Below are 49,574 nucleotides of genomic sequence, written 5' to 3'. Positions count from 1 at the left end.
GTCAAGCGTTTATTTTGAAGCTTTTCGTTCAAATTCAACCGCTTGACTCGCTGCGATCTCTCGTTAGCGGGAGGCGAATTATACAGCGTTTCAATCCGCTGTCAACCACCTTTTTCACCGCTACCGATCTTTCGATCGAAGCCCCTCCAGCACTATCCAGAACCGCTAACTCATTGAAACTAAAGGAGTTTTCAGTTCCGACTGCGCCGGAAGTGGGGCGAATTATAGAGAAACTAAATCGGACGTCAAGGGCTAATTTGAAAACCATTAAACAAAGGCATAATCACTCGCTTTATATAGATAGAAGCGCCGGAAAAGGAGGTCGCCATGTTCGAACCTTACGTACAACGCTGGAAGCTGATCGCTGATGGAGAGCCCATCATCACCCACAGCAGTCATTTGCTGCCCGTCCTTTATAGAGGCAAGGCGGCAATGCTCAAGGTTGCCCATGAGCCGGAGGAGCAATTCGGTGCCCTGTTAATGAAGTGGTGGGACGGTGATGGCGCCGCCGTAGTCCTTCAGCATGCCGATCACGGTTTGTTGCTTGAGCGCGCGCAAGGCCCGAACTCCCTGACCGCTTACGCCGAGCAGGGACGTGATGCCGACGCTACGCACATTCTCTGTGCGGCCATCGCACGCTTGCACGCCCCTCGAAGCAAACCACTGCCGCCCCTGGTCGCGTTACGCCCCTGGTTTGCCGGTTTGTGGCCCGCCGCCGAACAACATGGTGGCATGTATCAATCCAGTGCCGATATTGCGCGGCAGTTGCTCGACTCCCCTCAGGAAGAATGCGTCCTGCATGGCGACATCCACCACGCCAACATTCTCGACTTCGGTGAAAAAGGCTGGCTGGCCATCGACCCCAAGCGCTTGTATGGCGAGCGCACATTCGACTACGCCAATCTTTTCTGTGACCCCAGCCACGCCATCGCCACCAACCCCGCGCTGTTTCATCAACGCCTGCAGATTGTTTGCCAAGTGGCCGACCTGCCCCGCCAGCGCATGCTGCAATGGATTATTGCCTGGGGTGGCTTGTCAGCAGCCTGGTTCCTGGAAGATGGCCTGCTTGAGGATGCACGCACGCCCCTGAGTGTCGCGCAACTGGCACTCGACACACTGCAGGCAGGCAACTAATCAAAGCAGCGTTGATCTGTAGATAAGGCACCCTAAACGAGAGCCACCGCCATGAGCGAAGCGCAAAGCGGCAAAACCCCGGGCCTGTCTGCGGACGAAGAGCAGGAAGTCAGCAATAACCAGCCACCCCGCGCGGCGGTGTTGCACGAGATCATTCGTTATCAGGGTGACCAGGAACTTGAGCGTACCCTCGCCGCGCTGTTCTGGTCGGCACTGGCCGCCGGATTGACCATGGGCCTGTCGCTGATGGCCATGGGGCTGTTCTATTCACGCTTGCCGGCAGGCGACAGCAGCCAGGTGATCGCCTGCCTCGGTTACTCGGCTGGATTCCTTGCGGTGATCCTGGCCCGCCAGCAACTGTTTACCGAAAACACCCTGACCGCCGTGCTGCCGGTAATGACCGAACCGAGCCTGCGTAACTTCGGGCGCTTGCTGCGTTTATGGTCTGTGGTACTGCTCGGCAACCTGGCCGGCACCATCCTGGTGGCCTACGTGATGCTTAACTTGCCGATCTTCGACAGCAAGACCGACATCGCCTTCCTCGACGTCGGCCGCAAGGTCATGGAGAACGACCTGAACCAGATGTTCGCCAAAGGCATCATCTCCGGCTGGATGATCGCCACCATGGTCTGGATCATCCTGATGATCACTTACCTGATGGCCTTGGGTGATTTCACCCATATCGTGGTCGGCTCGGTGGAAGTTTCCTACCTGGTATGGGCCGGAGAAGTTAGCTGGGCCGCCTTCTGGCTGGACTTCGCCGTACCGACCCTGGTCGGCAATATCATTGGTGGCAGCTTTATTTTCGCCCTGATCAGCCACGCACAGGTGCGCAGCGATAGTGGCAAACCGCCCTCCACTGATCAGCAAAAAGCGCCGTCGGCAAACAGCAAAACCTAAGGCTCGCGCGCCGCCAGCACTCGTTCGCCGCCCTTGCGCAGTTCGCGTTGGGGCTTGGACTGCCACCAGGCCGGCCCATTATGGGGCTGCTCGATACTGACCCGCTCACCAATCTGCGGCGTGCTCAATTGCACCTGGGCTGCGTTGGCCAAGGCCAGGATGCGGTCGAGAGGTTCATGCCAGCTGTGGGTGGAGAGGTCAAAGGTTGCATTATGGATCGGCAGCATCCAGCGCCCGCGCAAGTCCAGGTGCGCCTGCAGGCTCTGTTCGGGCTGCATGTGTACATCGGGCCAGTTGACGTTGTAGGCACCGGTTTCGATCAGGGTCAGGTCAAAGGGGCCGTACTGCTTGCCGATGGCCTTGAAACCGTCGAAGTAACCGGTGTCGCCACTGAAGAACACCTTCAGTTGCTCATCGATGATCACCCAGGACGCCCACAGGGTACTATTGCTGTCGAACAGACCGCGCCCGGAAAAATGCTGCGCGGGGGTTGCGACTAAACGCACGCCTTCAACGCTGGTTTCCTGCCACCAGTCCAGTTGCCGGACCTTGGCCGCCGGCACGCCCCAGCCAATCAGTATGTCACCCACGCCCAAGGGCGCGATGAAGTGCTCGGCGCGCTCTGCCAGTTGGCGGATGGCCTGCTCGTCGAGGTGATCAAAATGGTCGTGGGACAAGATCACCGCGGTGAGTGGAGGTAATTCGTCAAGCTTCAGTGGCGGCGGATGAAAGCGCTGCGGGCCGGCCCATTGCACGGGCGAGGCGCGTTCAGCGAACACCGGGTCGGTAATGAAGAAGCGCTCGCGCAGTTTCAACAGTACCGTGGAATGACCCAGGCGCCAGACGCTGTGGTCCGGCGCCTCGAGCAACTGCAGGCGGCTCAGGGGTTGCACGGCGATGCTGACACTGGGGCGGGTATCGGCAGGCTTCTTCAGAAACAGGTACTTCAAGCCGATGCGCAGTTTTTTCAACATGCCGTCTTGCGGCAGCTGCGCCTGGTTGTGGTAACGCCCATCCTGGCGTTGCGCCGGTTCACCGGCCTGGGGAGTCAGCGGGGCCATGAGCAGAAACACTCCAAGGATGAAGGTAAGTTTCATGTTACCCCACAGGGATTGGATCAACCGTGAAATGGCTTGTAAGGCCATTTTTCAATAGCCTGCGATTGTTCAACAATATTGGCAGAATTTATGCGATAAACGGCGCCCCCGGAACAGACCAGCATCCATGATGGAAAAAAGAAGCGGCAAGGGACTTTCATTTGTCAGGAGGATCTACCTGCCGCGCATCATCGGCCTGGGGATCGGCATGCTCAGCGTCATGGCCGGAATCGCCAACCTTGCCCTGCCTTCCTGGGTATGGGGCCTGTTGCTGTTCAACGGCCTGGTCTGGCCGCACCTGGCCTATCAATTGGCCCTGCGTGCCAACGTCCCCTACCACGGCGAGTACCGCAACCTGCAACTGGACTCGCTGATGGGCGGGTTCTGGACCGCGACCCTGCAGTTCAACCCACTGCCAAGCGTGACCATCCTGGCGATGATGGCCATGAACAACTTCGCCGCCGGTGGTCAGCGCCTGTTTTTCAAAGGCCTGTTGATCCAGGGCCTGGGCATGCTGCTGTCGGTTGCCCTGTTCGGCCCGGGGCTGCAACTGCACGCCACCACCCTGCAGGTCTATGCCTGCCTGCCGATGCTTACCCTTTACCCCATGGCCGTGGGCTGGGTGTGCTACAGCCTGGCAATGAAGCTGGCCGAACATAAACGTCGCTTGAGTGCACTGAGCCGCACCGACAGCCTGACCGGCCTGCTCAATCACGGCTCATGGAAAGACTTGCTGCAGCTCAAGTTCCAGATCTGCCAGCAACAACGGCGCGATGCGGTGATTGCGATCATCGACATCGATCACTTCAAAACCATCAACGACACCTATGGTCATGTGGTGGGCGATTGCGTCCTGCATCAATTGAGCAATGAACTCAAGCTCACCCTGGGCGAGGACGATCTGGCCGGGCGTTATGGCGGTGACGAGTTCTGTGTGATCCTCCCGGACACCCGCCTGGAACGCGCAAGGCAGAGCATGGAGCGCCTGCGCGAGCGGGTCGGCGGTTACCGCAATCCGCAGTTACCGGACCTGCGCATCAGCCTGAGTATCGGCCTGGCCAGCTGCAACAACGCCCTGCCCGACCCCGAATCCTGGCTCAATGAAGCCGACAAAGCGCTCTACCGCGCCAAGAAAGCCGGTCGCAACCAGGTCAATTTCGCCCATTGCGACCTCACCACGCTGAAGCTGGCCTATCCTGAGTGAACCTTCGTCCGCGCGGCATGGCCGCCGGATGCAGCTCAACAAGGATCAGCCCGCGCATGGACAGGATTGCCGAAACGCCGCCAGCCAGCCAACGCCCGAGCCTGCAGACGGGCAAACTCATCACCGCCATCGCCGCGCTGTTCGCCCTGGCCTGTCTGATTGCCCTGGGGGCGCTGTTCAACATCGCCACCACGCTCAATACCAACGAGCGGGAAAAAAGCAGCTTTTACGCCCACAAAGCCCTGGAACAGCGCCTGGAGTCATCGCGCCAGTTTCTCTCCAGCTATGCGGTGTGGAACGCCGCCTACGACCACCTCAATGGCAGCCCCGATCTGCACTGGGCCTATGAAGAAAAGAACGTCGGCGACTCGCTGTATGGCGCCAGCGGCTACGAGGGGGTATTCGTCGTCGATGACCAAACCACCAAGTACGCCTTGTTCAAGGGCCAGTTGAGCAAGGCGCCGGCGAGCACCTATATAGAGAATCCGTTGGCGCCGATCATTGCCAAGGCGCGCAACGTCGCTGCCGAGCGCCAGCAGATCACCGAGCACGTACTGTTCAATGGCTGGCCGGCGGTGCTGGTGGCTGCGGCCATCCGCCCGGATGACGAAGTGCTGACGATCGATCCGCAAACCACCTCGGTCATGCTTTTTGTCGATCAACTGACCCCGGAAAAACTCACGCGCCTGGGTACCGGCGTCGGCCTGGCCGGCATGCACATCGAAAAATCCGACGCGCCACTGGGCGACCAACCCAGTTTGCAGCTGGGCGATACCGGCTACCGGCTCGACTGGATTACCCCACGTCCGGGCGATCAGTTGCTCTGGGCGGTCTTGCCACCGTTGCTCGGTGCGATGCTGGTACTGGGTTTGCTGATGGTGTACTTCTTCCGATATGCGCTGCGCACGTCTCGAGAAATCGACGCTAACCTGCGCAGCTTGCAGGCCAGTAACCAGGCGCTGGAAGCCAGCGAGCAGCGGTTTCGCGCCGTGGCCGAGGCGGCATCGGACTGGATCTGGGAAACCGACCGTCATCATCGCCTGAGCTACCTGTCCCAGCGCTTTGTCACTGTGACGGGTTTCCAGAGCGAGGACTGGCTGGGTCAACCGCTTAACCAATTACTCAGTTGTGAGACCACGCCGCTGATCCAGTGGCTCGACAATCAGGCCGATGCCGACTCGCCACAGCTCGCCAACCTGCGCTGCGCCTACCGCGACCACACCGCTCAGATGCGCTTTTGCCGGGTCTCGGCGCGCTCGATTGTGTTCGACGGCAAACTGGTCGGTTATCGCGGCACTGCCAGCGACATCACCGATGAAGTGGCCGCCCATGCGCGCATCCAGCACCTGTCGATGCATGATGCACTGACCGGCCTTGCCAACCGCAACAAGCTCTCGCGCTTTCTTGACCAGGCACTGCTCAAGGGCCAGGAGGCCACGCCGCTGACCTTGTTACTGCTGGACCTGGACAGTTTCAAGCCGATCAACGACTCCCTTGGCCACCCCGCTGGCGACGCCGTGCTGCTGGAAGTGGCCGCACGCCTGCGCGAATCGACCCGCGACGGCGACCTGGTGGCGCGTCTGGGCGGCGACGAGTTTGTGCTGGTGATGAATGGCATGGACAGCCGTAACGAGATCGACCGCTTTTGTGCTCGCCTGATCGACAACCTGCACCAACCGATCTACTACGAAGAACAGGCCCTGCACATTGGTGCCAGCCTGGGTGTTGCGCAAACGCGCTTGCAGGGTACTGATGCCGGCGAGCTGATCCGTTGCGCCGATATCGCCCTGTATCACGCCAAGGCCGAAGGCAAGAACACCTGGCGCTACTTCTCCCCGGAGATGAACGAGCAGATCCAGTACCGTCGGCAGTTGGAAAACGACCTGCGCAAGGCGCTGAAGAACAACGAATTCGTTCTTCATTACCAACCACGTTACCGCCTGGAAACCCTCGAGATCGTCTCGGTCGAGGCTTTGGTGCGCTGGCAGCACCCGATCGAGGGCCTGCTGGGCCCGGATACCTTCATTCCGCTGGCAGAGCAGACCGACCTGATCGTACCCCTGGGCCGCTGGGTGCTGCACGAAGCCTGCAAAACCGCGCGCAACTGGCCAGCGCAGCTACTGGTCTCGGTCAACCTGTCACCGGCGCAATTCTCGCGCAGCGATGTGGTCAAGGATGTTCACCAGATCCTGGTCGAGACCGGCTTCCCGGCCCAGCGCCTGGAGCTGGAAATCACCGAGAACGTGATGCTCAACGACATCGAAGGTGCACTGGGGACCATGAACGCGCTCAAGGAACTGGGGGTGCGCCTGAACATGGATGACTTCGGCACCGGTTACTCGTCACTGGGCTACCTGCGCACCTACCCGTTCGACAGCATCAAGATCGACAAGCGCTTTATCGCCGGGCTCAGCAGCGACGGCAACGACCGCGCCGTGGTTCAGGCCATCATCAACCTGGGCAAGGCCATGGGCCTGACCGTAACCGCCGAAGGGGTGGAAACCGAGCAGCAACTCAAGGCCCTGGGCAAGGAGCAATGCCATGAAGTGCAGGGCTACTACCTGAGCAAGCCGATCGACAAACTGGCCTTCGAGGCGCTGCTGCAATCCACGCAAAACAGCCGCGCCGACGTGTGCTAGGCCGCAGGCAAATCCAGTCGGGCCCTTACCAGCTTGAGCAGGTTCGGGCCGACCTGGTCGAAGCCCTTGTTCTGCGCAACAATCTGTACCCCCTCGAGCAGCAGCGTCAACTCGAATGCGGCCAACTGCGGCTCGGCCAACCCTGCCTCTTCACACAACCGCACCAGACGCGCAGCCTGGCGACGCTTGTGCGCCTCGATCAGCTCGCGCGCCGGGCTGTCACACACCGGCAGCTCTGCCAGAGTGTTGGTGTAAGCACAACCACGGTGCGAAGAAAGCACCGGCTCCTGGACCAGAAACTCGGCGAAACCGAGGATCTGCCGCGCCGGCTGGCCGCTGAACTGCTCGACCAGACGCTCCCAGAGCTCGTCGTACTCGGCCATCAACAGGCGCAGCCACTCCAGCACCAGCACCTCCTTGGACTCGAAATGCCGGTACAGGGTCATTTTGGTGGTTTCAGCCTTGGCCGCAATGGCATCGACCGTGACACGGCTGATGCCTTCGTTGGAAAACAGCGCGTGAGCGGCATCCAGAACCCGCTCTCGTGGGGGCAAGCGGGCGATTCGTTGCGAACGCATGGGTGAACTCCAGTTGACGACGATACCAATCAGTATCATTCTATACCAATCAGTATCATTCTATACCAATGAGTATCTCTCGATACCCGTCGGTATTTTATCGTCAATTGACACCGGAGTGCGTAATGAAGGTGAGTGATTATGTGCAATTGGATGCCATCGGCCTGGCCGAACTGATTGCCCAAGGGCACGTCAGTGCCGATCAAGTACAGGCCGCCGCACAGCAGGCAATTGCACGCGTGGAGCCACAGGTCAATGCCCTTGCCGAACACTGGCACGATGAACCTCTGCCCTCCCCGGCAGGAGGCCCCCTGTACGGCGTGCCGTTTCTGATCAAGGACCTGGCAATCAGCATGCAAGGGCGTGCCCATGAGTTCGGCAGTCGCCTGGCACAAGGTACTGGCAGCACTACCGATTCATTCCTGATGCAGCGTTTTCGCCGGGCCGGGTTGCTCACCCTGGGGCGCACCACCATCCCGGAACTGGCCATCAGCACTACCACCGAATCACACTTGTGCGGCCCGACCCGTAACCCCTGGGATCGGAACCGTAGCGCCGGTGGCTCCAGTGGTGGTTCGGCGGCAGCGGTCGCCAGCGGCATGGTGCCAGTTGCCCATGCCACCGATGGTGGCGGTTCGATCCGGGTCCCGGCGGCGGCCTGCGGCCTGTTCGGGCTCAAGCCCGGTCGCGGGCTGATTTCCATGGGGCCCTTCATGGACGAAGCCTGGAATGGCCTGGCAGTGCAAGGTGTACTCAGCCGTTCGGTGCGCGACAGCGCCCTGCTGCTCGACTGCATGGCCGGGGCGCACGCTGGCGATCCGTTCCCGTCGGCGCCAGCACAAGGCGGTTATCTGAGCGCGCTTGCACAAGCGCCTGGCGCCTTGAAAATCGCCGTACAGCGGCACCCGCTCAATGGCCAACGCAGCGATCCGCTGATGGTCGAGGCACTTGAGAAGTTGCTCCGGACCCTGGAAAGCCTGGGGCACCGCTGCGAACAAGTGAACCTGGACATCGGCCTGTCGTGGGAGGCTTTCGTCGAGATGAACGCGCGTTTCTGGGCCAGCAATACCGCAGCCTGGCTCGACGGCCTGAGCACCGAGACCGGCCGCCCGCTCAACGGTGACTGGCTGGAACCGGCCACCCTGGCCCTGCACCGTTATGGCAAGGTGCTATCGGCCACCGACCTGCTGGCCGCGATGGACCAGCGCAATCTGGTCAGTCGGCGATTGGGCGGGTTCTTCCAGCGCTTTGATCTGCTGCTCAGCCCGACCCTCAGCACCTTGCCGCCCGTGATCGGGGCCTATAACGCCGGCCAGGAACAGCTTGACGGCCTGGGCTGGATGCACCGGGTGTTCGACCACTCACCCTTCACTGCCCTGGCCAACATCTGCGGCACGCCATCGATGTCGGTGCCGCTGTACCAGGATGCGGCCAGTGGCTTGCCGATTGGCATGCAGTTTACTGCCGGGGCAGCCGGTGAGCGCCTGCTGCTGAGCCTGGCCGGGCAACTGGAGCAGGCGTTGCCCTGGCGCGGACGGACCCCACCGGTCTGGGCGGCGCGAAGCTAAAAGCATCGCGGCTCCCGTAGTGGGAACGGGCTTGCCCCGCGATCAGGCCCGCAGCCGTCGCTGCGCAGCGATCTCCGGCAAATCCTTGCGACGCAGGTATACCCGCAGCGGCTCGGTAACATTGAGCCGCTCATCGACGTTCTGCGCCAACAAGATCTCGATCAACGCCCGGCTCAGGGTCATGACCTCGCCATCAGCGGCCTGCCAGACGAATTCGTTGCTGGGGACAATGTTGTCATCCGCCACGTCCATGCCGAACGAGTCTTCGCTAAAACGCACGATGTGCTTGCCAAGCTTGCGGTGGAAACCGACGAAGCCCTTGAGCTGATCTGCAGCGGCGCAGATGTCCTGGGATGTGATGTGCATGTCAAACCTCACTTGAAAAGGGGATTGGCACGCTGGGCGCAAGTGGTTGCACTCTGCCGGGCAACTCGGGAGCCAAGGTTAATGTAAATTCATCGCATTCGGTAAAGGATTTTTCGCCGCAGCAGCCGTTGCTCGCTAGACTTACCCTTCTCAACGTCTTCCTGCAGTCAGCGAACGTGGATGATTCATGAACACCCCTGTTGCTTGCGATATCGCCACGATCAGCCGTATCAACGCAGTACCTGCCATCTTGCAAGTCATTTGCGAGACCACCGGCATGCGCTTTGCTGCGGTTGCCCGGGTCACCGACAGCAACTGGACCGCCTGCGCCGTGCTCGACTCACTGGGCTTTGGCTTGAAGGTCGGTGGCGAACTGGACCTGATCACTACCCTGTGCCACGAGATCCGCGCCAGCCACCAGACCATCGTGATCGACAAGGCCAGTACAGACGAGCTGTACTGCAACCACCCCACGCCACGCCTGTACAAATTCGAAAGTTACATCTCGGTGCCGGTGTTTCGCACCGACGGCAGTTTCTTTGGCACCATTTGCGCCCTTGACCCCCTGCCCGCCGACCTCAAGGGCTGTGCAATCCAGCCGATGATGGAATCCTTCGCTCGCCTGCTGTCGATCCAGATGGAAAGCGAAGAGAACGCCCAGCAAACCGAACAGGCACTGATAGAAGAACGTGCCATCGCCGAGCTGCGCGAGCAGTTCATTGCCGTTCTCGGTCACGACCTGCGTAACCCGCTGTTTGCCATCACCGCTGGCGCGGAGCTGCTGAGCCAACGCCTGCAAGATGAAAAGAGCCGTGTCATTGCCCAGCACATCCTGACCTGCGGCCGGCGTGCCAACCAGTTGGTGCGCGATGTCCTGGATTTTGCCCGAGGCCGCCTGGGCAACGGCATCATGATCAACGTCCAGCCTTGCCCGGACCTGGCTCAAGCCCTCACACACGTGGCCTCGGAGCTGCAACGAATACATCCGGAACGCTTGATCCGCCTGAATATCGGCGACCTGGGCGGCATGCACTGCGACCGTGAGCGGGTCACCCAGTTGCTGTCCAACCTGATCGCCAACGCCCTGGTCCATGGCGCGGCCGATAGACCGGTGGAGGTCACGGCCGACATCCGCGACCAGGTGTTCGTCCTTGGCGTGCACAACCTCGGCACACCCATTGCCCCGCAAGTCATGGCACAGCTGTTTCAGCCTTTTACGCGGCCCCGCGACGATGCTCCACAGCCCGGCCTGGGCCTGGGCCTGTACATTGCCAACCAGATTGCCCTGGCGCATGGCGGACGCATGGAGGTGGTATCGAGCGTCGAAGCCGGAACGCTGTTCACCTTCCGCCTGCCACTGGATCGAGTTGTACCTGCAACAGCTCAGCCAGCCAGTCCATGAACATCCGTACACATCACTCTGGTTAAGCGCTCAACGCCTGATGCAACTGCGCCAGTACCGGCAGTTGCAGGGCCTGGGCCGCAAAGCACAGGCCAACCCGCCGGGTCAGCGCCGAGCCCGGGCAGGGGCGCCAGTGCAGCCCTGGGTGGCGCTCGACCAGCGATTGCGGCAGCAACGCCGCGCCCAGCCCTGCCGCGACCATCGGCAGTGCCTGCTGTAACGAGCCGGCATGCCCGGCCTGCTCTGCCCCGGCATAGAAACCGAGCAGACGCTGATGAGCGTAATGCTGCGGGCAACTGATCCAGCGCTCGGGCTGGCTGCTTCCGTTAGCCATGGCCAGCACAAAGGGTTCTTCCCACAATGGCAAAAACAGCTCATCTTCACAGCACAAAGCCTCAACCCCGAGCCGCGCATCACCTACGCAGCCATCGAGCAGGGTCAAGCGCAAACCTGGAACGCTCTGCGTGGCCAGGCGAACGAAGGCTTCAACCTGGCTGCTGGCGATGTCCGCCTCTACGCCCAGTTGCAAGGGCTGACGCTGCTCTTCCTGGCGAAAGCGCCGGCTCAAGGCCTGGGCTTCGGCAACCATGCGCCGGGCCTGCGGATACAACTGCCGGGCGTGCTCACTGACCTCGACGCCACGAGCCTGGCGCAAGAACAAAGCCACGCCCAACTCGTCTTCAAGCTGGCGGATGGTTACCGACAAGGTCGGCTGGGCAACACACAGGCGCTGGGCAGCCAGGGTGATGTTGCGCTCCTCGAACACCGCGAGAAACGCCTTGAGGTGACGAATATCCATAGCTATTTCCGATGCCAACCCTAGAAAAAAGCCGTTTTTCAAAAAATATCTACATTAATACACTGCAGACATTGAAAACGATTATGCCTTGGAGGCAACCATGCACAAACCCCTGATCATCATCACCGGCGCCAGCTCCGGTATCGGCGAAGCCATCGCACGCTTGCTGTCCGGCGCCGGTCACCCGTTGCTGTTGCTGGCGCGCCGCCTGGACCGCCTGCAGGCACTGGAACTGCCCAATTGCCTGTGCCGCGCCGTGGATGTCAGCGACCGTCAGGCTTTCGTCAGCGCCGTGAACGACGCCCAGGCGCTGTATGGCCCGGCCGATGCCCTGGTCAACAATGCTGGGGTGATGCTGCTGGGGCAGATGCACGAGCAGGATCCGGCCCAGTGGGAGCAGATGCTCGAAGTCAACGTAAAAGGGCTGCTCAATGGCATTCATGCGCTGGTGGGCGGGATGATCGAGCGCCGCCATGGCACGATCATCAACGTCAGTTCCGTGGCCGGGCGCAAGACCTTCCCCAACCACGTGGCCTACGTCGGCACCAAATTTGCCGTGCATGGCATTTCGGAAAACCTGCGTGAGGAAGTCGCTGCCCATAACGTGCGCGTGGTAACCATCGCCCCTGGCGCGGTGGAGACCGAGCTGCTCGGCCACACCACCGATGAAGCGATCAAGCAAGGTTACCAGGCCTGGAAAACCGAGATGGGCGGCCAGGTGCTCAGCGCCGAGGATGTTGCCCAGGCGATTGCCTATGCCTACGGGCAACCGCAACACGTGTGCATTCGCGAAATCGTCCTGGCCGCGACTCGCCAGCAACCTTGATCAGCGCGGCAACTGATCCTCGCGCACCTGCACACTGGCGGTCATGCCTGCGCTGAGCGTGAGCCCTTCGGGTATCTGGTCGAGCTTGATCCTCACCGGAATGCGCTGGGCCAGGCGTACCCAGTTGAAGGTCGGCTCGACTTCGGCGAGCAACTGGCTGTCGGGGTTGGCATTGCGGTCGGTGATGCCGCGGCTGATGCTTTCAACCTGGCCCTGCATCGGTTCGCCGGCGCTCATCAGCCAGACCTTGACCGGGTCGCCAACGCGGATGCGCGGCAACTTGGTTTCTTCGAAATAGGCCTGCACATAGAAGGTCGAGTCATCCACCAGTGCCATCACCGGCTGCCCGGCATTGACGTAGTTGCCTTCGGCCAGGCGCAGGTTGGTGATGTGCCCGCTGCGCGGCGCCTTGACCTGGCTGCGGGCCAGGTTGATGGCTGCCACCTTGACCTCGGCCTGGGCCTCGCGAAGCTGGCCACGGGCGACGGCGGCGTTGATCTGGGCATTCTCACGCAATTCGGCGCTGATTGCCTGTGGCCCCAACGCCGCACGCCGCGAGGCTTCGTGCTCGCGCAGGCGCAGTTGTTGCTGACGGGTTTCGGCCACGGCGTTGGCCTTGTCCAGGGCAGCCTCGAAGCGGTCGCGGTCGATCGACATGAGCAGCTCGCCAGCCTTGACCTGCTGGTTGTCATACACCTTCAGCTCTCGCACCCAGCCGGACACATCCGGGGCGATGATCACCACGTCAGCGCGAATCTTCGCATCTCGGGTCCAGGGCGTGAGCATGTAATACTGCCAGAGCTTCCAGCCAGCAAAGATGGCCACCGCCACCAGGCACAGGGTTACTGCGATACGTACGGCAGCACGCATGGACACACTCCTTATAACGGCCCCAGCACGTGGGTCACCAGGGTCAAAATACATACGAACAGCGCGCAGTCGAACAATGCCTCATGCCAGACCCAGCGGCCCAGCGGCCCAGCGGGGTGTAGCGCAACAACAAGCGCACCACGCCAGTCAGCAACAGGGCCAACAGCACATAAATCAGAAACGGGCTGAGCAATACGCCGCCCAGCGCCCACTCACGCAAGCCCATGGATTTCCTCCTGTCGACGGCACCACTTGCCCCAGCTCTTTTGCAATTGCAGGACCGCACCGACGGCCAGGCGCAACGGGTCACTGCTCGGAACAGCTTGCAAGGCCTCGATGAACTGCTCACTGGCAGCATCCAGGCGTTCGCCTCGACCTGGAGCCGGGCCGCTGGCCAGGACTGACTCAAGCTGGTGCAGATACTCACGCTCGGCAGCCGCCAGCGGAGCCCCGGCAACCGCCAGGCACAGGCGCAAGTGCAGCAGCTCATCGCCCATGTCCAGGCCGTGCAAACCATCGTCCCAACGCTCGCGCTCGTGCTCGGGCAAGGCTGCGTAATGCCGGGCCAGTTGCAGCAAGCGATCGGCCATGCGCCCGCCAAACCAGCTGTCGGCGCTGCGCAGGTCACGCCGGGTCAGGCGCACCAGGTCGCTCTGGGTGGCAGCGCGCAAGCGCTTGCCATGCCAGGCCGGGTTGCGCAGCACCAGCAGTTTGAACGCCAGCACCGCTGCCCCCACGCCCATCAACATGGCCTGGGCACTGTTGAAAAAGAGGGCCACATCGAAATTCATGATATTCAGCGGCGCCACCAGCACAATGAAGTGCAGGCAGTAGGAGGTCGCCGTGGCGCCGATCTTCGGATTGGCCATGCCCAGGGCGCCAAAGAACAGCGGCACGCCCATGGCCAGGCAGAGCATGGCAAAGCTGCTGAGCTCCGGCAGAAGGATCTGCCCGACCACAAATGCCACCGGTATGGCCAGAAGGATCCCGCGCAGAAAGCTCATGCCGATCTGTGCGCCATTCTCGCGGCTGGCAAACAAGCTGCAGACCACACAGGTCAGTACCAACCCTCCGGGAGCCGCCTGCCAGGCGGTGGCCAGCCAGAAACTGGCCATCGCCAGAAACGCCAGGGCGCTGCGTGAACCGAACAGCAAGGCCAGCGACAGGTCACGATGAACCGCCAGGCTGTCGGCCACATCGTCTGTCGCGCTGCCCTCCTCCACCGCACGCAGGGCCAGGGTTGCCGCCATGGCGTTGTCGAGCAGCAGGGTCAGGCGCGCCAGGCAGTAGTGCTCGGCAGAACTGATGTTCTGGTCATGGGCCGAATCCCAGACCCGCTGGCGTAATAACAGTAGGTTAGCCTGGTCGGGTTGGGCCAGCAGCCCCTGGACCTCTTCGAACCATGGCGCCATGAGTTGGGCCTGCTGTTCGTCCAACTGACGCCACTGCCGGCGTACCGAGCGGGAAATACGCAACAGCACCAGCAACTTCTGGCTCAATCCGCGAATCGCCCGCGCCCGCTGGCGGCCCAGCCGGCCTTCGAACCAGGCGTGCTCACGTTGAGCGTCAACAGCAACGATGCGCCCGAGGATTTCCAGCAAACCCTTGCGCCCCTGCTCTTCACCGAGCAACGCTGCACTGGCGGCCTGCAAGCCACTTTGCCAGGCCTGGCGCGCCTGCCCGCTCAGTTGTTGCTCAACACGCATGGGCCAGAGCAAGGCGCTGGTGACAGTGGCACAGACAATCCCCAGGCAGATCTCGGTACAACGGGCGACCGCTTGGTCGAACACCAACAGCGGATGATTGACCGCTGGCAATGCGATAATTGCCACCGTGTAACCCGCCAGCACGAACGCGTAGGCCCAGGCGCTGCGCAGCAACGTGGAACAGGCAGTACACAGCGCCAGCCACAAGGCTAGCGCCAGTAAAAACAGCCAGGGCGTCTGGGCGAAGGCGCCGATAAACAGCACCGACATGACAGTGCCGACCAAGGTCCCCAGCAAGCGCGCCAGGCCCTTCTGCACCACCATCCCCGACAATGGCTGGGCGACGATGAACGCCGTCATCAGCGCCCAGGCCGGTTGTTCCAACCCCCAGCGCAGCGCCAGCCAAAGGGCCAGGCCACCACCGAAAAGGGTCTTGAGGGCAAACTGCACAGCGAGTTTGTTCGGCGCCAGCAGGGCCTGCAACGTGATGGGCACGGGACGCACCTTGAACGACGGTGTTGTAAAGATAGACAGAATCAGACGAGAAGTTCAGGACACAATTATTAGCTAGCTAACTATTAATAGTCCAGAGGGGCTGAGCGGATTTTTCACCGGCAAAAAAAATGGGCGACCGAAGTCGCCCTAAATGCCTTGCGTGCTCGTGACTGAAAAGGGTCAGCGCTCTTTGCGCTTGTTCGAGTCTTTCCAGATGAAAATTCCGAATCCGACGAAGAACAGCAACATCAGCCCGACTGTAACCACTCCAGCGATAACCACATTATCGAAGAACATGTCGGCCTCCATTCGCCTGAACCTGTCCGATGGGCTTAAGGTAACGAATGAGGCGGGGGAGGAAATTGACCGAGGTCAATAGCGCCCGGAACCGGGCGCGCAAGGCGGGTGCAGGGTTGACCTGCATCAAGTTTTCAACGCTTCTTGGGTTTGCCCTTGGGCTTCTTTTTCGCCTTGCCCAGCGGCATGGCCTGCTCGAACGCCTGGCGAACTTCGTTCAGGCGTTTTTCATTGCGGTCGTGGACCCTTCGGGCTCGTTCGGCACCGAGGTCGATCAGGTTGTCGTCTTGGCTCATGGGGGGCTCGGAAAGCGGACTGCGGTACCTCAATAATGCAGGCTGCAGGCGGCGCTGACCAGTGCTGCGTCCGCCTCAGACTTCGATGTCCACCAGCAACCCCTGGCGTGGCTGTTCGCCCATCAGGGGGGCTACCGGTACGGTGTTGTCGGCATTGACTTCATCGCCGGGCAACGCTTGATAGAGTTCTTGATCCTGGCTCGACTGGCGCCGGCGCTGGTGACGACGCTGCTCTTCACGCAGAAGAATGGCGGCCTGCTCCGGATCGCGGTGCTTGAGGTCGATGGCACTGTCACTGGAAGTCGGCTGCGCCGGGACCACGGGCTTGATGTCCGGCGTCGGCTTTACCGGGTCAAGTTGCTGTGTAACGGGTGCAGCGCTGAGCGGGATAAGGGGCGGCAGCATGGGATGTTCTCCTGTCGCCCATTATGTCGGCTGATGGCCATGGGCCTTGAGCCAGTATCGGTCAAATGTGAGGGTGGCGTCACAGTTATCCGTTACTGATCCTCTTCCTCGTCTGCCGGGGCAGGCTGGGCCTCGCTCCACGGGCGCTTGAGCACTTTGTTCCACACCTCGTTCAAATGATCACGCAACACCTGCGGCGCGCTGTGCAGCGACGGGCTGTCTTCGCGCTCGCCGCCATAGGGTTCTTCGCCTTCGATCGCAATCAGCGACTGACCGTTTATCGCATAGCTGGCCTCGCCCTCGCGCAGTTCGACACGCAACTCATGAGGATCAACACCTCCGCCGCAGAAGGCATGGCTGGCAACGGTGATTTCAGCCACGCCGTCATTATCGAGGTCGCTGACGCCGCTGACATCGGTATAAAAGCCGACATCCAGGTCGAGCCCGGGGCAGGTGGTTTCGCTCTCGATTTTCCAGTGCGGCTTGAAGCTGTCATCGGCCTGCCGCTCATAGCGTGTTGCGCTGAGCACCACGCGATCGACGTCCTGATTGGTTTCCTCGTCGCGGACCTGATCGTCATTGCGGCTCAGCACCAGCAGGCCTTCGCCCTCCTGGTCGCGGTAATGCACGCTCTGCACCGGCGATTGCACGCCCAGGGCTTCCAGTTGCGCCGCGGGAATCGGCGCAAGTATTTCGAAACCTTTCTTGTCACAGGCACCCAGCAGTAGCAGTCCCGCCACGGCCAGCGTTCGGATGAACCACGGGTTGGAGATCGGCATGGCTGTATCGAGCCCTCATTGGCGACAGCGGTTTTCGTCGATGAAGTTGCTAGACTCTTTGGTCTGCACGGAGCTATCCGTTAAGATAGTCGGCTTTTCATGGCGGGAGTCAGGCAGTATGGCGCAGCAGTATCAACCGGGGCAACGCTGGATCAGCGACAGCGAAGCCGAGCTAGGTCTGGGGACCGTTCTGGCACAGGACGGCCGCTTGTTGACCGTGCTCTACCCGGCCACTGGCGACACCCGCCAATACGCCCTGCGCAATGCGCCCCTGACCCGCGTGCGTTTCTCGCCTGGCGACCAGATCATTCACTTCGAGGGCTGGAAGCTGACCGTGCGCGAGGTCGAGGATGTTGACGGCCTGCTGGTCTACCATGGCCTCGACGCCCAGAACCAGGCCCGCACCCTGCCGGAAACCCAGCTGTCGAACTTCATCCAGTTCCGCCTGGCCAGTGACCGCCTGTTCGCCGGGCAGATCGACCCGCTACCGTGGTTTTCCCTGCGCTACAACACTTTGGAGCACACCAGCCGTCAACTGCAATCGTCGCTCTGGGGCCTGGGTGGCACCCGCGCACAACCGATTGCCCACCAGTTGCACATCGCCCGCGAAGTGGCCGACCGCATCGCCCCACGGGTACTGCTGGCCGATGAAGTGGGCCTTGGCAAGACCATCGAGGCTGGCCTGGTCATCCATCGCCAGTTGCTCTCGGGCCGCGCCAGCCGCGTATTGATCCTGGTCCCGGAGAACCTGCAACACCAATGGCTGGTGGAAATGCGCCGGCGCTTCAACCTGCAGGTCGCGCTGTTCGATGCCGAGCGCTTTATCGAAAGCGACGCCAGCAACCCGTTCGAGGATGCCCAACTGGCGCTGGTCGCCCTGGAGTGGCTGACCGAAGACGAAAAGGCCCAGGATGCACTGTTCGCCGCCGGCTGGGACCTGCTGGTGGTAGACGAGGCACATCACCTGGTCTGGCATGAAGAGCAGGTCAGCCCCGAGTACGCCTTGGTCGAGCAACTGGCCGAGATCATCCCCGGTGTCCTGCTACTGACTGCAACCCCAGAGCAACTGGGCCAGGACAGCCACTTCGCGCGCCTGCGCCTGCTTGATCCGAACCGTTTCCACGACCTTGCCGCCTTCCGTGCCGAGAGCGAACACTATCGCCCGGTCGCCGAAGCGGTACAGGAACTGCTCGACGAAGGCCGCCTGTCGCCCAAGGCCCACGCCACCATCGAAGGTTTCCTCGGTGCCGAAGGCGAAGCCCTGCTGGCCGCAGTCAACGATGGCGACACCCAGGCCAGCGCCCGGCTGATTCGCGAACTGCTGGACCGCCACGGCACCGGCCGAGTGCTGTTCCGCAACACCCGCGCCGCGGTTCAAGGCTTTCCTGAGCGCAACCTGCACCCCTACCCGCTGCCCAACCCCGACCAGTACATGGAATTGCCACTGGGCGAGCACGCCGAGCTGTATCCGGAAGTGTCCTTCCAGTCCCAGGGCGAAGGCAGTGAAGAAGAGCGCTGGTGGCGTTTCGACCCACGGGTCGACTGGCTGATCGACACCCTGAAGATGCTCAAGCGGGTCAAGGTCCTGGTGATCTGTGCCCACGCCGAAACCGCCATGGACCTGGAAGACGCCTTGCGCGTGCGTTCCGGCATTCCGGCCACGGTGTTCCATGAAGGCATGAGCATCCTTGAGCGTGACCGCGCCGCCGCCTACTTCGCCGACGAAGAATTCGGCGCCCAGGTGTTGATCTGTTCGGAAATCGGCAGTGAAGGCCGCAACTTCCAGTTTGCCCATCACCTAGTGCTGTTCGACCTGCCTGCCCACCCGGACCTGCTTGAGCAGCGTATCGGCCGTCTGGACCGTATCGGCCAGAAGCACACCATCGAGCTGCATGTTCCGCACCTGCAGAACAGCCCGCAGGAACGTCTGTTCCAGTGGTACAACCAGGCCTTGAACGCCTTCCTCAACACCTGCCCGACCGGCAACGCCCTGCAGCATCAGTTCGGCCCGCGCCTGCTGCCGCTGCTCGAAAGCGGTGACGACGATGAATGGCAAGCGCTGGTGGACGAAGCCCGCGCCGCGCGCGAGCGCCTGGAAGCCGAGCTGCACAGTGGCCGCGACCGCCTGCTTGAGCTCAACTCAGGGGGCGCCGGTGAAGGCCAGGAACTGGTCGAGGCGATCCTTGAGCAGGACGACCAGTTCGCCCTGCCCATCTACATGGAAACCCTGTTCGACGCCTTTGGTATCGACAGCGAAGACCACTCGGAAAACGCACTGATCCTCAAACCGAGCGAAAAAATGCTCGACGCCAGCTTCCCGCTGGGCGACGACGAAGGCGTGACCATCACCTACGACCGCAACCAGGCGCTGTCGCGCGAAGACATGCAGTTCATCACCTGGGAGCACCCGATGGTCCAGGGCGGCATGGACCTGGTGCTGTCCGGCTCGATGGGCAACACCTCGGTGGCCCTGATCAAGAACAAGGCGCTCAAGCCGGGCACTGTCCTGCTGGAGCTGCTGTACGTCAGTGAAGTGGTGGCGCCGCGTGCCCTGCAACTGGGCCGTTACCTGCCACCGGCGGCCTTGCGCTGCCTGCTCGACACCAACGGTAATGACCTGGCTTCGCGGGTCTCGTTCGAGACCCTCAACGACCAGCTCGAAAGCGTGCCCAAGGCCAGCGCCAACAAGTTCATCCAGGCCCAGCGCGATGTGCTGGCGCCACGGATCAACAGCGGCGAAACCAAGATCATGCCGCGCCATGCCGAACGCGTTGCTGAGGCCCAGCGGCGCCTGGCAGCGGAAACCGACGAAGAACTGGCACGCATGACTGCGTTGCAAGCGGTCAACCCAAGCGTGCGCGACAGCGAAATCGAGGCGCTGCGCAAGCAGCGTGAGCAAGGCCTGGCAATGCTGGAAAAAGCGGCGCTGCGCCTGGAAGCGATTCGGGTGCTGGTCGCCGGTTAATTCGCGTTGAATCAATCGCGGGGCAAGCCCGCTCCTACAGGGATGTTGATGACCTCTGTAGGAGCGGCGGTGCGACGATTCGACTTGCCCCGCGATGTTTTCAAGCCACCGCAGGCTGGGCGCCCAGCGCCTCACTATCAGCCACCATCCCTTCCCTCATCCGTTGCGCATCCCGGCTAAAGCACCGCGAGGCCAGCAACAGGAACCCCAGCGTCAACATCAACGCTATCGGTATCAGGTACATCGCGCCATGCAGGCCTTCAGCCTTGAACGCCTCGCTCATCTGCGCCGCCCCCGCCGCCTGCATCGCCGCTACCGCAAAGTGGTCCGACAGCGCGCCGACCACCACTGGCCCCAGGCCACCCCCCAACAGATACAGCCCGGCAAAGAACAACGCCATCGCAGTCGCCCGCAACCGTGGCTGCACCACATCCTGAATGGCGGTGTAAACACAGGTATAGAAGTTGTAGGCAAACAGCCAGCCAAGCCCGAACACAGCCACGAACACACCGATCTCGACCCGCCCGGCGTGCAGCGCCCAGGCTGTCGCCACGGTCGCAACCAGCATGCTCAAGGCCCCGAACAACAAGCGCCCGTTGGCAAAGCGCTGGTGCACCTTGTCGGCAATCCAGCCGCCGAGGGTCAGGCCCACCAAACCGGTCAGGCCGACAATCAAACCGGTAGCCACTGCGGCCTGCTGCAGCGAAAGGAGAAAATAGCGCTGCAACATCGGCACCATGAATGAGTTGCACGCGTAGCTGGCAAAGTTGAAGGTCAGGCCAGCCAGCACCAACCAGCAAAAGGTCGGAATGCTCAGCAGCCTCCGTAAGGGGCGGTCCAGCGGCGCCTGGGAAATTGCCACCGGCTCTGCTGCCCCGCGTGCTGGCTCGCGAATCATGAACATGAACACCGCCAGCAACAGCCCTGGCACTGCGGCGATAAAGAATGGCGCCCGCCAGCTGTCAAAGGCCTGCACCATCGCACCAATGCTGAAGAACGCCAGCAACAACCCCAGCGGCAGCCCGAGCATGAAAATACCCATGGCCCGCGACCGCCGCTCAGCCGGGAACAGGTCACCGATCAGTGAGTTGGCCGCAGGCGCATAACTGGCCTCGCCGATCCCCACCCCCATGCGCACCAGCAAAAAACTCCAGAAGCTGCCAACCATGCCGTTGACCGCCGTCAGCCCGCTCCAGGCCACCAGCCCCCAACCCATCAATTTGCTGCGCGAACCGTTGTCGGCCAGGCGCCCCAACGGCAGCCCGGCAATCGCATAAACCAAGGTAAAAGCAGTGCCGATCAGGCCGATCTGGAAGTCGCTCAGATGCCACTCGAGGCGGATCGGCTCAATGATGATGGCGGGTATGGTGCGGTCGAAGAAGTTGAACAGGTTGGCCAGAAACAACAGGAACAGGATTCGCCAAGCGTTCGTCGCTTGAGTGGAGCTCTGCATCGATCAGTCCCTCTTTATTATTGTTCGGGGCTTTCCAGCACACCGAACTCAATCTAGAAGGCGATCCGCGATCTGTCTGCCACCATTGACCGTATTGATACCGGGTAATTGTAACCATTTGCAGTTTTAGAACCTGACGCTATTACCTCAATGAACAAATCGTAGGGGTCAATCTGCCATTATTCAGGATGGACTAATCATCCATTCCTATACTCCTGCAGAACGGTCTCCGAACGAGGTATGGGGGGCACGCGTGCACACTAGACCAAGAGAGATGCTATGGAGTGGCTGGGGCTGCAAATGCTCGCCGAACTTCCGGCAACCGGACAAATCCTACTTGATTGCAGGCACAACCCGTATCTGGTTCTGCTTGCGTTTCTGATCGCTAGCGCCGGCAGCTTCGCCACACTCGATATGGCCGAGCGCCTGAGCCATGTCGAACTCCCTGCGGCCCAGCGTCAGTGGCGCCTGCTCGGCGCCTGCTGCCTGGCCGGTGGCATCTGGGCCATGCATTTCGTCAGCATGCTGGCCCTGCAAACGCCGCTGGAAGTGCATTACGACGTTACCCTGACCGGCACCTCATTGCTGATCATGCTGCTGGCCGCCTGGATGGCCATGAATACCCTGGGCCGCCAGGAACTGCAGCCGCGCCACTATGTGCAAGCAGCAGTGTGTTTTGGCCTGGGTATCGTTGCCATGCACTACACCGGTATGGCCGCCATGCGCTCCACTGCCCAGCAGTTCTATCGCCCGGACCTGGTCGCCGCCTCAGCTGCCGCAGCCATTGCTACCAGCCTGGCGGCCTTGTTGTTCGCGCGCTTTTTTCGCAACGGCAGCGGCACGCTCTACCTGGTGATGAAGTATGGCGCCAGCCTGATACTCGCCGCAGGCATTGTCGGCACCCATTTGCTGGGGATGGCGGCATTGACCCTGGTGATCCCTCCCGATACGCCATTGTCGCTACCGGTCAGTGACAACAGCCTGCAACTGAGCCTGACCATTGCCTTTATTACCCTGCTGATCAGCGCCAGCAGCATCAGCGCGGCACTGTCGGACAAAAAGCTGCAAAGCAAGGAGCACGACCTTCGGCGGGTCAACGTACTGCTCAGCCAACTCGACCAGGCACGGGTGTCGCTGCAGCAGGCGGCCCATTACGATGCACTGACCAACCTGGTCAATCGCCGTGGTTTCAACCAGGTGTTCGCCGAGCGCCTCGCCGAGCAAACGGCCAATGACGGCATGCTGGCCGTGATGTTCCTCGACATCGACCACTTCAAACGCATCAACGACAGCCTTGGCCATGACGCAGGCGACGAGTTGCTCAAGGTGATTGCCGCACAGATCAAGACCGCCACCCGCAGCCAGGATGTGGTCGCCCGGTTTGGCGGCGACGAGTTCTGCATCCTCACCGCCTTGCACAGCCGTGATGAGGCCCGCCACCTGGCCCAGCGCATCATGCAGAAGATGAAAGAGCCGATTGACCTCGCCGGGCGGCGCATGGTCATGACCACCAGCATCGGCATCAGCGTGTTCCCCGATGACGGCCGCAGCTGCGAAGAACTGCTGAAAAACGCCGACTTGGCCCTGTATCAATCCAAAGGTTGCGGGCGCAACATCCTCAATTTCTTCAACAGTAACCTGAAAACCCGGGCCACCCTGGAGCTGCAGCTGGAGGAAGAACTGCGTATCGCCCTGCTCGAAGAGCGTGGCTTGCGCATTCATTACCAACCGATTTTCGACCTGCACTCCGGCCAGGTCGCCAAGCTTGAAGCGCTGGTGCGTTGGCAACATCCACAACACGGCTTGCTCAGCCCCGACCGTTTCATCGGTATTGCCGAAGCCAACGGCCTGATCGCTGACCTGGACCTGTGGGTGCTGCGCCATGCCTGCGCCGACCTCGCCCAGCTCAACCGTCATGGCTATGACGGGCTGAAAGTCACGGTCAACTGCTCGGCGCTGACCCTGGCTCGCGAAGAACTGGCCTGGGAAGTTGAAGACGCTCTGCGCCAGGCCGGGATCCCGGCGCGCCAACTGGAGCTGGAAGTCACCGAAAACGCCCTGATGGGCAACATTCACAACACCATCGCCTTGCTCAAGGGTATTCGTGCCCAAGGCGTGTCGCTGTCGATTGATGACTTCGGTACCGGCTACTCGTCACTGGCCTACCTCAAACGCCTGCCGCTGGACACGCTGAAGATCGATCGATCATTTATTCAGGATGTACCGCGCAGCCGGCAGGACATGGAAATCGTCCAGGCAATCATCGTCATGGCCCATACCCTGCACCTGCAAGTCATCACCGAAGGGGTCGAGACCATCGAGCAGTACCAGTTCCTTGCCCAGCATGGCTGCGATTACCTCCAGGGTTACCTGCTCAGCCGACCGCTGCCGCTGGGCGAGCTGCGCCCGGTGCTGGGCGAACTCAATCAGCGCCATGAACAGGCACTGGAGCGTTGCAATCCTTTTGCCGGTACAGATCAATCAAAGTCGCCGGATCTTTTTGCAGATAGCCCTGACTACCATGCAAGCGCATCAGTTGCGCGGCCAGGCCGCTGATAGGCGTCGCCGAGCCCTGCTCGCGGGAGAACTTCACGGCGCTGTCCAAGTCCTTGAGCAAGGTGCGCACGTGCCACTTCACCGGTTCAAAACGACTTTCGGCCATTTGCGGGGCGAGAATCTGCAAGGGTTTTGAATCGGCAAAACCTCCGGCCAGGGCCTCGGAAATCAGGCGGGCGTCCACGCCCGATTGCTCGGCCAGCGCCACCACCTCGGCAATCACCAAGGCATTGCAGGCGACGATCATCTGGTTGCAGGCCTTGGTCACCTGCCCTGCGCCTACCGGCCCCATGTGGGTGACCCGCTGGCCGAGGGTCAGCAAGATCGGCCGCACACGATCAAGATCTGCCGCCGAGCCACCGGCCATGATTGCCAGGGTGCCGGCTTCGGCGCCCGGGGTGCCGCCGGATACCGGTGTATCGAGCCAGCCCATGCCGGTGCTGGCCGCCAGTTCACTGGCCATTTCCCGAGTGGCCGTCGGCTCCAGGCTGGAGAAATCCACCAGCAACTGGCCGGCCTTGCCACCCGCGGCAATCCCCTCCTGGCCAAACACCACCTCACGCACCACTGCGGTATCGGCCAGGCACAGCATCAACACATCAGCGTGCTGACACAGCTCGGCCGGGGTTGCCACCTGACGTGCGCCAGCGTTGATCAGTTCGGCGCATTTGTCCGGCGAGCGGTTCCACACCGTCAGCGGATAACCCGCTGCCAACAGCCGCCGGCACATGGGCAAGCCCATCAGACCGATACCGGCAAACCCCAACAAAGGACGTGCAGTGCTCATGAATAGCTCCAGACAAATTAAAGAAGTTGACTGATCGGACGATTCAGTTTGCAGGCGTGACAAGGAAAACTCTTACATCGGCATAGGGTGCCCCCCTATCGCTCACGCCAAATGCGCGCTGATACAGTCGCGAACCTTACCCAGTGATGGCTCTATGCTACCTACTAGAACAGCCACCCACCCCCAGGCAAATGGCGCAAAATGACCTCCAAGACTACTTCTGCCAACGCGGTTTCCGAGCTGACTTCATCCACTCCCGCGTACAGCGCTCCCGGCTCGAGTTACTACAGCCCGCGGACGCTTAACCCGCAGCAGTACCTGTACTTCACCGAAACCGATATCCAGCGCATCCTCGATAACCTGGACGGCCTGCGTGACCTGGTGTTCCCGCCCAGCGTGCATGTCGAAGACGACACTCAACTGCGCCTGGACCAGCAATTCCCTTCGGTGTGCCTGATCGGCCTGGGCCGCTGTGGCTCGAACATCGCCCTGGATGTTGCTGAACTTGTATACAACGCCAGGACCTTTTACCTCAACGAATTCAACAACGAAGACCGCGCCAGCAGCGAACCAAACTACAGCCCTGCGCGCTGGATTCGCAACAACCTGCGCCTGGTGCAGAACAAGAGCGCCAAGCCAGTGTTCCTGGTAGAGCCGCTGGTAATGCTCGGCGACCTGGACAAGGACATCGCCGGCCGCATCCGTTTTTCGCGCAAGGGTGAAAAGAGCGGGTTCATCCGCGACTACAGCAAAATGAAGATCATGGACCTCTCCGAAGTCCATGCAGGCGGTGCCGGTAACGCGCCGATTCTCGGCCAGTACCTGGCCAAGATCATCCTCAACAAGGAAACCCAGCGCTTCTCCAGCGCCGACTGGAAGCTGATCCACTCCTACCTGATCGACTCCTGCGGGATCAAGGCCAACCAGTCGCGGCTGTACTTCTACATCTTCAGCGCCGGTGGCGGTACCGGTTCGGGCATGGCCTCGGAGTTCGGCCTGGCCCAGCAGTACTCGTACATGAACAAGACCTTCGACACCAAGCCGGCCGACGAAAACGACGGCAAGAGCGGTCATTCGTTTGTCTTCGAGCCGATCTTCACCAGCGGCATCTGCGTGCTGCCGAACATCTCCGATCACCGCAGCGAAATGTCCGAAGCCCTGCACATCAACGCCGGACGGCTGCTGTGCAAGTACCTGTCCGAAGAGTGGGACTTTTCGTACAACTTCGACAACGAGGACAGCAGCGAAGCCAGCGTCATGGGCCGTATCCGCCCCTGGAACGCGATGATGCTGATTTCCAACGACATCATGCGCTACGCCGAAGCGAACGATGACGGCAACATCCAGAACATTGATGTCAATGCCATGGAGAAGCACGCCAACCAGTACATCTCCCAACAGATCTTCAACATCCTCACCGCCCAGGCGGTAACCACCGACTACGACCAGAACTACTTCCGTCGTGCTGGCATCGACATCGGCGAAACCATCCGCCTGGATGCCAACGACCTGTTCATGAGCCTGGCAGGCCCGGTGGCGATTGCCTATGCCGAATCGGTAGTGCCGGAACAGCCGTCGCCAAGCTCGGACAAGTTCAAGGTGTTCGAGAAGGAGCAGCCACGGCTGAACATTGACGATCTGTTCTTCCGTTCCATCGACCTGCCGCACTTCAACAAGGTGACCCAGGCGATCGAAGGCATCAGCCTGCTGCCGATCGAGTCCAGTCGCTACCGCGCCGCGCTTGAGCAATACCAGGCCTCCGGTTATGACGCCGCGGCGCTGCACGACCTGCATTTCTTCAAGAACTGCTCGTCGGTGGTGTCGATCGTGTCCCTGCCCAAGGACTACAAGCTGTCGTACATGGACCTGAACCGGCTCAAGACTCATTTGAACAGCCTGTTCCCCAACACCACGCTCAAGCGCTATGCGCTGGTGATCGGTGCCTCGGCCAACCTGTCGCTGACCACCCTGATTGCCAAGAGCCCATGCCTGTCAGACGACTTCCTGACCTTGATCGTGGCCTTCATCAAGCGCTGCTTCGCACGTAACCCGTACCGTTTCGACGACACCCTGGACAATGCCGTCCTTGAGTTCATCACCAGCGACGTCTTCGATGAAGACCGCATCGACGACCTGCTCAACGAGTTCGAGAACCCGGCGAAGATCCTCGATACCAACTGGTACGCGATCAAACCGATGTACGAGAAAAAGTACCGGGAGTTGATCAACGACAAGAGCAAGTTCGTCTCGATCAATGACATCCGGCTGTCACGCGAATGTGTGAAGAAAGCGGTGAAGTATCTGCGTGAGATTTACCGTCACCGTATTGGCAAGACCCGGGTGATCTCGCTGAACAGTCATACCGGGAAAATCGATTACTGATTGAAAGCATCGCGGGGCAAGCCCGCTCCTACATCTGTAGGAGCGGGCTTGCCCCGCGATTTGACTGTTACCGCACTGTCTCGGCACACCCAACTGTTACCAACAGTCACCCTGACTGAACAGTCCCGCGCACCAAAACCTCCTCGCTGTGCATTTTCACGCACCAATTTGGCGCATGTTCAGCCTTTGGTCTTTTCCTGAATCACGATAAACGGCGAAACCACCACCGCCCAGATCTCTGGATCGCGGCTCTGAAGGTCTAGCGCCTGGTGCGCAGTGACCGCGCCGACAGTGCCATCATCACGCCACTTAGCAAAGGCATCGCTACGGTTTTCGGCCATTGCCTGTGCAACTTCAATCAGGTCCAGGTTCGGGTCGACCCAAATCAGGTCACCCTTGGCCCAAAAACGCTCCAGCGCTTTCCACTCGATTGTTGCCGTCTCGCCGAGCAATTTGGCATAGAGGGTGCTTGGTTGATCAGTCATGGGTTCCTACCAGAAATAATTCGACCGCGATAAAGGTCGGTATTTTTGCAGAAAAACCCAGTTTCAAAATAAGTAATTGATCGACAAGGTGGTAAATGCCCGGCATTGACCAGAGAAACTGGCAAAACGGTGGCGTTTTTCTATAACTTTCTGTCGATTAGGCGACACCCCCGGTTTTTGCCCCAGCGGGCCTGCTTTTCAAGCGACAAAGCAGCGCTCTACACTGTACCGGTACAGTTGCCAGGGCCGATCCGGGGGTTATCCGGGTCCGTGGCGAGGCGTGGCCTCCCATGGAACCTGATCCGGTCCTCAAGCTCTGGCCGCCAGGACTATAAAAATTACAACAGAATGAGTGGAGCACTATGAGTAAGGCTACTAAGCAGATTTCCAAGCTGTTTGCCGCAATGGTACTGGCCGGGGTTGCCAGCCATTCGTTTGCAGCCGATACCATCAAGATCGGCATCGCCGGCCCGAAAACCGGCCCGGTCACTCAGTACGGCGACATGCAGTTCATCGGTGCAAAACAGGCCATCAAGGACATCAACGCCAAGGGCGGCGTCGACGGCAAGATGCTTGAAGCCAAAGAATACGATGACGCCTGCGACCCTAAACAGGCCGTGGCAGTCGCCAACAAAGTGGTCAACGACGGCGTCAAGTACGTGGTCGGCCACCTGTGCTCCAGCTCTACCCAGCCTGCGTCCGACATCTACGAAGACGAAGGCGTGATCATGATCACCCCCGCTGCCACCAGCCCGGAAATCACCGCTCGCGGCTACAAACTGATCTTCCGCACCATCGGCCTGGACAGCGCCCAGGGCCCGGCGGCCGGCAACTACATCGCCGACCACGTCAAACCGAAAGTGGTTGCGGTACTGCACGACAAGCAGCAGTACGGTGAAGGTATCGCCAGCGCCGTGAAAACCACCCTCGAAGGCAAAGGCGTCAAGGTTGCCGTGTTCGAAGGCCTCAACGCCGGCGACAAGGACTTCTCTTCGATCATCCAGAAGCTCAAGCAAGCCAACGTCGACTTCGTCTACTACGGCGGCTACCACCCAGAGCTGGGCCTGATCCTGCGTCAGGCCAAAGAGAAAGGCGTGAACGCCAAGTTCATGGGCCCTGAAGGTGTCGGCAACGACTCCATCTCGCAAATCGCCCAGGGTGCCTCCGAAGGCCTGCTGGTCACCCTGCCCAAGTCCTTCGATGCCGACCCTGCGAACAAGGCCATCGCCGACGCTATCAAAGCTGATGGCAAAGACCCTAGCGGCCCGTTCGTGTTCCCGGCCTACTCGGCTGTTGAGCTGATCGCCGAAGGCATCAAGGCCGCCAAGTCCGAAGACACTGCCAAGGTGGCCGAGGCCATCCACGCCGGTACCTTCAAGACCCCGACCGGTGACCTGTCGTACGACGCCAAAGGCGACCTGAAAGACTTCAAATTCGTGGTCTACGAATGGCATTTCGGCAAACCTAAAACCGAGGTTTCTCCTCAGTAACCCCGTCTGACTACATGACCACAAGCCCACTGTGCGAGCAGTGGGCTTTGTTTTACGAGGTTCATGGACCTTGTTCCCGCGATCCGGGAGCAGGTTCACCTGAAAATCTTAAAACCGTCACCAGCGGTTCGCTGACAGTGCCTGTACCAAAGTGGCCAAGACCACACGACCGGGCCGGGGGCATCCCCACCAGTGAAATGCGTATCAGGTTTTTAGGAGCGCTGTAATGCCTGAGATCTATCACTTCTTCCAACAGCTGGTTAATGGCCTGACCATTGGCAGCACCTATGCCTTGATAGCCATTGGCTACACAATGGTTTACGGCATCATTGGAATGATCAACTTCGCCCATGGCGAGGTGTACATGATTGGTTCCTATGTGGCTTTCATTGCCCTTGCCGGGCTGGCCATGATGGGTATCGATTCACTGCCGATATTGATGACCGTCGCTTTCGTCGCCACGATCTTCGTAACCAGTGCCTATGGCTACAGTATCGAACGGGTCGCCTACCGTCCGTTGCGTAACAGCAACCGGTTGATCCCGCTGATTTCTGCCATCGGTATGTCGATTTTCCTGCAAAACACCGTATTGCTATCCCAGGACTCCAAGGACAAGTCCATCCCCAACCTGATCCCTGGGAGTATCTCCTTCGGCCCGGGCGGCGCAGAGGAAGTGCTGATCTCCTACATGCAGATCCTGGTTTTCATCGTCACCCTGGTGGCCATGACCGGTTTGACCCTGTTCATCTCCCGCTCGCGTCTGGGCCGGGCCTGCCGGGCCTGTGCCGAAGACATCAAGATGGCCAACCTGTTGGGCATCAACACCAACAACATCATCGCCCTGACCTTCGTCATCGGTGCGGCCCTGGCCGCCGTGGCGGCGGTACTGCTGAGCATGCAGTACGGCGTGATCAACCCCAACGCCGGCTTCCTGGTGGGCCTGAAGGCCTTTACCGCAGCGGTACTGGGCGGCATCGGCAGTATTCCAGGCGCCATGCTCGGAGGGCTGGTGCTGGGGGTGGCTGAAGCTTTTGGCGCCGATATCTTCGGTGACCAGTACAAGGACGTAGTGGCGTTCGGCCTGTTGGTTCTCGTGCTGTTGTTCCGTCCGACCGGCATTCTCGGCCGTCCGGAGGTTGAAAAAGTATGAACAAAAATCTCAAACAGGCGTTCTTCAGCGCCTTGCTGGTCTGGGCCGTGGCCTTCCCGGTACTGGGACTCAAACTCAGCATCGACGGCATCAACCTGATCGTTCACAGTCAGGGGCCGTTCACCATCACGGTGATTGCCGTGTGCTCGGTGCTGATGTTCCTGCGTGTGCTGTTTGACAAGCAGTGGAGCACCGTTACTCGCAGGCGCTCCGATCGCAAGCTGATCTCGCCCGCGGTGAGCAACTTCCTGACCCTGCCCAAGACGCAGCGCTGGGTAATCCTCGGCCTGATCATGGTTGCCCTGGTCTGGCCGTTCTTCGGCTCGCGCGGCGCGGTCGACATTGCCACCCTGATCCTGATCTACGTGTTACTGGGCCTGGGCCTGAACATCGTGGTCGGTCTGGCAGGCCTGCTCGACCTGGGTTATGTCGGCTTCTACGCCGTCGGCGCCTACAGCTACGCCCTGCTGTCGCACTACTACGGCCTGAGCTTCTGGATCTGCCTGCCGATCGCTGGCCTTATGGCGGCGACCTTCGGCTTTTTGCTCGGATTCCCGGTATTGCGTCTGCGCGGTGACTACCTGGCCATCGTGACCCTGGGTTTCGGTGAGATCATCCGCTTGTTCCTGCGTAACCTCACCGGTCTTACCGGCGGTCCAAACGGGATCAGCAACATCGAGAAACCGACCTTCTTCGGCCTGACCTTCGAACGCAAAGCCGCCGAAGGCATGCAGACCTTCCACGAGTTCTTCGGCCTGCAGTACAACTCAATCAACAAGGTGATCTTCCTCTACCTGGTAGCGCTGCTGCTGGCACTGCTGGCGCTGTTCGTGATCAACCGGCTGCTGCGCATGCCGATCGGTCGTGCCTGGGAAGCCCTGCGTGAAGACGAGATTGCCTGCCGCGCGCTGGGTCTGAACCCCACCGTGATCAAGCTGTCGGCGTTCACCCTGGGTGCCTGCTTCGCCGGTTTCGCCGGCAGCTTCTTCGCCGCGCGCCAAGGCCTGGTGACACCGGAGTCGTTCACCTTCATCGAATCGGCCATCATCCTGGCCATCGTCGTGCTGGGCGGCATGGGCTCTCAGTTGGGCGTGATTCTGGCGGCCATCGTGATGATCCTGCTGCCTGAACTGATGCGCGAATTCAGCGAATACCGCATGTTGATGTTCGGTGCGCTGATGGTGTTGATGATGATCTGGCGTCCGCAAGGCCTGCTGCCTATGCAACGTCCACATATGGAGCTGCGTCGATGAGCCGCGAAATTCTGCAAGTCAGCGGCCTGAGCATGCGCTTCGGCGGCTTGTTGGCGGTCAACGGCGTGGCCCTGACCGTCAAGGAAAAACAGGTGGTGGCGTTGATCGGCCCGAACGGCGCAGGCAAGACCACGGTGTTCAACTGCCTGACCGGCTTCTACAAGCCCAGTGACGGCACCATCCTGCTCGATGGTCAACCGATCCAGGGCCTGGCCGGCCATGAGATCGCCCGCAAGGGCGTGGTGCGGACCTTCCAGAACGTGCGTCTGTTCAAAGAGATGACCGCCCTGGAGAACCTGCTGATCGCCCAGCACCGGCACCTGAACACCAACTTCCTCGCCGGCCTGCTCAAGACCCCGTCCTTCCGCCGCAGTGAGCTCGAAGCGAAGGAGTACGCGCGGTACTGGCTGGAGAAGGTCAACCTGCTCGAGTTCGCCAACCGTCCTGCTGGCACGCTTGCCTATGGCCAGCAACGTCGCCTGGAAATCGCCCGCTGCATGATGACCCGTCCACGGATCATCATGCTCGACGAACCGGCGGCCGGCCTGAACCCGAAAGAGACCGAGGACCTCAAGGCGCTGATCAGCATCCTGCGTGAAGAGCACAATGTCACCGTGCTGCTGATCGAGCACGACATGAAGCTGGTGATGAGCATCTCCGACCACATCGTGGTGATCAACCAGGGTACACCCCTGGCAGACGGTACGCCGGATCAGATCCGCGACAACCCTGAAGTGATCAAAGCCTACCTGGGGGAAGCGTAAATGCTGCAGTTTGAAAACGTTTCCACCTTCTACGGCAAGATCCAGGCACTGCACAGCGTCAACGTCGAGATCCGCCAGGGTGAGATCGTCACCCTGATCGGCGCCAACGGTGCCGGCAAGTCGACCCTGCTGATGACCCTCTGCGGCTCGCCGCAAGCGAGCAGCGGCAGCATCCGCTACCTGGGCGAAGAGCTGGTCGGACAGTCGTCCTCGCACATCATGCGCAAGAGCATCGCCGTGGTCCCTGAAGGCCGCCGTGTGTTCGCCCGCCTGACCGTGGAGGAGAACCTGGCCATGGGCGGCTTCTTCACCGACAAGGGCGACTACCAGGAGCAGATGGACAAGGTCCTGCAGTTGTTCCCGCGCCTGAAGGAGCGCTTCAGCCAGCGTGGCGGCACCATGTCCGGGGGCGAGCAGCAGATGCTCGCCATCGGCCGGGCGCTGATGAGCAAGCCCAAGCTGCTGCTGCTCGACGAGCCTTCGCTGGGCCTGGCGCCGATCATCATCCAGCAGATCTTCGATATCATCGAGCAACTGCGCCGTGATGGCGTGACGGTGTTCCTGGTCGAGCAGAATGCCAACCAGGCATTGAAGGTCGCTGACCGCGCCTATGTGCTGGAAAACGGCCGGGTGGTGATGGAAGGCACCGGCGAAGCGCTGCTCACCGACCCCAAGGTACGCGACGCTTACCTGGGCGGCTGATGCCGCTGTGCAACACATGAAAAAGGCCTTCGGGCCTTTTTTCTTGCCCGCTGTAACGCCTCCAGGGTACGCGACTCTAGTGCTGCAGGTGAGCCAGAACACTGGCCCTCACCTCTTCCCTCTACTGGAGCCTTAGCATGAACAAGACCTTTCGCAGCGCTGCCCTCATCCTCACTCTGGGCTCGGGCCTGGCCTTTCTGCCCCTGGTGCACGCCGCCGATGACATGAAGATGAGTAAGGAGGCGAGCATGGACAAGGACATGAAAATGGACAAGAAAATGGCCGACGAGCAGAAGATGGACATGAACAAGGATATGAACAAGGACAAAAAAATGGAAAAGAACGACAAGATGATGAAAAACGAAAAGCACGACGACAAGATGTAAGCCCTACAGGGTCTGCAATGCCTGACTACCACGCCTGAACCAGCTCAGCAGGTAATCAACCAGTACCTGGACCCGCTGGGGCATCCCTCCCTGATAGGGGTGTACCAGAAACAGCGGTACGCTGCGCGTCTGATAGTCGCGCAGCAACCACTGCAAACGGCCGTCAGCCAGTTCCGCGTGCAGCATGTACGAGGGCAGACGGGCGATCCCCGCGCCCAGCAGCGCCGCCTTCTTCAGCAGGCTGTAATGATTGCTGGCAAAGCTGCCAGCCACCTGCACCCGCAACAATTCATGCTGCTGATGGTACAGCCACTCTTCACGACCGCTGTAATGGCTGTTGAGCAGGCAACGATGGCTGCTCAGCTCGGCCGGCACTCGTGGCTCGCCATGACGCTGCAGGTAATCCGGACTGGCACAGGTCAACTCTTGCATGGCCAGCAACGGGCGGGCAACCAGGCGCGCGTCATCCTCGACTTCGGTGCGAATCGCCAGGTCGAAGCCATCTCCCAGCAGGTCGCGATAACCGTTGTTCAGTTCAAGCTCGACCTGCAAATCCGGGTAACGGCTGGAAAACTCCAGCAACAGCCCTTCAAAAAACGTCTCGCCCAACGACACCGGCACGGTGATACGCACCGGGCCCGCCAGTTCGTCCTTGAGCATGGCCAGGGTCTGCCGCGCCCCTTCCATCTGCCGCACCAGTGCCTGCGCCTGAGGCAGCAACATGGCGCCGGCCGCCGTCAGGCTGAGCCGGCGCGTTGTACGGTGCAGCAACTTGACGCTGTGGCTGGCCTCCAGGGCGCTGATGCGCTTGGACAACTGTCCCTTGCTCCAGCCCAGTTGTTGCGCAGCCTGGGTAAAACTGCCGGCATCCATCAATACGGCAAAAGCCGAAAGGTCATCGAGGTCGCTCATGGATTGTTTCCGCATGAAAACCAAAGGTTGCCTATTAGCACGCTTATCTGCAGAAAAATCCACCCTAGACTTGAACCTTGTCTCCATTCACTTATGAGGAACAGCTCAATGAAAATCCTGTTGATCGGCGCCAACGGTACCATCGGTTCGGCGGTTGCCACTGAACTTGAGCAGCGTCATGAGGTGCTACGCATCGGCCGCAGCAGCGGCGACTACCAGGTCGACATCAGCGACAGCACCTCGATCCGACGCCTGTTCGAACAGACCGGGCGCTTCGATGCCCTGGTCTGCGCTGCCGGCAACGTGACCTTCGCGCCCCTGGAAGAAATGAATGCAGAGCATTTCGCCCTGGGCCTGAACGACAAGCTCATGGGCCAGGTCAACCTGCTACTGATCGGCCGCGAGTTCATCAATGATGGCGGCTCGTTCACCTTTACCAGCGGCATCCTCAACCGTGATCCGATTCGCTCCGGCGCCTCGGCCGCTCTGGTCAACGGCGCACTCGATGCCTTCGTCAAGGCCGCCGCCATCGAATTGCCTCGCGGCCTGCGGGTCAATGCCATCAGCCCCACCGTACTGGTCGAAGCCATGTCGGCCTATGCCCCGTATTTCCGCGGATTCAAACCAGTGCCGGCTGTCGACGTGGCACTGGCTTATGCCAAGAGCGTCGAAGGATTGCAGAGCGGCCAGACCTACCAGGTGGGCTAAGGCTTGTGATCGGCTGTTAGCCTGCGTAACGTGGCGGCACCTTTTGCTCGAGATGCTGGAGTTTGCTTGATGCGTGCCGCCCCTTCGCTGTTGCTTGTCGCCTTGTTGCCGCTGTTTGCCGGCTGCCAGCTGCTGGCTGAAAAGCCGCAAGCCGCCTCCACCGAGGGGCAGACCCGCCTACAGGGCGAACTGACAGCCCAGGGCGGACAACTGCTGTTCAAGCCCTGCGAAGAAACCCGCCGCTTTGCCGTCAATGACAGCGGCAACACCGGCCTGCTGCAGGAAGCTAGCGCACTGGCAGCCACCCCCGGCACGCTGTTCGCCGATGTGCGCGGAAGCTTCTCGGCCAGCCAGAAGGCCGGCAACGACGGCCAGTTGAATGTACAGCGCCTGTACCGCGTCGAACACTCCAGCAGTGCCTGCAGCGACCCCAACTTCAAGCGCCTGACCCTGCGCGCCAGCGGCCATGAGCCGGACTGGAGCCTCAAGGCCGGCGGCAAGGGCATGGTCCTGGAGCGCGTCGGTCAACCGTCGCTGGCCGTGCCCTATCTGGAAGAGCAACTGCCCGACGGTCGCTTCAGCCTGAGCACCGAAGCAAATGGCCAGAAAGTCGAGCTCTGGGTCGCCCCGCAACGCTGCGTCGACAGCGCCACCGGCAGCGTCCAGCACCTGAGCGCCGAGTTGCGGGTGGACGGCCAGACCCTGCGCGGTTGTGCCTACTACGGCGGTTCGCGCAACGACTGATCATCGGCGCCTGCGTTTAACCTGCCTGCAAAGGTAGCTAACAGCTTATACTTGGCGGTTTGTGTAAAGCCGCCGGCCGTTCATGGCCGGGATACTGGACCCTGCCATGTTACGAATCACCGAACTGAAGCTGCCGCTGGATCATCCTGATGAAGCCCTGCGCGAGGCCATCGTGCAACGCTTGGGCATCAGCGACGAGCAACTGCTGGACTTCACTCTGTTCAAACGCAGCTACGATGCGCGCAAGAAGAACAGCGAGCTGCTGTTCATCTACACCATCGACCTGAACGCGAGCAACGAAGCCGAACTGCTGAAAAAGTTCGCCGACGACCACAACGTCAACGTCGCTCCCGATGTCAGCTACAAAGTGGTGGGCCAGGCCCCGGCCGACCTGCAAGAGCGTCCCATCGTTGTCGGTTTCGGCCCGTGCGGGATCTTTGCCGGCCTGTTGCTGGCGCAGATGGGCTTCAAGCCGATCATCCTCGAACGTGGCAAGGAAGTGCGCCAGCGCACCAAGGACACCTGGGGCCTGTGGCGCAAAAGCGTGCTCAACCCAGAGTCGAACGTGCAGTTCGGTGAAGGCGGTGCCGGAACCTTCTCCGACGGCAAGCTGTACAGCCAGATCAAGGACCCGCAGCACCATGGACGCAAAGTCCTGCACGAGTTCGTCAAGGCCGGCGCCCCAGACGAAATCCTCTACATCAACAAACCGCACATCGGTACCTTCCGTCTGACCAGCATGGTCGAGAAGATGCGTGAAGAGATCATCAGCCTGGGCGGCGAAGTGCGTTTCGAACAGAAAGTCACTGACCTGCTGATGGACGACGGCCAGCTCAATGGCGTGGTCCTGGAAAGCGGCGAGCAGCTGCATTCGCGGCATGTGGCGCTGGCCCTGGGCCACAGTGCCCGTGACACCTTCCGCATGCTGCATGCCCGCGGCGTGTTCATGGAGGCCAAGCCGTTCTCCATTGGCTTCCGTATCGAGCACCCACAATCGCTGATCGACCAGGCACGCCTGGGCAAGTACGCCGGCCACCCGAAACTTGGTGCCGCCGACTACAAGCTGGTGTATCACGCCAAGAACGGCCGTTCGGTCTACAGCTTCTGCATGTGCCCGGGTGGCACCGTGGTTGCCGCGACCAGCGAGCCGGGCCGGGTGGTCACCAACGGCATGAGCCAGTACTCGCGTAACGAGCGCAATGCCAACTCCGGTATTGTCGTTGGCATCACCCCTGAACAGGACTACCCGGGCGGCCCGCTGGCCGGCATTGAGTTGCAGGAGAAGCTCGAAGCCCTCGCTTACGTACTCGGTGGCAGCAACTACCAGGCACCGGCGCAGTTGGTCGGTGACTTCGTTGCCGGGCGGCCTTCCACGGCCATCGGCAGTGTCGAGCCGTCCTACAAGCCGGGCGTCAACCTGGGCGACCTGGCCCCGAGCCTGCCGGACTTTGCCATCGAAGCCATTCGTGAAGCGCTACCGGCTTTCGATCGGCAGATCAAGGGCTACAACCTGCCTGATGCAGTATTGACCGGTATCGAAACCCGTACCTCATCGCCGCTGCGCATCACCCGTGACGCCAGCCTGCAGAGCCTGAACCTCAAGGGCCTGTTCCCGGCGGGTGAAGGTGCAGGGTATGCCGGCGGGATTCTGTCGGCGGGTGTTGACGGGATTCGTATTGCTGAAGCGGTAGCGCGCAGCATGCTGGGTCTGCAGGCCTGATATGACTATCGCGGGGCAAGCCCGCTCCTACAAGAGATGCAAACACTCTGTGGGAGCGGGCTTGACCCGCGATAGCTCTTAGACGCCCTCGCGCAACACCGACTCAGGCAACGCCTCGCCACGCTCGACACAAGCCGTCACCGCCTCGATCAACCCTTCCAACTGATACCCCTGCCCGCTCAACCAGTCCTGGTCATAATAGGTGGTGGCATAGCGGTCGCCGCCATCGCAGAGAATCGCCACGATCGACCCGGCTTCCCCCGCCGTGCGCATTTGCTGCGCCGCCGCCAGGGCGCCAATCAGGTTGGTGCCGCTCGACCCCCCGACCCGCCGCCCCAGGCGCTGCGCCAGGTAATGCATGGCTGCCAGCGACAAGGCGTCCGGCACCTTGACCATGGCGTCGATCACCTGCGGCAAAAACGACGCCTCGACCCGCGGCCGACCGATGCCCTCAATGCGCGAACCGCAGTCCAGGCGCAAGGAGCGATCACCACTCTTGTAGCAGTCGAAAAACACCGAGCGCTCGGCATCGGCGCACAGCACCCGTGTGGCATGCTGGCGATAACGCACATAACGGCCCAGGGTGGCGGTGGTGCCACCCGTGCCCGGGCTGGAAATCAGCCAGCTCGGCTCGGGGAACTGCTCGAAACGCATCTGGGCAAAGATCGACTCGGCGATGTTGTTGTTCGCCCGCCAGTCGGTAGCGCGCTCGGCATAGGTGAACTGGTCCATGAAGTGCCCGCCGCTTTCCTGGGCCAGGCGCTCGGATTCGGCGTAGATCTGCGTCGGATCCTGTACCAGGTGGCTCTGACCACCGTAGAAAGCAATCTGGGCGATCTTTTCCTGCGAGGTGGTGGCGGGTACCACGGCAATGAAAGGCAGCCCGAGCAAACGTGCGAAGTAGGCTTCGGAAATCGCCGTCGAGCCGCTGGAGGCCTCGATCACCGGCGCTCCCGGGCGCAACCAGCCATTACACAGGGCATAGAGAAACAATGAACGCGCCAACCGGTGCTTGAGGCTGCCGGTGGGGTGGCTCGACTCGTCCTTGAAATACAGCTCGACGGCGGGAAAGCCAGGCAACGGCAGCGGGATCAGGTGGGTGTCGGCACTGCGTTGAAAATCCGCTTCGATAATACGGATGGCTTCACGGGCCCACTGGCGGTGATCGTTCATGGTCGATTCTCGGGCAAAAAAGTCGAAGTTCAGCAGAACATGTTAGGAAAATTCTGATAGTTCCCACAGATACAGCCACGATGAATTATCGACTGCAACTGCTAGGCTGCATGGCGTAAGTTGGTTACAGCTTATAACAAAGACGAATATAGTTTTTGTTTTAAAGAATATCTCCTCAGGGTAGGGTGTGCCCCTATCAGAACCTTCAGAATGGAGAGCGCCCTTGCCCCTGCGTAGCACTTTCACACGTTTCTTTCAGTTGGAAGCTGCCAGCGGTCTATTACTGATTGCTGCAGCTGCCTTGGCCCTGATCATCAACAACTCGCCACTGTCGTACCTGTACAACGGCCTGCTGGATGTTCCCGTGGTCGCCCAGATTGGCGCACTGAAAATCGCCAAGCCCTTGCTGTTGTGGATCAACGACGGGCTGATGGCCCTGTTCTTCCTGTTGATCGGCCTTGAGGTCAAGCGCGAGGTGGTCGACGGCCAACTGTCCAAGCCCTCGCAGATCGTCCTGCCCGGTGCTGCCGCCATTGGCGGCATGGTGGTGCCGGCGCTGATCTACTGGTTCCTCAACAAGGACAACCCGGCCGCCGTGGCGGGCTGGGCCATCCCCATGGCCACCGACATCGCTTTCGCCCTCGGCGTGCTGGCCCTGCTGGGTAAGCGCGTACCTGTCTCACTCAAGCTGTTCCTGATGACCCTGGCGATCATCGACGACCTGGGTGCGATCATCGTCATCGCCCTGTTCTACTCCGGCACCTTGTCGAGCCTGTCGCTGGGCCTGGCGGCAGCCTGCCTGTTGGTGTTGATCGCGATGAACCGCATGGGCGTAGTCAAGCTCGGCCCGTACATGGTGGTCGGCCTGATCCTCTGGGTCTGTGTGCTCAAGAGTGGCGTGCATGCCACGCTGGCCGGCGTCACCCTGGCACTGTGCATTCCATTGCGCACCAAGAACGCCGAGCCTTCACCGCTGCTGAGCCTGGAGCATGCCCTGCACCCCTGGGTCGCTTATGGCATCCTGCCGCTGTTCGCCTTTGCCAACGCCGGCGTGTCGCTCACCGGCGTTACCCTCGAAAGCTTCACTCACCATGTACCGATGGGTATTGCCGTGGGTCTGCTGCTGGGCAAGACCCTCGGGGTGTTCGGCTTCGCCTGGGTAATGATCAAGGCTGGCATGGCAGCCTTGCCAGCAGGCGCCAATTGGGGCCAGGTGCTGGGGGTGGCGATTCTCTGCGGCATCGGCTTCACCATGAGCCTGTTCGTCGGCTCCCTGGCCTTTGTACCGGGTAGCAGCGAATACGCCGGTATGGACCGCATGGGCATTCTCACCGGCTCCATCCTTGCAGCGCTGATCGGCTATGGCATCACCGCGCTGTCGAGTCGCAAGCCCGTCACGGCCTGAGCCTTACGGCAATAAAAAACCCCGACCGGCATTGCCGCGTCGGGGTTTTTAATGGGGGGTGAAAAACTCAGTGAGTCACCCGGCTGGTGCCGTCGACGGTCATGATCCGTACACGCTCACCGACACGGAAGATCTCGTTCTGCTGCACCGCCTGCACGTAGGCGCGCATGCTACCGTCGTCTTCACGCACGGTGATTTCCACGCCCTGGGTGCGGGTCAGGCCTTCTTCGGCCGCAGAACCTGCCAAGCCACCGGCCACGGCACCGATCACAGCGGCAACGATACTGCCGCGACCACCGCCCACCGCACTACCGGCGACACCGCCGACGATCGCACCGGCACCACCACCGATCGGGGTTTTGGTACCTTCGATTTTTACCGGCCGCAGGGACTCGATAGTGCCCATGCGCACGGACTGCACACGGCGTGCTTCATCTCGGGAATACGAATCGCCAGTCAGGCTCGAGGCACAACCACCCAGCAGCATCGACATGGTGGTGAGGGTTGCCAGCAGCAGAACAGATTTACGCATTGGATGATCTCCGAAAGACAGATGCTCATTAGACTCCGCGCATTGACGACTGTCACGACACATGCGGGGTAAAATTGCTTCCATTCAGCTTCCGTACAGCCTGCGCTATCGGGGCAGCCTGTAGAAACTTCTAGCGCAAGGATAGACATGGATTACTTCATCGTCGTCATAACCACCGTGGCCGGCCTGTACTTCCACTGGTGGATCTACGTTCGCATCAAGCGCTGGATGGACCGCGACCTGGCCTTGTCGCTGGCAGGCCAGGACGAAGGCAAGAAGGCTTTCATGCTACAACGTCTGGACAGCGCCAAGACGCAAAAGGTCAAACGCCGTGAACTGGCGGCCTGGCTGGAACGCGAGGCCGCCTGTTACCAGGCCGATTAAGGCGCGAGGCGCTCACGCAGCCAATTACCTTGCTGCAAGCGGTAGTTGAGGCGGTCGTGCAGGCGGCTGGCACGCCCCTGCCAGAACTCGATGCGCTCGGGCAGCAGGCGATAACCGCCCCAGTGCTCCGGGCAGTGCGGCTGGCTGTCACTAAAGCGCTGCTCGGTGGCCTTGACCAGACCTTCGAGCTCGGCGCGGTCGGCGATCACCCGGCTTTGCGGCGAAGCCCAGGCGCCCAGGCGGCTGCCCAGCGGGCGAACCTGGTAATACTCGTCCGATTCCTGCGCGGTGACCTTGACCACCCGGCCTTCGATCCGCACCTGGCGCTCCAGCGCCGGCCAGAAGAACGTCATGGCTGCGAACGGGTTGGCCAGCAGTTGCTGGCCCTTGGCGCTGTCGTAGTTGGTGAAGAAGGTGAAGCCCTGATCGTCCAGGCCCTTGAGCAGGACAATCCGGCTATGCGGGCGGCCGTCGGCATCCACCGTCGCCAGGGTCATGGCATTGGCTTCCACCGGAGGCTGCTCGGTCTTCACGGCGTCATCGAACCACTGACGAAACAACGCGAAGGGCTGTTCCGGCGCCAGGGCTTCGGTCAGGCCATCACGGGTGTAATCGCGGCGCATATCGGCCAGGGACTGGGTCATTACTGCGTTCCTTGACGATCAGTTGGTCTTCGCAGGGCTGGTGTTGGCAGCGACTTTTTTCGCCGCAGGCGTCGCAGCCTTTTTCGCTGCAGGCTTGGCTGCTGGCTTCTTGACAGCGGCTTTGGCGGGTGCGGCTTTCTTGGCGGCAGTGGCTTTTTTCACGGGTGCCTTGGCCGCAGGCTTGGCAGCGGGTTTCGCCGCCGTTTTGGCCGGAGCTTTGGCATCCTGCACGGCAACCAGTTCGGCCGGAGCCGGAGTTGGCTGCTTGTACTTGGCCAGCAGCGCGACCATGGTGTTCTGCGGCGTCAGCACCAGCTCGACACGGCGGTTCAGGGAACGTCCTTCAAGGCTGTCGTTAGCCGCGCGCGGCATTTCCGAGCCCATGCCACGCAGCATCAGGCGATCGCGCTGCAAGCCGCTGAGGCGGAAGATGGCGGCGACCGACTGGGCACGTTCCTGGCTGAGCTTGGTATTGGCGGCGGCGACACCACTGGTGTCGGCATGGCCAAGGACCAGTACCGCGGTCTGCTTGTCAGTTTCGATAGCCTTGGCCACCCGGGTGATCGGGCCGAGGGTCAGCGGCAGGAGCATCGCTGGGCGGTCCGGGTTGTAGGAACTGTCCACCGGCACGGTCACGACCAGTACGTCTTCACGGCGCTCCACTTCGAACTTGCTGTCCTTGATGGCTTCGCGCAGCTTCGGCTCGTAGTTGTCCAGCCAGGCCTGGGTGGCCTTATGGTCGATCTTGGGGGCGGCGGCGACCTTGCTCTTTTCGCTGTCGCCAAACGGCCACCACCAGCGGCTGGCGCTTTCCGACTTGGCGTCGGCCTTGGCGACTTTTTCGGTTACCACGTCCTTCACTTCCTTGTCGACGACCTGGTCTGCACCAAACGGCCACCAGTTGAATCCGGCGTCAGCGGCCCCGTCTTTCTGAGGATGCTGCGCGCAGCCGGTAACGGCCAGGCACAGGGCGAGAGCTAAGGATTTATGCGAAGACATCAGCGATACACCATGAAAATGAACGAAATTTGGCCCAGCAATGCAGGGCTTTGGAATTCAGAATAGCCAAAGGGTTCAAGCCTCATCGGGGTTAACCGATCAAAGGCAGCCGGCCAATACCCGCACCAGCTTCTGCGCCCGAGGGTCCATGAGTACATAAGGGCCCAGGGTATTGGTAACAAAACCAAAAGAAACATCATGCTCCGGATCGGCGAAGCCCACCGAGCCGCCCGCCCCCGGGTGACCAAAGGCGCGCGCGCCCAAGCCGAAGGTGGCGTTGGTAACGCTGGGCTGATCGAGCATGCAGCCAAGACCAAAGCGGGTCGAGGTCAGCAAGGTCTGGTCCTGGCCCAAGCTGTGTTCTCGCGTGAGTTCATCCAGCAGTTCCGACTCCAGCAGGCTGCCATCAAGCAACCCAGCATAGAAGCCAGCGAGACTGCGGGCGTTGCCATGACCATTGGCTGCCGGTTGCTGCATCCGCCGCCACTCTGGCTTGTTGACGCTGGTGAGCATGCCAGGTGGGTTGGTAAAGGCCCGGGTCGACAGGGCTTGCGGCTCGCGCATAGTGACCTGGAGCAGTCGCTGGGCAGCCTCGTCACCCATGTTGCCTTTGCCGCGGGCTATATGCGCGACCCGGGGGAAGTCCTCTTCGCCCAGGCCAATATGAAAGTCCAGGCCCAGCGGCTTTGCGGTACGGGCGACGATCGACTCGCCAGGCTCACGGCCATCGGCGCGGCGAATCAACTCCCCAACCAGCCAGCCAAAGGTGATGGCCGCATAGCCGTGGGCGGTACCGGGGGTCCACCACGGCGATTCGGCAGCCAGCGCCTGGACCATGGCTTGCCAGTCGTAAAGGGCCTCGGCTGGCATCAACTCACGCAGGGCCGGTACACCGGCGCGATGGCTGAGCAACTGGCGCAAGGTGATCGATTGCTTGTCGGCCTGGGCGAATTCCGGCCAGTAACGCGCCACCGGCGCATCCAGGGCCAGCTTGCCCTCCCCGACCAGTTGCAGGGCGGTCACGGCAGTGAACATCTTGGTGCAGGAAAACAGGTTGGCGATGGTGTCGCTGTGCCAGGCCTCGGCGCCGTCTTTGTCAGCACTGCCGGCCCACAGGTCGATGACGGTCTCGCCGCCGACCTGGATGCACAGCGCCGCGCCACGCTCCTGAGGATCGTCAAACAGCGCCGCAAAGGCTTCACGTACCGCTTCGAACTTAAGCTCGTAATGACCCTGAATCTGCACCCAGCAACTCCCGCGAAACCGGCTTTTCAAAAGGGGTGCATTGTTTCAGCCTGCGCACGATTTGGGAACAGACAGAAGCCGGGCGGTCCATCGCCTGCGACACCAGTCAGGGCGCCGCAGGGGCTTTTTCCGTGGTTGGAGGGGTTTTTCCGAACTGCGCCTGGGTCTGCAGGTTGCTCTTGCGCACACCGTCGACAAAGCCCTGAAACGGTACATCGGTAATGCCGACCAGACCGAAGTGGCCGTTCTCACCATCGAGCAGGCGCCCGCTGGCTGGCTGATCGAGGTACTGGAACCAGTGCACGCCGACGATCGACGGCTCATCCAGCGCAGCCTTGAGGAAACTGCCATAGGCAGGTGCCCGGCCCTCTTCTTTGGCCACTTCCATCGGCCCTGGCCAGAACGGGCCACGGTCACGGGAGCCGAACTGGAACTCGGAAACCAGCACCGGTTTGTCCAGCGCCTTGAGCTGGTTGAAATCGTAACCATCCTGGGGTTTGGGCGTGTAGAAGTTGAAGCTGATCACATCGCAGTACTCGGCACAGGCGGCGACCGCTTCGGGGGTGCTGACGGCATAGCGACCGCCGAGCAGCAGGTGATTGGGCGCATGCCAGTTCAGTGAGTCGGAAATGGTCTTGAAATAGGTTTCGGCGAAGACCTTCTGGAAGTACTTGAAGTCGGCCTCGATTTCCGGGTGTTCAGGGCTTGGCAGCGGCGGTTCGAACCCTGGGTCTTCCATCAGTTCCCAGGCGGGCAGGTCGATACCCCAGGCCTTGGACAGGCCGGCCTGGTTGCGGTACTTGTCGCGCAACTGCTTGAGGAAGGCACGCTTGGCCGGCACGTCGGTGGTCAGGCGCAAGGTGCCGTAAGCCAAGGCGTAGCGTGCCTTGGGGTCATCACCGGGGCCAGCCCAGGCCAGTTCATTGTCGGCAAAATAGCCGATCAGCCAAGGGTCGTCGCGGTGGTCGCGGGCGGCAATCGCCACCGCACGTTCGGTGGCCATGGCAAAGCGCGGGTCAAACGGGTCGGGCATCCCACCCCACCAGTCCATACCAGTACTAATGCTGGTGTAGTCGCCGACAATCGACAGCGGCAAGGTGTAGGGCATGCGGCTAGCCTGGGCCAGCGCCGGCTCGCTCCAGTTGCCCAGGGTATTGAAGCCCCAGGCCTGCAGGCGGTCAAGGGTGTGACCCTGCCAGCGTTGCCTATCGAAGCTTGCGACCGGGCATTCAATCGCCGGGGCCTTGTCGCTGGCCGCCTGCGCTGTGCATGGGGTGCCATGGCTGCGCTCGATATTGGCGGCATAAAAATCGAACCAGCGCCCTTGGTTGAAGTTGCGGCCACGGGCCGAGCCGTTGCCGTCGTTGTTGTTGCCCTCGCCATAAAACTGCGCCAGCGCCTCACCGGTTTGCGGCAGCGCGCTGAACATGCTTTCGCGCCCGGCCACATAGGTCCGGCCACCGTCGGCGGCCACGGTGTTGACGCCCAGGGAGTAGAACGGATGCCCTTCGGGGGTTACCAGGTACCAGCGCCCTTCGCGTTTTTCTGTGCGGAAGAAGCCCTTGGCCTCGAAGGTAGGACCTTCAGTGATGCCGCCGAACTTGTCCAGCTTGAGCTTGCCGCGTTCGCCCAGCCAGCCTTTGAGTTGCTGTTGTTCACGGCCGGCGGCGGCCTTGAGCTGATCGTCAGTGACGATCTTCTCCGGCCAGCGGTCGCGGGTGGACTGGCCATAGCCGTCGATCAAGTTGCTGTACACAGCCTTTTGCAGTTGCTCGTCATCCTGGGTACCGACACGCTCGATCAGGATGCTCTGGGCGACGTTGGGCTTGTTCATCGACAAGGTCACCGCCACCACCTGCTTGAGGTCGACCTCCCCCGCGCTGCTGGTCAGCAGCACCCGCTGACCTTCATGCACCCAGGGCATTGGTGGCCCGGCACGCATGCCCTGGCTCAAAGGCGAGCTGGCCTTGAGCGGCACGTAAACGGTTTGCGCGGGGCCCGCTGGCAGGTCGATACGGCTGGTGAGGGTCTTGCCATCGCTGCTCTGCACCGTCACATCGACGGTCAGCGCCCAGTCCATGGCGCTTTGCAGGCGCAAGGTCATGGCCGTGGCGCTGGACCAGTCCCAGGCCCCGCTTTGCGGGGTCATGCGCAACTTGGGCTGCTGCACCGGGTTGAACACCACGCGACGCAGTACCTCGCCCTCGGCCGTTTGCTCTGCGTTGTACTGCGGCAGGCTGGCATCCTCGGTCACCACATTGACCACAGCGGCTGGGCGAACGAAGCTGAACAGCGTCTGTTGCCCGGCCAGCAGCGGCGAGCTGAACAACAGTGCGAAGACGGCAGGCAGGGTACGGCGAATCATAGGGCTGGAACTCTCCTTGAGGGCCCATGGGGCCTTGAATTGAGTAATAGACAACGCCCGGAGCATTGCGCTCCGGGTTTCAGGAAATTTCCCGGCGAAACGGCGGCAGCGCATTGAGAATAGCCTTGCCATAGCGCTGGGTGACCACCCGGCGATCAAGCAAGGTGATGGTGCCTCGGTCCTCTTCGGTGCGCAGCAGGCGCCCGCAGGCCTGAATCAGCCGCAGCGAGGCGTCCGGCACGGCAATCTCCATGAACGGATTACCGCCTCGGGCCTCGATCCATTCGGCCAGGGCCGCCTCGACCGGGTCATCCGGCACGGCGAACGGGATCTTGGCAATCACCACGTGCTCGCAATAGGCACCTGGCAAGTCGACACCTTCGGCGAAGCTGGCCAGGCCGAACAGCACGCTGGAATCACCGCCATCGACCCGCGCCTTGTGTTTGTTGAGGGTTTCCTGCTTGGACAGGTTGCCCTGGATAAACACCTGCTTGCGCCAGTCGCGGTCCAGGCCGTCGAACACGTCCTGCATCTGCTTGCGTGAAGAAAACAGCACCAGCGAGCCGCGCGAACCTTCCACCAGCTCTGGCAGGTCGCGGATGATCGCCGCCGTGTGGGCGGCAGCATCACGCGGGTCGGCACGCAGGTCCGGAACGCGCAATACACCGGCGTCGACATGATGGAACGGGCTTGGCACGACACTGGTGACAGCGGTCTTGGGCAGCCCGGCACGCATGCGGAAACGGTCGAACTTGCCCAGCGCCGTGAGGGTCGCCGAGGTCACCAGAGCGCCATGGGCGACGTTCCACAAGTTGCGCCGGAGCATTTCGGCGGCAAGGATCGGGCTGGCATTGACCTCAATATCGAACAGCGCACCGCTCTCGGCCAGGGTCAGCCATCGCGCCATCGGCGGGCTGTCCTCCGGGTCTTCGGCGGTAAAGGCGGTCCACAGCTCCCAGTTGCCTTGGGCACGCATCAGCAAGCTGCCGAACAGCGGGTACCATTCCTCGGCCTGGTGGCTGGCGATGCCGATGTTGACCTCAGCATCCATGCCTTCCTTGAGCAGTTCGGTGAGCCGGGTGAACAGGTCGTTGAGCCGCGAGAAACCCTTCTTCAGTTCAATGCCCATCTCGCGCATGTGCTCGGGCACCACGCCGCCTTCGAAGCGATGGCGCGGCCGCTCGCGGCCCTCCGTGTCTTCGCTGGGGCGGAAATCGGCAACCTGCTCGCAGGCACTGAACATGAACTGCTGCTGGGCCTTGATCTCACGGGCCAGTTCCGGCACCTGCTCGATCAATTTGCCCAGATCGCCCGGCAGCGGATGCTGGGCCAGCAATTTGGTCAGGTTCTTGGCCGTTTGCTCAAGCCAGTCGGCGGTGGAGCGCAGCCGGGTGTAATGGGCAAAGTGGCCGATGGCCTTGTCCGGAAGGTGATGACCTTCGTCGAACACATAGATGGTGTCACGCGGGTCTGGCAGTACCGCGCCGCCGCCCAGGGCCAGGTCAGCCAGGACCATGTCATGGTTGGTGACGATCACATCGACCTTGCCCATGCCTTCGCGGGCTTTGTAGAAGGTGCATTGGCCGAAGTTCGGACAATGGCGCCCGGTGCACTGGCTATGGTCAGTGGTCAGGCGCGCCCAGTCCTGGTCTTCCAGGGCCTGGGGCCAGCTGTCGCGGTCACCATCCCAGCGGTTACCGGCAAGCTTCTCGATCATGCTGGTGAACAGCTTCTGGCTGGCCTCGTCGACCTCGATCTTGAAACCTTCCTCTTCGAACAACTGCGCGGTGGCCGATTGCGCCTGGCCTTCTTGCAGCAGTACGTCGAGTTTCGACAGGCACAGGTAGCGGCCCCGGCCCTTGGCCAGGGCGAAGCTGAAGTTCAGGCCGCTGTTGCGCATCAGGTCGGGCAGGTCCTTGAAGACAATCTGCTCTTGCAGGGCAACCGTGGCGGTGGCGATCACCAGGCGCTTGCCGGCCGCCTTGGCCGCCGGAATCGAAGCCAGGCTGTAAGCCACCGTCTTGCCAGTACCGGTGCCGGCCTCGACCGCGACCACCGCCGGTTCGCCAACACGCCGACCTTCATCGTCGCAATCGATGTCGCCGAGTACCTTGGCCACTTCGGCGATCATCAGGCGCTGGCCGTAGCGTGGCTTGAGGCTCTTGGCTTCGAGAAAACGCGAATAGGCGCCCTGAATCGTGGTTTTGAGTTCGTTGCTGATCATGGTGTCGGGGCGCCCGAAGGGCTGGATAAATTTTCAGTGTTTCGATTGGGTCGCTATCATACCCCGCTATTGCCCTTTACGCCGAATGGAGATCCCGATGCCCGTCTTTGCCCTGACCTATAGCCTGCATGTTCTGGCCGCCCTGGTGTGGGTCGGGGGGATGTTCTTCGCCTGGCTGGTCCTGCGTCCGGCGGCGGTTGCAGCCCTCGACGGCCCTGCTCGCCTGCGCTTGTGGGTAGAAGTGTTTCAGCGTTTTTTCTTATGGGTGTGGATCGCAATTGCGCTGCTGGCGATCAGCGGCGCGATCATGATCAACTCCCGATACGCAAGCTTCGAAACGACTCCGCGGCATGTCCAGGTGATGATCGGTGGTGCTATTGCGATGTTCGCCGTGTTCTTTCGCATTCAGTCGTTGTTGTACCCTGAACTGAGCAAGGCGGTACAGGCCGAAGACTGGCCGGCGGGAGCGGCAGCCATGGCCAGGATTCGGCGCATGGTCGGGTTCAACCTGGTGTTGGGGATTGCCGTAGTGCTGTCGGGTGGGGTGCTTTGGTAAAGCGCTGGGGGATTCTATGGCTCATAGAAAGGCCTCAAATAGCTGTTGATCAGCCGGTGTACACAGATCCATTGTGGGAGCGGTCTTGCCTCATCGCGGCATAGGTATCTACACATCTCTCGATTACGTGTATGTCTCCGGGTTTGACGCCTCGACACGTGCTCTCGCCTTGCGCCAAGGCTGACAACGCCAGTCTCACAGGCCATGGTACGTTGCAACAAATGTGGGA

43 protein-coding genes and 2 pseudogenes are annotated in these 49,574 nt (G+C 61.2%); 23 read left to right on the top strand and 22 right to left on the bottom strand.

Translation table 11 applies throughout. The features are described 5' to 3' along the window. The 3 genes from M5G17_RS26640 to M5G17_RS26630 all read left to right on the top strand — a co-directional run. Positions 1 to 368 (top strand): hypothetical protein (locus M5G17_RS26640; RefSeq protein WP_273895846.1); only part of this gene is annotated, 368 nt, incomplete at its 5' end. Continuing rightward, positions 328 to 1,134 (top strand): aminoglycoside phosphotransferase family protein, encoded by an 807-nt coding sequence (locus M5G17_RS26635; protein ID WP_273895845.1) that lies wholly within the window; start codon positions 328 to 330, stop codon positions 1,132 to 1,134. The genes M5G17_RS26640 and M5G17_RS26635, both read left to right, overlap by 41 nt. Positions 1,135 to 1,185: 51 nt before the next feature. Next, the gene (locus tag M5G17_RS26630) at positions 1,186 to 2,034 is read left to right on the top strand and encodes a formate/nitrite transporter family protein (RefSeq protein ID WP_273895844.1); all 849 of its coding nucleotides are present in this window, start codon (positions 1,186 to 1,188) and stop codon (positions 2,032 to 2,034) included. Here the strand turns inward: M5G17_RS26630 and M5G17_RS26625 are convergent. After that, the gene (locus M5G17_RS26625) at positions 2,031 to 3,131 is read right to left on the bottom strand and encodes an MBL fold metallo-hydrolase (RefSeq protein ID WP_273895843.1); all 1,101 of its coding nucleotides are present in this window, start codon (positions 3,129 to 3,131) and stop codon (positions 2,031 to 2,033) included. The two genes, M5G17_RS26630 and M5G17_RS26625, sit on opposite strands and share 4 nt — an antisense overlap. A 127-nt stretch (positions 3,132 to 3,258) precedes the next feature. Here M5G17_RS26625 and M5G17_RS26620 point away from each other — a divergent pair, with 127 nt between their 5' ends. Further along, on the top strand, positions 3,259 to 4,335 hold the full coding sequence (locus M5G17_RS26620) for a diguanylate cyclase (protein WP_273895842.1): 1,077 nt from the start codon (positions 3,259 to 3,261) through the stop codon (positions 4,333 to 4,335). Positions 4,336 to 4,391: 56 nt separating this feature from the next. Then, positions 4,392 to 6,974, top strand: coding sequence for a bifunctional diguanylate cyclase/phosphodiesterase (locus tag M5G17_RS26615; protein WP_273895841.1), 2,583 nt, complete (start codon positions 4,392 to 4,394; stop codon positions 6,972 to 6,974). Here M5G17_RS26615 and M5G17_RS26610 read toward each other — a convergent pair. Next, a complete protein-coding gene (locus M5G17_RS26610) occupies positions 6,971 to 7,552 on the bottom strand; it encodes a TetR/AcrR family transcriptional regulator (protein WP_273895840.1) in 582 nt (193 codons plus the stop codon). The two genes, M5G17_RS26615 and M5G17_RS26610, sit on opposite strands and share 4 nt — an antisense overlap. Positions 7,553 to 7,677: 125 nt before the next feature. Here M5G17_RS26610 and M5G17_RS26605 point away from each other — a divergent pair, with 125 nt between their 5' ends. Then, a complete protein-coding gene (locus tag M5G17_RS26605) occupies positions 7,678 to 9,120 on the top strand; it encodes an amidase (RefSeq protein WP_273895839.1) in 1,443 nt (480 codons plus the stop codon). 42 nt (positions 9,121 to 9,162) lie between these two features. Here the strand turns inward: M5G17_RS26605 and M5G17_RS26600 are convergent, their stop codons facing one another. Continuing rightward, positions 9,163 to 9,486: a DUF2025 family protein gene (locus M5G17_RS26600; protein WP_273895838.1), complete on the bottom strand. Its 324-nt coding sequence runs from the start codon at positions 9,484 to 9,486 to the stop codon at positions 9,163 to 9,165. Positions 9,487 to 9,673: 187 nt separating this feature from the next. Here M5G17_RS26600 and M5G17_RS26595 point away from each other — a divergent pair, with 187 nt between their 5' ends. Beyond that, the gene (locus M5G17_RS26595; protein ID WP_273895837.1) at positions 9,674 to 10,888 is read left to right on the top strand and encodes a GAF domain-containing sensor histidine kinase; all 1,215 of its coding nucleotides are present in this window, start codon (positions 9,674 to 9,676) and stop codon (positions 10,886 to 10,888) included. A 22-nt stretch (positions 10,889 to 10,910) separates the two neighbouring features. Here the strand turns inward: M5G17_RS26595 and M5G17_RS26590 are convergent, their stop codons facing one another. Next, positions 10,911 to 11,687: a LysR family transcriptional regulator gene (locus M5G17_RS26590; protein ID WP_273895836.1), complete on the bottom strand. Its 777-nt coding sequence runs from the start codon at positions 11,685 to 11,687 to the stop codon at positions 10,911 to 10,913. 100 nt (positions 11,688 to 11,787) lie between these two features. On the opposite strand from M5G17_RS26590, the gene M5G17_RS26585 reads away from it, so the two are divergent. Next, on the top strand, positions 11,788 to 12,513 hold the full coding sequence (locus M5G17_RS26585; protein ID WP_273895835.1) for an SDR family oxidoreductase: 726 nt from the start codon (positions 11,788 to 11,790) through the stop codon (positions 12,511 to 12,513). On the opposite strand, the gene M5G17_RS26580 is transcribed toward M5G17_RS26585, so the two are convergent. The 7 genes and pseudogenes from M5G17_RS26580 to M5G17_RS26555 all read right to left on the bottom strand — a co-directional run bounded on the left by M5G17_RS26580 (position 12,514) and on the right by M5G17_RS26555 (position 17,361). After that, positions 12,514 to 13,383, bottom strand: coding sequence for an efflux RND transporter periplasmic adaptor subunit (locus tag M5G17_RS26580; RefSeq protein WP_273895834.1), 870 nt, complete (start codon positions 13,381 to 13,383; stop codon positions 12,514 to 12,516). Between the two features lie 11 nt (positions 13,384 to 13,394). After that, a pseudogene (locus M5G17_RS26575) lies at positions 13,395 to 13,609 on the bottom strand (DUF1656 domain-containing protein). Beyond that, positions 13,596 to 15,584, bottom strand: a complete 1,989-nt coding sequence (locus tag M5G17_RS26570; RefSeq protein ID WP_273895833.1) for an FUSC family protein — start codon at positions 15,582 to 15,584, stop codon at positions 13,596 to 13,598. Before M5G17_RS26570 ends, M5G17_RS26575 begins: the two are co-directional and overlap by 14 nt. Positions 15,585 to 15,764: 180 nt before the next feature. Further along, entirely contained in the window at positions 15,765 to 15,881 is a 117-nt protein-coding gene (ccoM, locus tag M5G17_RS27465; RefSeq protein WP_325053295.1) for a cytochrome c oxidase subunit CcoM, read from the bottom strand. Positions 15,882 to 16,015: 134 nt separating this feature from the next. Then, the gene (locus M5G17_RS26565; RefSeq protein WP_165392247.1) at positions 16,016 to 16,177 is read right to left on the bottom strand and encodes a hypothetical protein; all 162 of its coding nucleotides are present in this window, start codon (positions 16,175 to 16,177) and stop codon (positions 16,016 to 16,018) included. Between the two features lie 75 nt (positions 16,178 to 16,252). Then, positions 16,253 to 16,582 carry an aspartate-semialdehyde dehydrogenase gene (locus M5G17_RS26560; RefSeq protein WP_273895832.1) on the bottom strand — a complete coding sequence of 110 codons (330 nt, stop codon included), beginning with the start codon at positions 16,580 to 16,582 and terminating at the stop codon, positions 16,253 to 16,255. Positions 16,583 to 16,674: 92 nt separating this feature from the next. Continuing rightward, positions 16,675 to 17,361, bottom strand: a complete 687-nt coding sequence (locus M5G17_RS26555; protein WP_273895831.1) for a M949_RS01915 family surface polysaccharide biosynthesis protein — start codon at positions 17,359 to 17,361, stop codon at positions 16,675 to 16,677. Between the two features lie 118 nt (positions 17,362 to 17,479). Between M5G17_RS26555 and rapA the strand changes: the two genes are divergently transcribed. Next, positions 17,480 to 20,326 (top strand): RNA polymerase-associated protein RapA, encoded by a 2,847-nt coding sequence (gene rapA, locus M5G17_RS26550; protein WP_273895830.1) that lies wholly within the window; start codon positions 17,480 to 17,482, stop codon positions 20,324 to 20,326. A 100-nt stretch (positions 20,327 to 20,426) separates the two neighbouring features. Here rapA and M5G17_RS26545 read toward each other — a convergent pair whose 3' ends face one another. Further along, complete coding sequence (locus tag M5G17_RS26545; protein ID WP_273895829.1) at positions 20,427 to 21,779, bottom strand: spinster family MFS transporter; 1,353 nt, start codon at positions 21,777 to 21,779, stop codon at positions 20,427 to 20,429. 279 nt (positions 21,780 to 22,058) lie between these two features. On the opposite strand from M5G17_RS26545, the pseudogene M5G17_RS26540 reads away from it, so the two are divergent. Continuing rightward, a pseudogene (locus M5G17_RS26540) lies at positions 22,059 to 24,104 on the top strand (putative bifunctional diguanylate cyclase/phosphodiesterase); the annotation flags it as partial. Between the two features lie 97 nt (positions 24,105 to 24,201). Here M5G17_RS26540 and M5G17_RS26535 read toward each other — a convergent pair. After that, positions 24,202 to 25,122: an NAD(P)-dependent oxidoreductase gene (locus M5G17_RS26535; protein ID WP_273895828.1), complete on the bottom strand. Its 921-nt coding sequence runs from the start codon at positions 25,120 to 25,122 to the stop codon at positions 24,202 to 24,204. 201 nt (positions 25,123 to 25,323) lie between these two features. Between M5G17_RS26535 and M5G17_RS26530 the strand changes: the two genes are divergently transcribed. Then, the gene (locus M5G17_RS26530) at positions 25,324 to 27,504 is read left to right on the top strand and encodes a hypothetical protein (RefSeq protein ID WP_273895827.1); all 2,181 of its coding nucleotides are present in this window, start codon (positions 25,324 to 25,326) and stop codon (positions 27,502 to 27,504) included. A 179-nt stretch (positions 27,505 to 27,683) separates the two neighbouring features. On the opposite strand, the gene M5G17_RS26525 is transcribed toward M5G17_RS26530, so the two are convergent. Further along, the gene (locus tag M5G17_RS26525; protein WP_273895826.1) at positions 27,684 to 27,989 is read right to left on the bottom strand and encodes a DUF2288 domain-containing protein; all 306 of its coding nucleotides are present in this window, start codon (positions 27,987 to 27,989) and stop codon (positions 27,684 to 27,686) included. Between the two features lie 362 nt (positions 27,990 to 28,351). Here M5G17_RS26525 and M5G17_RS26520 point away from each other — a divergent pair, with 362 nt between their 5' ends. The 6 genes from M5G17_RS26520 to M5G17_RS26495 all read left to right on the top strand — a co-directional run bounded on the left by M5G17_RS26520 (position 28,352) and on the right by M5G17_RS26495 (position 33,734). Next, entirely contained in the window at positions 28,352 to 29,479 is a 1,128-nt protein-coding gene (locus M5G17_RS26520; RefSeq protein ID WP_273895825.1) for a branched-chain amino acid ABC transporter substrate-binding protein, read from the top strand. Between the two features lie 226 nt (positions 29,480 to 29,705). Then, the gene (gene livH / locus M5G17_RS26515; protein WP_045185823.1) at positions 29,706 to 30,629 is read left to right on the top strand and encodes a high-affinity branched-chain amino acid ABC transporter permease LivH; all 924 of its coding nucleotides are present in this window, start codon (positions 29,706 to 29,708) and stop codon (positions 30,627 to 30,629) included. Beyond that, entirely contained in the window at positions 30,626 to 31,882 is a 1,257-nt protein-coding gene (locus M5G17_RS26510) for a high-affinity branched-chain amino acid ABC transporter permease LivM (protein WP_130265917.1), read from the top strand. The genes livH and M5G17_RS26510 overlap by 4 nt, the downstream gene beginning before the upstream one ends. Continuing rightward, positions 31,879 to 32,646 carry a high-affinity branched-chain amino acid ABC transporter ATP-binding protein LivG gene (livG, locus tag M5G17_RS26505; RefSeq protein WP_273895824.1) on the top strand — a complete coding sequence of 256 codons (768 nt, stop codon included), beginning with the start codon at positions 31,879 to 31,881 and terminating at the stop codon, positions 32,644 to 32,646. Before M5G17_RS26510 ends, livG begins: the two co-directional genes overlap by 4 nt. Beyond that, on the top strand, positions 32,647 to 33,348 hold the full coding sequence (locus M5G17_RS26500) for an ABC transporter ATP-binding protein (protein ID WP_130265919.1): 702 nt from the start codon (positions 32,647 to 32,649) through the stop codon (positions 33,346 to 33,348). A 137-nt stretch (positions 33,349 to 33,485) separates the two neighbouring features. Further along, positions 33,486 to 33,734 carry a hypothetical protein gene (locus tag M5G17_RS26495; RefSeq protein WP_273895823.1) on the top strand — a complete coding sequence of 83 codons (249 nt, stop codon included), beginning with the start codon at positions 33,486 to 33,488 and terminating at the stop codon, positions 33,732 to 33,734. 3 nt (positions 33,735 to 33,737) lie between these two features. Here M5G17_RS26495 and M5G17_RS26490 read toward each other — a convergent pair whose 3' ends face one another. Then, positions 33,738 to 34,646, bottom strand: a complete 909-nt coding sequence (locus M5G17_RS26490) for a LysR family transcriptional regulator (protein WP_273895822.1) — start codon at positions 34,644 to 34,646, stop codon at positions 33,738 to 33,740. A 108-nt stretch (positions 34,647 to 34,754) separates the two neighbouring features. Here M5G17_RS26490 and M5G17_RS26485 point away from each other — a divergent pair, with 108 nt between their 5' ends. The 3 genes from M5G17_RS26485 to M5G17_RS26475 all read left to right on the top strand — a co-directional run bounded on the left by M5G17_RS26485 (position 34,755) and on the right by M5G17_RS26475 (position 37,818). Continuing rightward, a complete protein-coding gene (locus M5G17_RS26485; RefSeq protein WP_273895821.1) occupies positions 34,755 to 35,354 on the top strand; it encodes a short chain dehydrogenase in 600 nt (199 codons plus the stop codon). Between the two features lie 69 nt (positions 35,355 to 35,423). After that, positions 35,424 to 36,098 (top strand): COG3650 family protein, encoded by a 675-nt coding sequence (locus M5G17_RS26480; RefSeq protein ID WP_273895820.1) that lies wholly within the window; start codon positions 35,424 to 35,426, stop codon positions 36,096 to 36,098. A gap of 106 nt (positions 36,099 to 36,204) precedes the next feature. Continuing rightward, positions 36,205 to 37,818: an NAD(P)/FAD-dependent oxidoreductase gene (locus M5G17_RS26475; RefSeq protein WP_273895819.1), complete on the top strand. Its 1,614-nt coding sequence runs from the start codon at positions 36,205 to 36,207 to the stop codon at positions 37,816 to 37,818. A 78-nt stretch (positions 37,819 to 37,896) separates the two neighbouring features. Here M5G17_RS26475 and M5G17_RS26470 read toward each other — a convergent pair whose 3' ends face one another. Next, positions 37,897 to 38,991: a PLP-dependent cysteine synthase family protein gene (locus tag M5G17_RS26470; RefSeq protein WP_273895818.1), complete on the bottom strand. Its 1,095-nt coding sequence runs from the start codon at positions 38,989 to 38,991 to the stop codon at positions 37,897 to 37,899. Between the two features lie 223 nt (positions 38,992 to 39,214). Here M5G17_RS26470 and nhaA point away from each other — a divergent pair, with 223 nt between their 5' ends. After that, complete coding sequence (nhaA, locus tag M5G17_RS26465) at positions 39,215 to 40,396, top strand: Na+/H+ antiporter NhaA (protein WP_273895817.1); 1,182 nt, start codon at positions 39,215 to 39,217, stop codon at positions 40,394 to 40,396. Between the two features lie 67 nt (positions 40,397 to 40,463). On the opposite strand, the gene M5G17_RS26460 is transcribed toward nhaA, so the two are convergent. Beyond that, positions 40,464 to 40,928: an outer membrane lipoprotein gene (locus M5G17_RS26460; protein ID WP_273895816.1), complete on the bottom strand. Its 465-nt coding sequence runs from the start codon at positions 40,926 to 40,928 to the stop codon at positions 40,464 to 40,466. A 147-nt stretch (positions 40,929 to 41,075) separates the two neighbouring features. Between M5G17_RS26460 and M5G17_RS26455 the strand changes: the two genes are divergently transcribed. Beyond that, entirely contained in the window at positions 41,076 to 41,312 is a 237-nt protein-coding gene (locus M5G17_RS26455; RefSeq protein ID WP_273895815.1) for a hypothetical protein, read from the top strand. Here M5G17_RS26455 and pdxH read toward each other — a convergent pair. The 5 genes from pdxH to dinG form a co-directional block, all read right to left on the bottom strand. After that, on the bottom strand, positions 41,309 to 41,956 hold the full coding sequence (gene pdxH / locus M5G17_RS26450) for a pyridoxamine 5'-phosphate oxidase (protein WP_273895814.1): 648 nt from the start codon (positions 41,954 to 41,956) through the stop codon (positions 41,309 to 41,311). The two genes, M5G17_RS26455 and pdxH, sit on opposite strands and share 4 nt — an antisense overlap. A gap of 18 nt (positions 41,957 to 41,974) precedes the next feature. Next, entirely contained in the window at positions 41,975 to 42,955 is a 981-nt protein-coding gene (locus M5G17_RS26445; protein ID WP_273895813.1) for an OmpA family protein, read from the bottom strand. Positions 42,956 to 43,054: 99 nt separating this feature from the next. Next, the gene (locus M5G17_RS26440) at positions 43,055 to 44,200 is read right to left on the bottom strand and encodes a serine hydrolase domain-containing protein (RefSeq protein WP_273895812.1); all 1,146 of its coding nucleotides are present in this window, start codon (positions 44,198 to 44,200) and stop codon (positions 43,055 to 43,057) included. Between the two features lie 106 nt (positions 44,201 to 44,306). Next, complete coding sequence (locus M5G17_RS26435; protein WP_273895811.1) at positions 44,307 to 46,565, bottom strand: beta-agarase; 2,259 nt, start codon at positions 46,563 to 46,565, stop codon at positions 44,307 to 44,309. A 79-nt stretch (positions 46,566 to 46,644) separates the two neighbouring features. Continuing rightward, a complete protein-coding gene (dinG, locus tag M5G17_RS26430) occupies positions 46,645 to 48,789 on the bottom strand; it encodes an ATP-dependent DNA helicase DinG (protein ID WP_273895810.1) in 2,145 nt (714 codons plus the stop codon). Positions 48,790 to 48,886: 97 nt separating this feature from the next. Between dinG and M5G17_RS26425 the strand changes: the two genes are divergently transcribed. Continuing rightward, on the top strand, positions 48,887 to 49,345 hold the full coding sequence (locus tag M5G17_RS26425; RefSeq protein ID WP_273895809.1) for a CopD family protein: 459 nt from the start codon (positions 48,887 to 48,889) through the stop codon (positions 49,343 to 49,345). The last annotated feature ends 229 nt before the right edge of the window (positions 49,346 to 49,574 follow it).

The organism is Pseudomonas rubra, assembly GCF_028656935.1.
In the GTDB taxonomy this organism is placed as follows: Bacteria; Pseudomonadota; Gammaproteobacteria; order Pseudomonadales; family Pseudomonadaceae; genus Aquipseudomonas; species Aquipseudomonas rubra.
The sequence above is the reverse complement of the archived record's forward strand: the minus strand, read 5'-3'. Positions and strand labels throughout refer to the sequence as shown.

Bases quoted from the DNA above. Each gene is read 5' to 3' on its own strand.
- M5G17_RS26630 (WP_273895844.1), top strand. From the start codon at position 1,186: ATGAGCGAAGCGCAAAGCGGCAAAACCCCGGGCCTGTCTGCGGACGAA.
- rapA (WP_273895830.1), top strand. From the start codon at position 17,480: ATGGCGCAGCAGTATCAACCGGGGCAACGCTGGATCAGCGACAGCGAA.
- M5G17_RS26635 (WP_273895845.1), top strand. From the start codon at position 328: ATGTTCGAACCTTACGTACAACGCTGGAAGCTGATCGCTGATGGAGAG.
- M5G17_RS26490 (WP_273895822.1), bottom strand. From the start codon at position 34,646: ATGAGCGACCTCGATGACCTTTCGGCTTTTGCCGTATTGATGGATGCC.
- M5G17_RS26425 (WP_273895809.1), top strand. From the start codon at position 48,887: ATGCCCGTCTTTGCCCTGACCTATAGCCTGCATGTTCTGGCCGCCCTG.
- M5G17_RS26525 (WP_273895826.1), bottom strand. From the start codon at position 27,989: ATGACTGATCAACCAAGCACCCTCTATGCCAAATTGCTCGGCGAGACG.
- M5G17_RS26435 (WP_273895811.1), bottom strand. From the start codon at position 46,565: ATGATTCGCCGTACCCTGCCTGCCGTCTTCGCACTGTTGTTCAGCTCG.
- M5G17_RS26535 (WP_273895828.1), bottom strand. From the start codon at position 25,122: ATGAGCACTGCACGTCCTTTGTTGGGGTTTGCCGGTATCGGTCTGATG.
- M5G17_RS26475 (WP_273895819.1), top strand. From the start codon at position 36,205: ATGTTACGAATCACCGAACTGAAGCTGCCGCTGGATCATCCTGATGAA.
- M5G17_RS26590 (WP_273895836.1), bottom strand. From the start codon at position 11,687: ATGGATATTCGTCACCTCAAGGCGTTTCTCGCGGTGTTCGAGGAGCGC.
- M5G17_RS26510 (WP_130265917.1), top strand. From the start codon at position 30,626: ATGAACAAAAATCTCAAACAGGCGTTCTTCAGCGCCTTGCTGGTCTGG.
- M5G17_RS26595 (WP_273895837.1), top strand. From the start codon at position 9,674: ATGAACACCCCTGTTGCTTGCGATATCGCCACGATCAGCCGTATCAAC.
- M5G17_RS26620 (WP_273895842.1), top strand. From the start codon at position 3,259: ATGATGGAAAAAAGAAGCGGCAAGGGACTTTCATTTGTCAGGAGGATC.
- M5G17_RS26500 (WP_130265919.1), top strand. From the start codon at position 32,647: ATGCTGCAGTTTGAAAACGTTTCCACCTTCTACGGCAAGATCCAGGCA.
- M5G17_RS26470 (WP_273895818.1), bottom strand. From the start codon at position 38,991: ATGAACGATCACCGCCAGTGGGCCCGTGAAGCCATCCGTATTATCGAA.
- M5G17_RS26565 (WP_165392247.1), bottom strand. From the start codon at position 16,177: ATGAGCCAAGACGACAACCTGATCGACCTCGGTGCCGAACGAGCCCGA.
- M5G17_RS26530 (WP_273895827.1), top strand. From the start codon at position 25,324: ATGACCTCCAAGACTACTTCTGCCAACGCGGTTTCCGAGCTGACTTCA.
- livG (WP_273895824.1), top strand. From the start codon at position 31,879: ATGAGCCGCGAAATTCTGCAAGTCAGCGGCCTGAGCATGCGCTTCGGC.
- M5G17_RS26560 (WP_273895832.1), bottom strand. From the start codon at position 16,582: ATGCTGCCGCCCCTTATCCCGCTCAGCGCTGCACCCGTTACACAGCAA.
- livH (WP_045185823.1), top strand. From the start codon at position 29,706: ATGCCTGAGATCTATCACTTCTTCCAACAGCTGGTTAATGGCCTGACC.
- M5G17_RS26485 (WP_273895821.1), top strand. From the start codon at position 34,755: ATGAAAATCCTGTTGATCGGCGCCAACGGTACCATCGGTTCGGCGGTT.
- ccoM (WP_325053295.1), bottom strand. From the start codon at position 15,881: ATGTTCTTCGATAATGTGGTTATCGCTGGAGTGGTTACAGTCGGGCTG.
- M5G17_RS26615 (WP_273895841.1), top strand. From the start codon at position 4,392: ATGGACAGGATTGCCGAAACGCCGCCAGCCAGCCAACGCCCGAGCCTG.
- M5G17_RS26460 (WP_273895816.1), bottom strand. From the start codon at position 40,928: ATGCGTAAATCTGTTCTGCTGCTGGCAACCCTCACCACCATGTCGATG.
- M5G17_RS26610 (WP_273895840.1), bottom strand. From the start codon at position 7,552: ATGCGTTCGCAACGAATCGCCCGCTTGCCCCCACGAGAGCGGGTTCTG.
- M5G17_RS26555 (WP_273895831.1), bottom strand. From the start codon at position 17,361: ATGCCGATCTCCAACCCGTGGTTCATCCGAACGCTGGCCGTGGCGGGA.
- pdxH (WP_273895814.1), bottom strand. From the start codon at position 41,956: ATGACCCAGTCCCTGGCCGATATGCGCCGCGATTACACCCGTGATGGC.
- M5G17_RS26445 (WP_273895813.1), bottom strand. From the start codon at position 42,955: ATGTCTTCGCATAAATCCTTAGCTCTCGCCCTGTGCCTGGCCGTTACC.
- M5G17_RS26625 (WP_273895843.1), bottom strand. From the start codon at position 3,131: ATGAAACTTACCTTCATCCTTGGAGTGTTTCTGCTCATGGCCCCGCTG.
- M5G17_RS26480 (WP_273895820.1), top strand. From the start codon at position 35,424: ATGCGTGCCGCCCCTTCGCTGTTGCTTGTCGCCTTGTTGCCGCTGTTT.
- M5G17_RS26600 (WP_273895838.1), bottom strand. From the start codon at position 9,486: ATGCACATCACATCCCAGGACATCTGCGCCGCTGCAGATCAGCTCAAG.
- M5G17_RS26545 (WP_273895829.1), bottom strand. From the start codon at position 21,779: ATGCAGAGCTCCACTCAAGCGACGAACGCTTGGCGAATCCTGTTCCTG.
- M5G17_RS26605 (WP_273895839.1), top strand. From the start codon at position 7,678: ATGAAGGTGAGTGATTATGTGCAATTGGATGCCATCGGCCTGGCCGAA.
- M5G17_RS26455 (WP_273895815.1), top strand. From the start codon at position 41,076: ATGGATTACTTCATCGTCGTCATAACCACCGTGGCCGGCCTGTACTTC.
- M5G17_RS26520 (WP_273895825.1), top strand. From the start codon at position 28,352: ATGAGTAAGGCTACTAAGCAGATTTCCAAGCTGTTTGCCGCAATGGTA.
- M5G17_RS26495 (WP_273895823.1), top strand. From the start codon at position 33,486: ATGAACAAGACCTTTCGCAGCGCTGCCCTCATCCTCACTCTGGGCTCG.
- dinG (WP_273895810.1), bottom strand. From the start codon at position 48,789: ATGATCAGCAACGAACTCAAAACCACGATTCAGGGCGCCTATTCGCGT.
- M5G17_RS26585 (WP_273895835.1), top strand. From the start codon at position 11,788: ATGCACAAACCCCTGATCATCATCACCGGCGCCAGCTCCGGTATCGGC.
- M5G17_RS26580 (WP_273895834.1), bottom strand. From the start codon at position 13,383: ATGCGTGCTGCCGTACGTATCGCAGTAACCCTGTGCCTGGTGGCGGTG.